At 59.0% G+C, this 57,671-nt stretch carries 49 protein-coding genes and 1 pseudogene (1 of these 50 running past the window's edge); 35 read left to right on the forward strand and 15 right to left on the reverse strand.

Going from position 1 to position 57,671, the window contains the following annotated elements; all coding sequences use genetic code 11:
• Positions 1-127 precede the first annotated feature (127 nt).
• From recC to M5G26_RS21520, 6 genes are all read left to right on the forward strand, one after another.
• Entirely contained in the window at positions 128-3,580 is a 3,453-nt protein-coding gene (gene recC, locus M5G26_RS21495; protein ID WP_273916419.1) for an exodeoxyribonuclease V subunit gamma, read from the forward strand.
• On the forward strand, positions 3,577-7,266 hold the full coding sequence (gene recB / locus M5G26_RS21500; protein WP_273916420.1) for an exodeoxyribonuclease V subunit beta: 3,690 nt from the start codon (positions 3,577-3,579) through the stop codon (positions 7,264-7,266). The genes recC and recB overlap by 4 nt, the downstream gene beginning before the upstream one ends.
• Entirely contained in the window at positions 7,263-9,371 is a 2,109-nt protein-coding gene (recD, locus tag M5G26_RS21505) for an exodeoxyribonuclease V subunit alpha (protein WP_273916421.1), read from the forward strand. Before recB ends, recD begins: the two co-directional genes overlap by 4 nt.
• Positions 9,372-9,490: 119 nt before the next feature.
• A complete protein-coding gene (locus M5G26_RS21510) occupies positions 9,491-10,066 on the forward strand; it encodes a YfiR family protein (RefSeq protein ID WP_273916422.1) in 576 nt (191 codons plus the stop codon).
• Positions 10,063-11,331, forward strand: coding sequence for a diguanylate cyclase domain-containing protein (locus tag M5G26_RS21515; protein WP_134174421.1), 1,269 nt, complete (start codon positions 10,063-10,065; stop codon positions 11,329-11,331). The genes M5G26_RS21510 and M5G26_RS21515 overlap by 4 nt, the downstream gene beginning before the upstream one ends.
• Positions 11,332-11,387: 56 nt before the next feature.
• Complete coding sequence (locus M5G26_RS21520; protein WP_443218394.1) at positions 11,388-11,831, forward strand: OmpA family protein; 444 nt, start codon at positions 11,388-11,390, stop codon at positions 11,829-11,831.
• Here the strand turns inward: M5G26_RS21520 and M5G26_RS21525 are convergent.
• On the reverse strand, positions 11,828-12,775 hold the full coding sequence (locus tag M5G26_RS21525; RefSeq protein ID WP_273916424.1) for a LysR family transcriptional regulator: 948 nt from the start codon (positions 12,773-12,775) through the stop codon (positions 11,828-11,830). The two genes, M5G26_RS21520 and M5G26_RS21525, sit on opposite strands and share 4 nt — an antisense overlap.
• Positions 12,776-12,924: 149 nt before the next feature.
• Between M5G26_RS21525 and M5G26_RS21530 the strand changes: the two genes are divergently transcribed.
• Positions 12,925-14,451, forward strand: a complete 1,527-nt coding sequence (locus M5G26_RS21530) for a CoA-acylating methylmalonate-semialdehyde dehydrogenase (RefSeq protein WP_150691774.1) — start codon at positions 12,925-12,927, stop codon at positions 14,449-14,451.
• A 9-nt stretch (positions 14,452-14,460) separates the two neighbouring features.
• Positions 14,461-15,363 (forward strand): 3-hydroxyisobutyrate dehydrogenase, encoded by a 903-nt coding sequence (gene mmsB, locus M5G26_RS21535; protein ID WP_110718951.1) that lies wholly within the window; start codon positions 14,461-14,463, stop codon positions 15,361-15,363.
• A gap of 163 nt (positions 15,364-15,526) precedes the next feature.
• On the opposite strand, the gene M5G26_RS21540 is transcribed toward mmsB, so the two are convergent.
• From M5G26_RS21540 to M5G26_RS21555, 4 genes are all read right to left on the reverse strand, one after another.
• Positions 15,527-15,877 (reverse strand): cupin domain-containing protein, encoded by a 351-nt coding sequence (locus M5G26_RS21540; protein WP_016770579.1) that lies wholly within the window; start codon positions 15,875-15,877, stop codon positions 15,527-15,529.
• 107 nt (positions 15,878-15,984) lie between these two features.
• Positions 15,985-16,356 carry a MerR family transcriptional regulator gene (locus tag M5G26_RS21545; protein WP_134174427.1) on the reverse strand — a complete coding sequence of 124 codons (372 nt, stop codon included), beginning with the start codon at positions 16,354-16,356 and terminating at the stop codon, positions 15,985-15,987.
• Between the two features lie 47 nt (positions 16,357-16,403).
• Positions 16,404-16,979 carry an NAD(P)H-dependent oxidoreductase gene (locus M5G26_RS21550; RefSeq protein ID WP_095114179.1) on the reverse strand — a complete coding sequence of 192 codons (576 nt, stop codon included), beginning with the start codon at positions 16,977-16,979 and terminating at the stop codon, positions 16,404-16,406.
• Positions 16,980-17,024: 45 nt separating this feature from the next.
• Positions 17,025-17,906, reverse strand: coding sequence for a LysR family transcriptional regulator (locus M5G26_RS21555; RefSeq protein WP_273916425.1), 882 nt, complete (start codon positions 17,904-17,906; stop codon positions 17,025-17,027).
• A gap of 233 nt (positions 17,907-18,139) precedes the next feature.
• Here M5G26_RS21555 and M5G26_RS21560 point away from each other — a divergent pair, with 233 nt between their 5' ends.
• The gene (locus tag M5G26_RS21560) at positions 18,140-18,904 is read left to right on the forward strand and encodes a sulfite exporter TauE/SafE family protein (RefSeq protein WP_273916426.1); all 765 of its coding nucleotides are present in this window, start codon (positions 18,140-18,142) and stop codon (positions 18,902-18,904) included.
• Here M5G26_RS21560 and M5G26_RS21565 read toward each other — a convergent pair.
• Positions 18,894-19,208, reverse strand: a complete 315-nt coding sequence (locus tag M5G26_RS21565; RefSeq protein ID WP_095114182.1) for a putative quinol monooxygenase — start codon at positions 19,206-19,208, stop codon at positions 18,894-18,896. The genes M5G26_RS21560 and M5G26_RS21565 overlap by 11 nt on opposite strands.
• A gap of 184 nt (positions 19,209-19,392) precedes the next feature.
• Between M5G26_RS21565 and M5G26_RS21570 the strand changes: the two genes are divergently transcribed.
• The 9 genes from M5G26_RS21570 to M5G26_RS21610 all read left to right on the forward strand — a co-directional run bounded on the left by M5G26_RS21570 (position 19,393) and on the right by M5G26_RS21610 (position 28,884).
• Positions 19,393-19,983, forward strand: coding sequence for an NAD(P)H-dependent oxidoreductase (locus M5G26_RS21570; RefSeq protein ID WP_102901516.1), 591 nt, complete (start codon positions 19,393-19,395; stop codon positions 19,981-19,983).
• A gap of 124 nt (positions 19,984-20,107) precedes the next feature.
• The gene (locus M5G26_RS21575; RefSeq protein ID WP_273916427.1) at positions 20,108-21,019 is read left to right on the forward strand and encodes a LysR family transcriptional regulator; all 912 of its coding nucleotides are present in this window, start codon (positions 20,108-20,110) and stop codon (positions 21,017-21,019) included.
• A gap of 103 nt (positions 21,020-21,122) precedes the next feature.
• Positions 21,123-22,016 (forward strand): NAD-dependent epimerase/dehydratase family protein, encoded by an 894-nt coding sequence (locus M5G26_RS21580; RefSeq protein WP_095114185.1) that lies wholly within the window; start codon positions 21,123-21,125, stop codon positions 22,014-22,016.
• A gap of 543 nt (positions 22,017-22,559) precedes the next feature.
• Complete coding sequence (locus M5G26_RS21585) at positions 22,560-24,281, forward strand: carbamoyltransferase family protein (protein WP_273916428.1); 1,722 nt, start codon at positions 22,560-22,562, stop codon at positions 24,279-24,281.
• A 65-nt stretch (positions 24,282-24,346) separates the two neighbouring features.
• Positions 24,347-25,522, forward strand: coding sequence for an MFS transporter (locus M5G26_RS21590; protein ID WP_273916429.1), 1,176 nt, complete (start codon positions 24,347-24,349; stop codon positions 25,520-25,522).
• Complete coding sequence (locus M5G26_RS21595; protein ID WP_273916430.1) at positions 25,488-26,198, forward strand: HAD family hydrolase; 711 nt, start codon at positions 25,488-25,490, stop codon at positions 26,196-26,198. The genes M5G26_RS21590 and M5G26_RS21595 overlap by 35 nt, the downstream gene beginning before the upstream one ends.
• Entirely contained in the window at positions 26,195-26,833 is a 639-nt protein-coding gene (locus M5G26_RS21600) for a YdcF family protein (protein ID WP_273916431.1), read from the forward strand. Before M5G26_RS21595 ends, M5G26_RS21600 begins: the two co-directional genes overlap by 4 nt.
• 26 nt (positions 26,834-26,859) lie before the next feature.
• Positions 26,860-28,317 (forward strand): N-acyl-D-amino-acid deacylase family protein, encoded by a 1,458-nt coding sequence (locus M5G26_RS21605; protein WP_273916432.1) that lies wholly within the window; start codon positions 26,860-26,862, stop codon positions 28,315-28,317.
• A 198-nt stretch (positions 28,318-28,515) separates the two neighbouring features.
• Positions 28,516-28,884: a glyoxalase superfamily protein gene (locus M5G26_RS21610; protein WP_034154383.1), complete on the forward strand. Its 369-nt coding sequence runs from the start codon at positions 28,516-28,518 to the stop codon at positions 28,882-28,884.
• A gap of 396 nt (positions 28,885-29,280) precedes the next feature.
• On the opposite strand, the gene M5G26_RS21615 is transcribed toward M5G26_RS21610, so the two are convergent.
• Positions 29,281-29,646 carry a DUF6124 family protein gene (locus M5G26_RS21615; RefSeq protein ID WP_273916433.1) on the reverse strand — a complete coding sequence of 122 codons (366 nt, stop codon included), beginning with the start codon at positions 29,644-29,646 and terminating at the stop codon, positions 29,281-29,283.
• A gap of 512 nt (positions 29,647-30,158) precedes the next feature.
• The gene (gene gliR / locus M5G26_RS21620; protein WP_273916434.1) at positions 30,159-31,175 is read right to left on the reverse strand and encodes an AraC family transcriptional regulator GliR; all 1,017 of its coding nucleotides are present in this window, start codon (positions 31,173-31,175) and stop codon (positions 30,159-30,161) included.
• 210 nt (positions 31,176-31,385) lie between these two features.
• On the opposite strand from gliR, the gene M5G26_RS21625 reads away from it, so the two are divergent.
• The 9 genes from M5G26_RS21625 (at position 31,386) to M5G26_RS21665 (ending at position 42,442) form a co-directional block, all read left to right on the forward strand.
• Positions 31,386-32,981 carry an FAD-binding oxidoreductase gene (locus M5G26_RS21625; protein WP_273916435.1) on the forward strand — a complete coding sequence of 532 codons (1,596 nt, stop codon included), beginning with the start codon at positions 31,386-31,388 and terminating at the stop codon, positions 32,979-32,981.
• Positions 32,982-32,986: 5 nt separating this feature from the next.
• Complete coding sequence (locus tag M5G26_RS21630) at positions 32,987-34,579, forward strand: glycerol-3-phosphate dehydrogenase/oxidase (RefSeq protein WP_273916436.1); 1,593 nt, start codon at positions 32,987-32,989, stop codon at positions 34,577-34,579.
• A 20-nt stretch (positions 34,580-34,599) separates the two neighbouring features.
• Positions 34,600-36,168, forward strand: coding sequence for an FGGY-family carbohydrate kinase (locus tag M5G26_RS21635; RefSeq protein ID WP_273916437.1), 1,569 nt, complete (start codon positions 34,600-34,602; stop codon positions 36,166-36,168).
• Positions 36,169-36,396: 228 nt separating this feature from the next.
• Entirely contained in the window at positions 36,397-37,686 is a 1,290-nt protein-coding gene (locus M5G26_RS21640; protein ID WP_273916438.1) for a phospholipase, read from the forward strand.
• Positions 37,687-37,735: 49 nt separating this feature from the next.
• Complete coding sequence (locus tag M5G26_RS21645) at positions 37,736-39,694, forward strand: DUF1302 domain-containing protein (RefSeq protein ID WP_273916439.1); 1,959 nt, start codon at positions 37,736-37,738, stop codon at positions 39,692-39,694.
• Between the two features lie 149 nt (positions 39,695-39,843).
• Positions 39,844-41,217, forward strand: a complete 1,374-nt coding sequence (locus M5G26_RS21650) for a DUF1329 domain-containing protein (RefSeq protein ID WP_273916440.1) — start codon at positions 39,844-39,846, stop codon at positions 41,215-41,217.
• An 89-nt stretch (positions 41,218-41,306) separates the two neighbouring features.
• Positions 41,307-41,552 (forward strand): FitA-like ribbon-helix-helix domain-containing protein, encoded by a 246-nt coding sequence (locus M5G26_RS21655; RefSeq protein ID WP_134174469.1) that lies wholly within the window; start codon positions 41,307-41,309, stop codon positions 41,550-41,552.
• A complete protein-coding gene (locus tag M5G26_RS21660; RefSeq protein ID WP_034154392.1) occupies positions 41,549-41,968 on the forward strand; it encodes a type II toxin-antitoxin system VapC family toxin in 420 nt (139 codons plus the stop codon). Before M5G26_RS21655 ends, M5G26_RS21660 begins: the two co-directional genes overlap by 4 nt.
• Before the next feature lie 42 nt (positions 41,969-42,010).
• The gene (locus tag M5G26_RS21665; RefSeq protein WP_273916441.1) at positions 42,011-42,442 is read left to right on the forward strand and encodes a helix-turn-helix domain-containing protein; all 432 of its coding nucleotides are present in this window, start codon (positions 42,011-42,013) and stop codon (positions 42,440-42,442) included.
• 145 nt (positions 42,443-42,587) lie between these two features.
• On the opposite strand, the gene M5G26_RS29585 is transcribed toward M5G26_RS21665, so the two are convergent.
• Together M5G26_RS29585 and M5G26_RS29590 are read right to left on the reverse strand one after the other, a co-directional pair.
• Positions 42,588-43,451: a methyl-accepting chemotaxis protein gene (locus M5G26_RS29585; protein ID WP_371748303.1), complete on the reverse strand. Its 864-nt coding sequence runs from the start codon at positions 43,449-43,451 to the stop codon at positions 42,588-42,590.
• Positions 43,446-44,507, reverse strand: a pseudogene (locus tag M5G26_RS29590) (methyl-accepting chemotaxis protein); the annotation flags it as partial. The gene M5G26_RS29585 and the pseudogene M5G26_RS29590, both read right to left, overlap by 6 nt.
• A 253-nt stretch (positions 44,508-44,760) precedes the next feature.
• Here M5G26_RS29590 and M5G26_RS21675 point away from each other — a divergent pair.
• A complete protein-coding gene (locus M5G26_RS21675; protein WP_273916442.1) occupies positions 44,761-45,432 on the forward strand; it encodes a histidine phosphatase family protein in 672 nt (223 codons plus the stop codon).
• Entirely contained in the window at positions 45,429-46,250 is an 822-nt protein-coding gene (locus M5G26_RS21680) for a phosphatase PAP2 family protein (RefSeq protein WP_273916443.1), read from the forward strand. The genes M5G26_RS21675 and M5G26_RS21680 overlap by 4 nt, the downstream gene beginning before the upstream one ends.
• Positions 46,251-46,313: 63 nt before the next feature.
• Here M5G26_RS21680 and M5G26_RS21685 read toward each other — a convergent pair whose 3' ends face one another.
• From M5G26_RS21685 to M5G26_RS21700, 4 genes are all read right to left on the reverse strand, one after another.
• Entirely contained in the window at positions 46,314-47,753 is a 1,440-nt protein-coding gene (locus M5G26_RS21685; protein WP_273916444.1) for an ArnT family glycosyltransferase, read from the reverse strand.
• A 68-nt stretch (positions 47,754-47,821) separates the two neighbouring features.
• A complete protein-coding gene (rimJ, locus tag M5G26_RS21690; protein ID WP_273916445.1) occupies positions 47,822-48,409 on the reverse strand; it encodes a ribosomal protein S5-alanine N-acetyltransferase in 588 nt (195 codons plus the stop codon).
• Between the two features lie 250 nt (positions 48,410-48,659).
• The gene (locus tag M5G26_RS21695; RefSeq protein WP_273916446.1) at positions 48,660-49,034 is read right to left on the reverse strand and encodes a DUF6124 family protein; all 375 of its coding nucleotides are present in this window, start codon (positions 49,032-49,034) and stop codon (positions 48,660-48,662) included.
• Between the two features lie 221 nt (positions 49,035-49,255).
• Complete coding sequence (locus M5G26_RS21700; RefSeq protein WP_273916447.1) at positions 49,256-50,326, reverse strand: hypothetical protein; 1,071 nt, start codon at positions 50,324-50,326, stop codon at positions 49,256-49,258.
• A gap of 68 nt (positions 50,327-50,394) precedes the next feature.
• On the opposite strand from M5G26_RS21700, the gene M5G26_RS21705 reads away from it, so the two are divergent.
• A complete protein-coding gene (locus tag M5G26_RS21705) occupies positions 50,395-51,435 on the forward strand; it encodes a DMT family transporter (protein WP_273916448.1) in 1,041 nt (346 codons plus the stop codon).
• Positions 51,436-51,517: 82 nt separating this feature from the next.
• Positions 51,518-52,144, forward strand: coding sequence for a hypothetical protein (locus tag M5G26_RS21710; RefSeq protein ID WP_273916449.1), 627 nt, complete (start codon positions 51,518-51,520; stop codon positions 52,142-52,144).
• A gap of 249 nt (positions 52,145-52,393) precedes the next feature.
• On the opposite strand, the gene M5G26_RS21715 is transcribed toward M5G26_RS21710, so the two are convergent.
• Positions 52,394-53,137: a hypothetical protein gene (locus M5G26_RS21715; RefSeq protein ID WP_273916450.1), complete on the reverse strand. Its 744-nt coding sequence runs from the start codon at positions 53,135-53,137 to the stop codon at positions 52,394-52,396.
• Positions 53,138-53,489: 352 nt separating this feature from the next.
• Between M5G26_RS21715 and M5G26_RS21720 the strand changes: the two genes are divergently transcribed.
• From M5G26_RS21720 to M5G26_RS21735, 4 genes are all read left to right on the forward strand, one after another.
• Positions 53,490-53,690, forward strand: a complete 201-nt coding sequence (locus tag M5G26_RS21720) for a hypothetical protein (RefSeq protein ID WP_273916451.1) — start codon at positions 53,490-53,492, stop codon at positions 53,688-53,690.
• A 1,252-nt stretch (positions 53,691-54,942) separates the two neighbouring features.
• A complete protein-coding gene (locus M5G26_RS21725; RefSeq protein ID WP_273916452.1) occupies positions 54,943-55,605 on the forward strand; it encodes an inovirus Gp2 family protein in 663 nt (220 codons plus the stop codon).
• A gap of 1,427 nt (positions 55,606-57,032) precedes the next feature.
• Positions 57,033-57,236 carry a helix-turn-helix domain-containing protein gene (locus tag M5G26_RS21730; RefSeq protein WP_273916453.1) on the forward strand — a complete coding sequence of 68 codons (204 nt, stop codon included), beginning with the start codon at positions 57,033-57,035 and terminating at the stop codon, positions 57,234-57,236.
• Positions 57,229-57,671 carry the 5' portion of a DUF1819 family protein gene (locus tag M5G26_RS21735; protein WP_273916454.1) on the forward strand. It continues 169 nt past the right edge of the window, so 443 of the gene's 612 nt are visible here — the first part of the coding sequence; it begins with the start codon at positions 57,229-57,231; its stop codon lies beyond the right edge, outside the window. The genes M5G26_RS21730 and M5G26_RS21735 overlap by 8 nt, the downstream gene beginning before the upstream one ends.

A 57,671-nucleotide genomic window follows, 5' to 3' on the forward strand; every position in this document is an offset into this window, starting at 1 on the left:
AGCAGTTGGGGTTTTGTTTTGCCCGCAGGAAAGTTCGTACAGCATTCACGGACGCCGTCCGGCTGTCACAACCTGCCGACAATGCTAAGGTTCTGCCCTGGCTTTCGTACTTTCCAAGGAATCCTTTATGCCGGACGCTCAGTCCCTCAACGCTGCATTCATGGTCGTCCAGAGCAACAGCCTGGATGAACTGCGCAGCCTTGTGATCAGCATCATGCGGCGCTATCCGCTGGCTCCCCTGGAAAACGAAATTGCACTTGTGCAGAGCAACGGCATTGCCCAATGGCTCAAATTGGCTTTGGCCGAAGACCCTGAGGAGGACGACCTTGGCGGTTGCGGTATTGCCGCAGCGATTGATGTGCAACTGCCAGGCAGTTTCATGTGGCAGCTCTACCGCATGGTATTGGGCCGAGATGAAATTCCTCCCAAATCCCTGCTCGATAAAGCCCCGTTGACCTGGCGCCTCATGCGCCTGCTTCCCCAAGTCATTGATCGTCCGCATTTTGAGCCGTTACAACGCTTCCTCACCCATGACACCGACCTGCGCAAGCGCTATCAATTGTCCGAACGCTTGGCGGATCTGTTCGACCAGTATCAGGTGTACCGGGCTGACTGGCTTGAAGACTGGGCAGAAGGCCGGCATCAATTGCGCAATGTCAGAGGTGAGGTAAAACCTCTCCCCCCGACCAGTTGCTGGCAAGCTGAGTTGTGGCGTGCGCTGCTGGATGACGTAGGCGAACAGGGTATGGCGCAGAGTCGCGCCGGCGTTCATCAACGGTTTATCGAGCGCATCAACAACCTCGCCGAGGCTCCTGCGGGATTGCCTTCACGAGTGATTGTTTTCGGGATTTCTTCGCTGCCAGCCCAAGTGCTTGAGGCGCTGGCCGGGCTTGCGCGTTTCAGCCAGGTCCTGCTGTGTGTACATAACCCGTGCCGTCATCACTGGGCCGATATTGTCGCCGACAAGGATCTGTTGCGGCACCAGTACAAACGACAATCGCGCAAGACTGGAATGCCCGCAGTGCTGGACCCTGATGCACTGCATCAACACGCCCATCCACTGTTGGCTGCATGGGGTAAACAAGGTCGGGACTACATAAACCTGCTCGACAGCTATGACGATCCCAATAGCTATCGGGCGGCTTTTCGCGACGGTCGTATAGACCTGTTCAGCGACACCCCGCCACACAACCTGCTCAATCAGCTTCAGGACGACATCCTCGAACTGCGCCCACTCAACGAGACTCGCGAACACTGGCCGGCTGTCGATTTGGCAAGTGATGACTCGATCCGTTTTCACATTGCCCATAGCGCTCAGCGTGAAGTCGAAATACTGCATGACCAGCTCTTGGCGCGCTTCAGCGCCAACCCGGATCTGCGTCCTCGCGATGTGATCGTGATGGTGCCTGACATCGATAGCTATGCACCGCATATTCGTGCGGTGTTTGGTCAGCTCGATCGCCATGATCCGCGGTTCATTCCTTTCACCCTGGCGGACCAGGGGCAGCGTGGTCGTGATCCACTGCTGATCGCGGTCGAGCACTTGCTCAAGCTTCCCGACAGTCGTTTCCCGGTCAGTGAAATCCTCGACCTGCTTGACGTTCCTGCACTTCGCGCACGTTTTGGCGTGGAGGAACGCGACCTGCCGACACTGCACCGCTGGATCGAAGGGGCGGGTGTGCGTTGGGGAATGAATGCGGAGCAACGAGCGGGCTTGGGGTTACCCGACGAGCTTGAGCAAAACAGCTGGCATTTCGGTCTGCGCCGAATGCTCCTTGGCTATGCCGTTGGTAGCGCCGAGGCGTGTGAAGGGATCGAGCCTTATGATGAAATTGGTGGGCTCGACGCCGCACTGATCGGGCCGTTGGTGGCTCTGCTCGATGCCTTGGAACTCGCCCATCAGCAGCTTACCCAGCCCGCTCAACCCAACGAGTGGGGCTATCGATTGCAAGCACTGATGCAACTGTTCTTCAAAGCCAGTAACGAGCATGACGATTACTTGTTGGCGCAGCTTGAAGAGCTTCGCGAAACCTGGCTGGAAACGTGTGAGGCGGTAGGTCTTTCGGATGAGCTACCCCTGACGGTTGTTCGCGAAGCCTGGCTCGCCGGGCTGGATCAGGGGCGTTTGTCTCAGCGCTTTCTGGCCGGTGCCGTGAATTTTTGTACGCTGATGCCTATGCGCGCCATTCCATTCAAACTGGTCTGTCTGTTAGGAATGAACGACGGCGACTATCCCCGTGCGCAGCCTCCACTGGACTTCGACCTCATGGGCAGCGATTACCGTCCGGGAGATCGTTCGCGGCGTGAAGACGACCGCTATCTGTTGCTCGAGGCGCTTCTGTCGGCACGTCATCAGCTCTACATCAGTTGGGTTGGCCGTAGCATTCGCGACAACAGTGAGCGACCGGCTTCAGTGTTGATTGGCCAGTTGCGCGATCACCTCGCCAGCGGTTGGCGACTGCTCGATGAAAGCGGCGATCTGTTGAGCGCCATGACGCAGGAGCATCCACTGCAACCGTTTAGTGCGCGCTATTTTCATGAAGGCGATCAACTCTTCAGCTATGCCAGCGAATGGCAGGTTCTGCATCAACAGCAGTCGCCTCAAAACGAAGGGCAGTTGCTGACCCCTTATGTGCAAGAAGAACCATTGAGCCTGGCGTTGTTGCAGGACTTTTTGCGCAACCCGGTTCGGCATTTTTTCACCCAACGCCTCAAGGTGTATTTCGAGGCCGCGGAAGCGCCGCTGGCCGATGAAGAACCCTTCGTGCTGGACGCATTGCAGCGTTACACGCTGAGCGACAGCCTGCTCGAAGCCGCTCTCAGACAACCGGACAATATCGATCAGGCTCTGACAGCCCAGGCCCGGCGTCTGCAAAATAGCGGCCTGTTGCCAATGGCTGGATTCGGCGAATGCCTGCAACGGGAGTTGATCGAGCCTCTGCCGGATTTGCTGCAGCGTTATCAACAACTGCTCACGCTCTGGCCAAAGCCATTGAGCAGTGCGATCCCCGTCAATCTTGAATTGCACGGCGTGCGCCTTGAAGGCTGGCTCGCCGGTTTGCATCAACGCGCCGACGATGGCCTGTTGTCCGTCACGACCATTCCCAACAGCATTGGCTCGATCAAGAGTCGCAAATGGCATCGCCTGACCAAGCCTTGGGTCAATCATCTGGTGGCCTGCGCCAGCGGATTGTCCCTGAGCACCGCACTGGTGGCCAGCGACGATACGTTGCTGCTTGAGCCGATGGAGCCAGATCGGGCGATACGTTTGCTCGGCGATTTGCTCCTCGCCTGGCAGGCCGGGATGCGACAGCCACTGCCGATCGCAGTAAAAACCGCTTTCGCGTGGCTCTCTCAGACCGACCCGCTGAAGGCCGAAGCGGCCGCCCGCAAAGCCTATGAAGGGGACGGGCAGACCAGCGAAGGCGAGCGCCGCGAGAGTCCGGCACTGGCCCGGCAATATGCCAACTTCGATGCATTGCTTGAGGACGAAACGTTCTCCGGTTGGTGCGACGCCTTGTATCGCCCATTGTTCGAGGCACCATGGCGATCACTGTCCAGCGAAGGGGCACGCTCATGAGCACGAAGACACCGCTTGCTCTGGCTTTCCCCCTGCGTGGCAGCCAGTTGATCGAAGCCAGTGCCGGGACAGGTAAAACCTTCACCATCTCTGCTTTGTATTTGCGGCTCATCCTGGGGCATGGTGACGAGTCGAGCAGGTTCGGTCGTGAGCTGCTGCCGCCGCAGATTCTCGTCGTGACCTTCACCGATGCCGCGACCAAGGAGCTGCGTGAGCGCATACGCACGCGTCTGGCTGAGGCCGCTCGATTCTTCCGAGACGAAACGCCCGCACCCGATGCACTGATCGCCGAATTGCGTGACCAATTCGACCCTCAACAATGGCCCGGCTGTGCCAGCCGCCTGGATGTCGCCGCGCAATGGATGGATGAGGCTGCCGTTTCGACCATCCACAGCTGGTGTCAGCGCATGCTGCGCGAGCACGCGTTCGATAGCGGCAGCTTGTTCACCCAATCCCTGGAAACCGATCACAGCGACTTGCTCGGTGAAGTGTTGCGCGATTACTGGCGGCTGTTCTGTTACCCGATGCAGGACGATGCGTTGAATTGGGTTCGCAGCAACTGGGGCGGGCCGGCGGCCTTGTTGCCTCGCGTACGCGGCCTGTTCGCCAGTGAGCGCGACAGCGACGAGGGCAAGGCGCCTGCGGAGCTGATTGATGAATGTCTGCAAGAACGCCGCGCGGCGCTGATCGAACTGAAAATGCCCTGGCGCCAGTGGGCAGATGAGTTGCTCGCCATCTGTCACCAAGGCGTCGCCAGCAAGACCGTCGATGGCCGCAAGATGCAGGCGCGTTACTTTGAACCCTGGTTCGAGAAGCTCAAGGCGTGGGCTGAAGACGAGTCCCTCGAGCAACTCGATATCGGCACCGGCTTCACCCGACTGACCCCCGACGGCATGGCCGAGGCGTGGAAGGGGCAGCCCCCGAGCCATCCGGGACTGGACGCCATGCAGGCCCTCAAGTCGAGCCTCGATGCATTGCCGACCCCTGATGCCGCGGTGCTGCAACATGCCGCCAAATGGGTAGGCACACGCTTTGAAGAAGAGAAGCGGCGGCGCGCCGAGATGGGCTTCGACGACATGCTCTTGCGCCTGGATGCCGCTCTGCAATCCGACGGGGGCGAACGTCTTGCGACGTTGATTCGCGAGCAGTTTCCGGTCGCGCTGATCGATGAGTTTCAGGACACCGATCCGGTGCAGTATCGAATCTTCGAAAGTATCTATCGCATCGAAGACAACAGTCCTGAGACCGGCCTGTTCCTGATCGGTGATCCGAAGCAGGCGATCTACGCTTTCCGCGGTGCAGACATCTACACCTACCTGCGCGCGCGTCAGGCCACCACTGGCCGGCTGCATACGCTGGGCACCAACTTTCGCTCCAGCCACGGCATGGTCAACGCGGTCAATCATGTATTCGCACGCGCCGAGTCCCGAGAGCTGGGCCGTGGCGCGTTTTTGTTCCGCGAGAAAAACGGCGACAATCCGGTGCCGTTCCTGCCCGTGGAATCCCAAGGGCGCAAGGAGCGACTGCAGGTCGGCGGGCGAGATGTCGCGGCGCTGAATATCTGGCATTTGCCTAGCGACCAGCCACTGTCGGGTGTTGTCTATCGCCAGCAATTGGCAGCCGCGTGCGCCAGCGAAATCACTGCGCTGCTCAATGGCGGGCAAAGCGCTGGCGCGGGGTTCGTTCAGGACGGTAAAGACTTCAGAGGCTTGAGGCCGTCCGATATTGCGATTCTCGTGCGCGACGGCAAGGAAGCCCAGGCTGTGCGCGGTGAACTCGCCGCCCGGGGCGTACGCAGTGTTTACCTGTCGGACAAGGATTCGGTATTCGCGGCGCAAGAAGCCCACGACCTGTTGTCCTGGCTCAAGGCCTGTGCCGAGCCGGATGTCGAACGTTCCCTGAAAGCCGCGTTGGCCTGTATCACTCTGAACCTGCCATTGGCCGAGCTGGAACGTCTGAACCAGGACGAACTGGTCTGGGAAACCCGGGTCATGCAGTTCCGTGGCTATCGCGAGCTATGGCGCAAGCAAGGTGTGCTGCCGATGTTGCGCCGCCTGCTGCACGACTTCCACCTGCCGCAAACCTTGATGAAACGCACCGATGGCGAGCGTGTACTGACCAACCTTTTGCACTTGTCGGAGTTGATGCAGCAAGCGGCTGCGGAACTGGACGGTGAACAAGCGCTGATTCGTCATCTGGCCGAGTTGCTGGCAGTGTCCGGCCAGGCTGGCGAAGAGCAGATTCTGCGTCTGGAAAGCGACGAGCAACTGGTCAAAGTCGTGACCATTCACAAGTCCAAAGGCCTGGAATATCCCTTGGTGTTCCTGCCGTTCATTTGCTCGGCGAAACCCGTGGATGGCAGTCGTTTGCCGCTGCATTACCACGACACCGCGGGTAAAGCTCAGATAAGTCTCAAGCCGACTGCCGAGCTTATAGCGCAAGCGGATGATGAGCGTCTGGCTGAAGACCTGCGCTTGCTCTACGTTGCCCTGACGCGCGCGCAGCATGCCTGCTGGTTGGGGGTGACGGATCTTAAACGGGGCAATAACAACAGCTCGGTGCTGCACCTTTCGGCGCTGGGCTATCTGCTCGGCGGTGGCGTTTCTCTGGGCGAGTCCAGCGAACTGAAACGCTGGCTGCAAGAGCTGCAACAAGACTGCCCGGCCATCCACACCGATGACATGCCACAACCTACCGACGAGCATTACCAGCCGCCACGCAATGACGCCGTGCTGAGTGCCACGCTGTTGCCCAAGCGCAAGGCCAGTGAAAACTGGTGGATCGCTTCCTACAGCGCATTGCGCATCAGCGACGTATTGAGTGTCGGCAGCGATGAAGCGCCGGACAGCCCGCAAGCGCAAAAGCTGTTTGATGACGAACGCCTGGACCCCGACGCCCCGCGAGAAATCATTGCCGGCGGCGCCGATATCCATCGCTTCCCGCGCGGCCCCAATCCGGGAACATTTCTCCACGGTTTGCTGGAATGGGCCGGTGATGACGGCTTTGCCGTTTCCCGCGAGGCACTGGAAGATGCAATTGCCCGACGCTGTAACCTGCGTGGCTGGGAAGGCTGGATCACCACCCTGAGTGATTGGCTGCAGCATCTGCTCAAGTCGCCACTGCCAGTTGCAGGCGGGCAGCCGCCTGTTGTTCTAGAACAGCTGAAGCAATACCGGGTCGAGATGGAGTTCTGGTTCGCCAGCCATAAAGTCGATGTCCTCAAACTCGACGAACTGGTGCGTCAGCACACTCACAGGGGTGTGGCCCGCGTTGCGGCAGAACCGGTGCAGCTCAACGGTATGTTCAAAGGCTTTATCGATCTGACCTTCGAACACCAAGGCCGCTACTATGTGGCCGACTACAAATCCAACTGGCTCGGCGTGGATGATCTGGCTTACACCGAGCAGGCCATGGAGCAGTCGATCCTCGACAACCGCTATGACCTGCAATACGTGCTGTACCTGTTGGCGTTGCATCGCCAGCTCAAGGCACGGCTGCCTGATTACGATTACGACCGGCATGTTGGCGGTGCGTTGTACCTGTTCCTGCGCGGTACTCGCGCGGACAGTCGCGGTGTGTATTTCGTTCGTCCGCCCCGTGAGCTGATCGAGCGTCTCGACCGGATGTTTCAAGGCAAACCCGAACCCAAGACCGAACCCGCCTGGGAACAGGGAGTCCTGCTATGAACCGCACCTTTGCCGACCTGCTACCGACACCGTTGGCAGCCGACAGTCTGTCGAGGCTGTCGCCGCTGACCAGCGCGGATGATCTGTTGATATTGCTGACTCGTTGGGTCGAGCGCGGCTGGCTGCGTGCGCTGGACAAAGCGTTTGTCGGGTTCCTGCACGAACTTGAGCGCGACACGGATCCACTGGTGCTGCTCGCGGCCGCCCTGACCAGCCATCAACTTGGCCACGGTCATGTCTGTCTCGATCTGTACGAAACCCTGAAAGCTCCCGACTTTGCTCTGTCGCTGCCGCCCGAAGGGGACGTGCAAGGTGGTGTGTTGCTGCTGCCTTCGCAATTGCTCGAGGCGCTGGATGGCGCGCACTGGTGCAAGGTTCTGGCGGGCAGTTCTCTGGTCGCACTGGCGGCCGATAGCAGTGATTCGGCACAGCAGCGCCCGCTGGTGTTGTCGGGCAAGCGCCTGTACTTGCGACGCTACTGGGCCTACGAACGGCGGATTGATACGGCGTTGCGTCAGCGTCTGCAACAGGTTGAGCCGACACCGGACGATCTGCCGCAGCGACTGAGTGAGCTGTTCGGATCCGCCAAGGCGGGAGCAGTGATCGACTGGCAGAAGCTCGCCTGTGCCCTCGCCACTCGCGGCGCCTTCAGCATTGTCACCGGCGGGCCGGGTACCGGCAAAACCACCACCGTGGTGCGTTTGCTGGCCTTGCTTCAAGCACCCGCCGTAGCCACCGGCCACCCGCTGCGGATTCGTCTGGCGGCACCAACAGGCAAGGCAGCGGCGCGGTTGACCGAGTCCATCAGCCAGCAAGTGCAGTCGCTGGAAGTCAGCGAAGAGGTGCGGGCGAAAATCCCCTGCGACGTCACCACCGTGCATCGTCTGCTGGGCAGCCGTCCCGGCACCCGCCACTTCCGTCACCATGCCGGCAACCGCCTGCCACTGGACGTGTTGGTGGTTGACGAGGCCTCGATGATCGACCTGGAAATGATGGCCAACCTGCTGGATGCCTTGCCCGCCCATGCTCGACTGATATTGCTTGGCGACAAGGATCAATTGGCTTCTGTGGAGGCCGGCGCGGTGCTGGGGGATTTGTGCCGAGATGCCGAAGGTGGCTGGTACAGCCGGCCGACCCGGCAGTGGCTGGAGTCAGTCAGCGGTGAGTCGTTGCAGGACAGCGGCTTGCATGAGGACGTCGATGGTTCTCACCCGCTGGCTCAGCAAGTGGTGATGCTGCGCCACTCCCGGCGCTTCGGCGAGGGCAGCGGGATCGGCCAGCTCGCGCGTCGGGTCAACCAACAGTTGCCGGATGAAGCGCGTCAGTTGCTCACGACCGGGCACTATGACGACGTGTATTCGTTACCGCTAAAGGGCGAGCACGATCACAAGCTCGAGCGTCTGTTGCTGGAGGGACATGGCGACGGCCCACAAGGCTACCGCCATTATCTGAGCGTGCTGCGTGATCAGCGTCCACCCTCGGGCCGGCCACTCGAACATCCGGACTGGATCATTTGGGCCCGCGAGGTTCTGCAGGCGTTCGACACGTTCCAGTTGTTGTGTGCCGTGCGCAAAGGGCCGTGGGGCGTAGAGGGTCTGAATCAACGCATCACCGCCGCGCTGCTCAAAGCACGACTGATTGAAAACGATCAGCAATGGTACGAAGGCCGGCCAGTCCTGATGACGCGCAATGACTACGGTCTGGGCCTGATGAACGGTGATATCGGTATCGCCCTCAAACTGCCCGAGCGCGAAGGGCCCGACGCGGGCAAACCGGTGCTGCGCGTGGCCTTTCCGCGCAACGACGGTCAGGGCGGCGTGCGCTTTGTATTGCCGAGCCGCCTCAACGACGTCGAAACCGTCTACGCGATGACGGTGCACAAATCCCAAGGCTCGGAATTTGCCCACACGGCGCTGATTCTGCCCGATGCCTTGAATCCGGTGCTGACCAAAGAATTGATCTACACCGGCATTACCCGGGCTAAACATTGGTTCACCTTGATCGAATCCCGATCCGGCGTGTTTGAAGAAGCAGTCCAGCGCAAGGTCAAACGCCTGAGCGGGCTGATGCTGGAACTGGAGGAGGGCGCATTGCCTCAGGGGTGAAAATCCCGACGATTGACGGCGATTACTGACCAACCGGTCAGAGGTCGCTGTCTCGCTGGCGTTTCACTGCTGTGCTATCGTTGCGGCATCATTTCGCTACGATCCAAGAGAATCCCTGCATGAAGGTGTCTGTCTGGGCGACAGAGCGCGTAGTTGTCTGCAAGCACGCGTTGCTTGTTGCTCTGCTCTGGATGTTGACGGGCGCGGCTGTCGCACAGCCGCAAGCGCCGACGGGCATGGCCGAACAACGGGCCAAATCCGTCACTCAGGTTGTTCTTGGCATTCTCAGCTATGCGCGCTGGCCGGTGGAGCCGGCGCAATTGCGTCTATGCATCGTCGGCCCCACCGAATACACCGATGACCTGGTCAAAGGCACCACGCAAGCCACGGGGCGACCGGTCACCGTACGTCGCCTGCTGGCCGACAACCCGGCCATCGTCAGCGAATGCGATGCGGTGTACATCGGCAAACTCACTGCGGATGAACGCACTCGCTTGTTCGCTTCGCTGATTGGTCATCCAGTATTGAGCATCAGCGAAGGTGGCGATCAATGCACGGTCGGCAGCCTGTTCTGTCTGCGTGTTGGCGATGAGCAAGTGTCCTTCGAGGTCAATCTCGACTCCGTTGCCCGCAGCGGCGTGCGCATTCACCCCAGCGTGCTGCAATTGTCGCGTCGCAAACCGGCGGCGCCATGAACCTGTTCAGATCGAATAGCCGCCCAACGCTGGGTTCGGTCATCGGCCGAGGGCATTTGATTGTCGCGCTGGTGGGCGTGGCGATGGCCAGCGTTTCGCTGACGTTTCTCGGCGTACTGGCATTACGGGTGTACGCCGATCACAACCTGCACTTGATCGCCCGATCGATCAGCTACACCGTGGAAGCCGCAGTGGTGTTCAACGACAAGACCGCCGCCAACGAATCGCTGGCGCTGATTGCTTCTGCCGAAGAGGTCGCTGATGCCCAGGTGCTGGACAGCCAGGGACAACTGCTCGCACATTGGCAACGCCCGGAAAACGGTTTGTTCTCTGAGCTGGAAATGCAGATCACCCGCGCCATCCTGGAAAGGCCTGTCAGTCTGCCGATCGAGCATCAGGACCGTGAAATCGGTCGTGTACTGCTCACCGGCCATGGCGGCAGCCTGATGCGCTTTCTGCTCAGCGGTCTGGCGGGGATCATCCTCTGCACCGCGATCAGCGCCTGGGTGGCGCTCTACCTGGCGCGTCGCCAGTTACGCGCGATCACCGGTCCTCTGCGCAGTCTGGCCAATGTGGCCCACGCCGCACGTAGCGAACGCGCACTGGACCGCCGCGTGCCACAAGCGCAGATCGCCGAACTCGACAACCTCGGCAATGACTTCAACGCCTTGCTCGATGAACTGGAGTCGTGGCAAACCCATCTGCAAAACGAAAACGAAACCCTCGCTCACCAGGCCAGCCACGACAGCCTGACCGGTCTGCCGAACCGCGCCTTTTTCGAAGGACGCTTGATCCGCGCGTTGCGCAATGCCGGCAAACACGATGAGCGGGTTGCCGTGTTGTTTCTCGACAGTGACCGTTTCAAAGGCATCAACGACAACTTCGGCCACGCGGCGGGTGATGCGGTGCTGGTCGCCGTGGCCAATCGCGTTCGTGCGCAGTTGCGCGAAGAAGATCTGGTGGCGCGGCTGGGTGGTGACGAGTTCGCCGTGCTGCTCACGCCGCTGCACAAGGTAGAAGATGCCGAGCGTATTGCCGACAAGATCCTCGCCAGCATGGACATGCCCATCGCATTGCCGGGCGACACCAGTGTGGTGACCTCGCTCAGTATCGGCATTGCGGTTTTTCCCGATCATGGGATGACGCCGGGGGCCTTGCTCGATGCCGCCGATGCGGCCATGTATCAAGCCAAGCGTCTGTCGCGCGGCGCCCAATTCACGGCCGGTGCGGAGCACCCGGTCGATTCCGTTCAAACCAGGAGCTGACTCTCGTGTTCACACTGTCGATTCGATCTTTTTACGCTGTGCTGTTGATCGCCGTAATGGCCCTGACCGGTTGCCAGACTGCGCCACAAAAGGGCCTGACCCCGGCGCAAGTCGCCGTGCTCAAACAACAGGGCTTTGAACTGACCGACGAGGGCTGGGAGTTTGGCCTGTCCGGCAAAGTGCTGTTTGGCAGCGACGTCGAAAGTCTGAACCCGCAAAGCACCGAGATCGTCGAGCGCATCGGTAAGGCCCTGCTGAGTGTCGGCATAGAGCGCGTGCGGGTCGATGGCCACACTGACGCCTCGGGCAAGGAAACCTACAACCAGCAACTGTCGCTGCGTCGTGCGAAAAGTGTCGCCAACGTGCTGGGCACGGTTGGCATGAAGCAAGAGAACATTCAGTTGCAAGGCCTGGGCAGCAAAGAGCCGGTGGCGTCCAACGATACGGCGGCCGGTCGTACGGAAAACCGCCGTGTGTCGATTGTGGTCAGCGCCGACTAATCGGCGAACTGCATCTCGCGGGTCTGCCCCATCAACAGACCCTGATTGCGCTCAGTCACCTCACGGATGTAATCCCACAACAGGGTAATCCGCTTCAACTTGCGCAGATCCTCCCGGCAGTACATCCAGAACTGCCGGGTGATGTCGATGTCCTCCGGCAATACCGGCAGCAGGCGCGGATCCTGTGCGGCGAGGAAGCACGGCAGAATCGCCAGTGAGCGCCCTTGCTGCGCGGCGACAAACTGTGCGATCACACTGGTGCTGCGCAAGTTGGCGCTGGCGCCGGGCAGCACGTTCGCCAGGTAGAGCAGCTCCGAGCTGAACGCCAGATCATCCACATAACTGATGAATTGATGCTTGCCCAAGTCTGCCGGGCGGAGGATCGGTGGGTGTTGGTCCAGATAGTCCTGGGTCGCGTAGAGCTGCAAACGGTAGTCGCAGAGTTTGCAGCACACGTACGGCCCGTGCTCCGGGCGCTCCAGGGCAATGACGATATCGGCCTCGCGCTTGGACAGGCTGATGAAGTGCGGCAGCGGCAGAATGTCCACCGAGATCGCCGGGTAGGCGTCGACGAAATGGCTCAACTGCGGGGTGATGAAGAAACTGCCGAATCCTTCCGTGCAGCCCATGCGCACATGCCCGGATAACGCCACGCCGGAGCCTGACACCTGCTCGCAGGCCATGTGCAATGTGCTTTCGATCGACTCGGCATAACCGAGCAAACGCTGGCCTTCGGTGGTCAGGACGAAGCCGCTGGTGCGCGACTTCTCGAACAGCAAAGTCCCCAATGCCGCTTCCAGCGAACTGATCCGCCGTGACACCGTGGTGTAGTCTACGGCCAGCCGTTTGGCGGCGGTGCTGGCCTTGCGGGTGCGGGCGACTTCGAGGAAAAACTTGAGGTCGTCCCAGTTCAGCGAACCTAGAGAGGTGATGTTTTTTTGCATGATGGACGGGCTTATATGTGCGTTCTTATTAGAAGTTTGCACATCTATACTCCAAAAACAGTCCGACAACCAATTCGTGACACACGCCTCATCTCAAGGCGAACCTTTCGCCTTGGCTCCTACGATAAAAACAAGTTTCGGAGACCAGCATGAACGCATCGCTTACGCCCAACGAAACCACGCTGCAGAAGGTCAAGCTGCTGATCAATGGCGAGTGGGTCGAGTCGCAGACCACCGAATGGCACGACATCGTCAACCCGGCGACCCAGCAAGTGCTGGCCAAAGTCCCGTTCGCTACCGCCGCTGAAGTCGATGCTGCCGTCAGCGCCGCCCAGCGCGCCTTCCAGACCTGGAAACTGACCCCGATCGGCGCACGCATGCGCATCATGCTCAAGCTGCAAGCGTTGATCCGCGAACACTCCAAACGCATCGCCGTGGTCCTGAGCGCCGAGCAAGGCAAAACCATTGCCGACGCCGAGGGCGATATTTTCCGTGGCCTGGAAGTGGTCGAGCACGCGTGCTCCATCGGCAGCCTGCAAATGGGCGAGTTTGCCGAGAACGTCGCTGGCGGCGTTGATACTTACACCCTGCGCCAGCCAATCGGCGTGTGCGCCGGCATCACGCCGTTCAACTTCCCGGCGATGATTCCGCTGTGGATGTTCCCGATGGCCATCGCTTGCGGCAACACCTTCGTCTTGAAACCGTCCGAACAGGATCCGCTGTCGACCATGCTGTTGGTGGAACTGGCGATCGAGGCCGGTGTTCCGGCGGGCGTGTTGAACGTGGTTCACGGCGGTAAAGACGTGGTTGATGGCCTGTGCACGCACAAGGACATCAAAGCGGTGTCCTTCGTCGGTTCGACCGCTGTCGGCACTCACGTTTACGACCTGGCCGGCAAGCACGGCAAACGCGTGCAATCGATGATGGGCGCGAAGAACCACGCTGTGGTCTTGGCCGACGCCAATCGCGAACAAGCACTGAATGCTTTGGTCGGCGCCGGTTTCGGTGCGGCCGGGCAACGTTGCATGGCCACTTCGGTGGTGGTGCTGGTCGGCGCGGCGAAACAATGGCTGCCGGACCTGAAAGCGCTGGCGCAGAAACTCACCGTCAACGCCGGTAACGAGCCCGGCACCGATGTTGGTCCGGTGATCTCGAAGAAAGCCAAAGCGCGGATTCTCGACCTGATCGAAAGCGGCATCAAGGAAGGCGCCAAGCTGGAACTGGACGGTCGCGACATCAAGGTGCCGGGTTACGAGCAGGGCAACTTTGTCGGCCCGACCCTGTTCTCGGGCGTGACCACCGACATGCAGATCTACACCCAGGAAATCTTCGGTCCGGTGCTGGTGGTGCTGGAAGTCGACACCCTTGATCAGGCGATTGCGCTGGTCAACGCCAACCCGTTCGGCAACGGCACGGGTCTGTTCACCCAGAGCGGCGCAGCAGCGCGTAAATTCCAGACTGAAATCGACGTCGGCCAGGTCGGCATCAACATCCCGATTCCAGTGCCGGTGCCATTCTTCAGCTTCACCGGTTCGCGCGGCTCGAAACTCGGCGACCTCGGCCCGTACGGCAAGCAAGTGGTGCAGTTCTACACGCAGACCAAAACGGTCACGGCGCGCTGGTTCGATGACGACAGCGTCAACGACGGCGTGAACACCACCATCAACCTGCGCTGAGGAACTGCCATGAAAATCGCATTTATCGGTCTGGGCAACATGGGCGCGCCGATGGCGCGCAACCTGATCAAGGCTGGCCACTCGCTGAATCTGGTCGACCTGAACAAAACCGTGCTGGCGGAGCTGGAGCAACTGGGCGGCAGCATTCGTGCTTCGGCGCGTGAGGCTGCCGAGGATGCCGAACTGGTGATCACCATGCTGCCGGCCGCTGTGCATGTGCGCAGCGTCTGGCTCGGTGAAGACGGTGTGTTGGCTGGGATTCGCCAAGGTGTGCCGGCAGTGGATTGCAGCACCATTGATCCGCAGACGGCGCGCGATGTAGCGGCCGCTGCCGCGAAACAAGGCGTGGCCATGGCCGATGCACCGGTGTCCGGTGGCACTGGCGGTGCAACGGCGGGCACGTTGACCTTTATGGTCGGCGCCACCCCTGAACTGTTCGCCACCCTGCAACCGGTGCTGGCGCAGATGGGCCGCAACATTGTGCATTGCGGTGAAGTCGGCACCGGGCAGATCGCCAAAATCTGCAACAACCTGCTGCTGGCGATCTCGATGGTCGGCGTCAGCGAGGCGATGGCGCTGGGCGATGCATTGGGCATCGACACCTCGGTGCTGGCCGGGATCATCAACAGCTCGACCGGGCGTTGCTGGAGTTCGGAGATGTACAACCCATGGCCGGGCATCGTCGAAACGGCGCCGGCCTCGCGCGGTTATACCGGTGGATTCGGTGCGGAACTGATGCTCAAAGATTTGGGTCTGGCGACCGAAGCGGCGCGTCAGGCGCACCAACCGGTGGTGCTCGGCGCGGTGGCGCAGCAGTTGTATCAGGCGATGAGTCAGCGTGGGGATGGCGGCAAAGATTTCTCGGCGATCATCAACAGCTATCGCAAGCCTGCAATAGAAGGACAGCGCTGAACGAACTGTGGGAGCTAGCCCGCTAGCGATGGCTGAGTGTCAGGCAACCATTCTTTGCCAGATCCACCGCAATCACTAGCAGGCTAGCTCCCACAGGGGACTTGCGTGTATCAGACATTGTTTGCCGGGAAATCACGTCGGGTGATCTCCCGGCTTTTTTGCATCAGGCAAACACGAAATATTTGCGCACAGTCTCAACCACTTCCCACGTACCTTTCATGCCCGGTTCAACCACAAAAATATCGCCGGCACGCAAATGGATCGGCGCCATGCCGTCCGGGGTGATCACGCAGTAGCCTTCCTGGAAATGGCAGTACTCCCACTTCACATAATCAACGCGCCACTTGCCTGGTGTGCAGATCCACGTGCCCATGATCTTGCTGCCGTCTTCGCTGGTGTAGGCATTGAGGTTGACGGTGTGCGGGTCGCCTTCGAGTTTTTCCCATTTGCAGGCATCGAGTACCGGCAGTGGGTGGGTGTCGCGCAGAACAGTGATAGGGGCGGTCGCGGTCATGAGGACTCCGGGCAGTGGGCTTGAGAAATGAACTCGCACCCTATAGCGCCCGGTCAGTGCTCAGTTGTCTGGGGTCGACATCGAACTGCTCAGAAACGCGCGCGGGCTCAGAGTTTTTCCAGCGGGCATTCGGCTCGGGCCTGTTCGAGGCTGGATTCGAATACCTCCAGTTGCGCGAATTGCCGGGTGAGTTCGGCCAGGGTGTTGCTGATTTCGCGTTTCTTCGCTTCGATGGCCTGCTGCGCACGTGCCCAAGGCATTGCCTCACCCTGATGGTCGGCGAAAATCACCTGCAATTCCTTGAGACGAAAACCCATGTCTTTGGCGCATTTGATGAACACCAGCAACTCGACGGTCTGCTGATCGTAGAGGCGGTAATTGCCCTGCCGCCGGGGCGTGGGCAGCAGGCCGATCGACTCGTAATGACGAATGCTTTTAATGGTGGTGCCGGAGCGTTGCGCGGCTTGGCCGATGTACATAAAAGTCCTTTTTCAGTGGGAAACAGCGCGCTGCATTATCAGCAGAGTCAGTGAGCGGCGATAGCCTGTGCCTGCCGTAGCCAGGTTTTTCGCTGGTGGTCACTTGAGCCAAGAACCGGGCCAAACGTCAGGGTGCGCAACGGTTTGATCCCGCAGAATTCCAGCGTGGTCTTGCGTACCTGATGCAGACCGGGCATGCGATAAAACCAGCGGTAGTACCAGGGCGGCGTGTCCATGGTCACCAGTAAATGCGCGGTGCGACCCTTCAGCAGCTTATCGGGGAAGGCTTTGCCTTTACGGTATTTGAAGGCAAACCCCGGTAGAAACACGCGATCAAAAAAACCTTTGAGCAACGCCGGAATGCCACCCCACCAGATCGGGTAAACCAGCGTCAGGTGTTCGGCCCAAAGGATGTCGGACTGCGCCACGCTCAAGGCCTCTTCCAGCGCCTGGATCTGTCGATAACCTTCGCGCAGCACCGGGTCAAAATCCAGTTCGCCGAGGCGCAACTGACGAACTTCGTGGCCGGCGTCGATCGCTGACTGGACGTAACGCTCGGCCAGTGCGGCGCAGAAACTGGCGCCGGATGGATGGCCGAGAATCAGCAGAATGCGTTTGCCCATCGTCGTTGTCCGTGCTGAAGAAAAGCCAAGGATGAAGTCTGCCCCTTAGGGGAGAGTCAAGGCGTGCAGCAGGGCTTTGGCGTAACCCGGCAGGGCGGTGAAATCCTTGGCGCACAGCATCAAGGTTCGGCGCGCCCAGGGTTCGTTCAGTGTCACGCTGTTGAATGAGCGCTGCCCCGCGCGTTCGACGGCGGCCAGCGGCACGATGGCCAGCCCGGCGCCACGGCCGACCATGCGCATTACCCCATCGAAACCATCGGCACGGATACGCACCTGCATTCGCGCGCCGCTGTGCAGGGCTTGTTCCTCCAGGTAAATCGCCAGAGCGCTGTCGGCGCTGAGTCCTACGAAGTCATGGTGCAAAGCGTCGCTGAAACTGACCTCAGTGGCGTCAGACAATGGGTGGTCGAGAGGCAGAATCAGCACCAGCGGATCGTCGCGAAATGGCTGGGTCTGCAGGTCGCTGGTGTCCACTGCGTCGGACACAATCCCTAAATCCGCCGCACCCTGACGCAGGGCGTGGGTGATGCGCGCGCTGGGCAGTTCCTGCAAATCGATGTCGAGATTGGGATGATCGCGCAGGAAGTCCGCGAGTACTTCCGGCAGGTATTCGGTGATCGCCGTGGTGTTGCACAGCAAGCGCACCTGACCTTTGACGCCTTGGGCGTAGTCGGCCAGATCCTGCTGCAGGCGTTCGGCCTGTTGCAGGAGGATGCGCGCGTGCTGGGCGAGGGCTTTGCCGGCCGGCGTCGGTGTGACGCCGCGTCGACCGCGTTCGAGGAAATCGGTGCCGAGTGAGGCTTCCATGGCGCGGATTCTGGCGCTGGCGGCTGCCAGGGATAAATGGCTGCGGGCGGCGCCGGCGGTGATGTTGCCGGTGTCGAGGATGTGCAGGTAGAGGCGCAGGTCGGTGAGGTCGAAGTGCATGATTGGCAGCCTCTGGTTTTTGTGGTGTCTGGGCTGGCCCCATCGCTGGCAAGCCAGCTCCCACAGGTTTCAGTGTTGATCTCAAAATGTGTGAACAACAAAAAAACTGTGGGAGCTGGCTTGCCAGCGATGAGGCCAACAGCTTCAAAAAAATATCAGCCTCTTGTCCAGCAAGAGGCAGCCTCAGTATATGGCAGATTTTCAGCCAACCCTGACTGGCGCAGAGTAGCGCCATGCACACACTCACAGATTTCTACCAACACCTCGGTCTGGCCCTGTCTATGCTGGTCATCGCGACCTTTATTCTTGCCGGTCTGATCAAAGGCGTGATCGGCCTCGGCCTGCCCACCGTCGCCATGGGACTGCTCGGTCTGGCTATGGCGCCGTCGCAGGCAGCCGCGTTGCTGATCATCCCGGCCACCCTGACCAATGTCTGGCAACTGGCATTCGGCGGGCACTTGAAAGGACTGGTCAAACGCCTGTGGCCGATGTTGCTGATGATCTTCTTCGGCACCGCAATCGGCACGTTATCGATCGGTATGGCGGGCGGGCATTGGGTGGTGCGCGGGTTGGGCGCGGCGCTGTTGCTCTATGCGTTGAGTGGCTTGTTTCTGCCAACGCTGAGCGTCAATCCGCGCCATGAAGGCTGGCTCGGTCCGGCGTGCGGTTTGCTCACGGGTGTCATCACCTCGGCCACCGGCGTCTTCGTGATTCCGGCGGTGCCGTACCTGCAAGCGCTGGGCTTGAGTCGCGATCAACTGGTGCAGGCGCTGGGCCTGTCATTCACCGTTTCGACGTTGGCACTGGCCGCTGGATTGCTCTGGCGTGGTGCCCTCGGTGGCGGCGAACTGGGTGCTTCTCTGCTGGCGCTGATCCCGGCCATTCTCGGCATGCTGCTCGGCCAATGGCTGCGCGAACGCATCAGCGCGGTGCTGTTCAAGCGGGTGTTCTTTATCGGTCTGGGCGCGCTCGGCGCCCATTTGTTGATCAGCGGTTAGCGGAGGCTTCGCTGAGCATCTCGATCTGGCGGATATCAAAATCACGCTCCAGATAATCCATGCGCCGTTCAAAAAACGCCTTCATGTGCGGCAGATTCGAATGCACATCCAGATGCGCCTGCGACGCCCAGATCTCGTAGAAGATAAACAGCGACGGATCTTCCTTGTCGCGCAACATGTGGTACTCGATGCAGCCCGGCTCGGCGCGGCTTGGCTCGACGTAGGCGCGGAACAGCGCTTCAAAGGCCTCGGCTTTTTCCGGGCGGGTCTTGGCGTGCAGGATAAAACCCTGGCGTTCACTCATCGCGGCAACTCCTCAAATTCTGATGGCCGCAAATGCTATGGCAACAATCGGCATTCGATTCGTGCTTTTTGATCAAATGTATTTTGCGCAAAACCGGCTTATTCCGCGCGAGGCGGATCGTTAATCTGCCGCCATTCCAGTTTCCCTTCTCCACCCAGCCCAATGGCTGCGCCGAGGCTTTCTCATGAAAAAAGTGCTGTTGCTCAATGGCGGTAAAAAATTCGCTCACTCCGACGGTCGCTACAACGCCACCCTGCACGAAGCTGCGCTGAGCGTGCTCGATCGCGGCGGTGTCGATGTCAAGACCACCTTCATCGACGAGGGCTACGACGTTGCCGAAGAGGTGGCCAAATTTCTCTGGGCCGACGTGATCATTTATCAGATGCCAGGCTGGTGGATGGGCGCACCCTGGACGGTGAAAAAGTACCTCGACGAAGTCTTCACCGAAGGCCACGGCAGCCTCTACGCCAGCGATGGCCGCACCCGTTCCGATGCGTCGCAGAAGTACGGCAGCGGCGGTCTGATTCAGGGCAAGCAATACATGCTGTCGCTGACCTGGAACGCACCGCAGCAGGCCTTCGATGACCCGACTGATTTCTTTGAAGCCAAAGGTGTGGATGCGGTGTACTTCCCGTTTCACAAGGCCAATGAGTTTCTCGGTATGACCGGTTTGCCGACGTTCCTTTGTGTGGACGTGATGAAGCGGCCGAACATCGAGGCTGATGTGGCGCGTTATGAGCAGCATTTGACCGAGGTGTTTGGCCTCAAGGCTTGAGTGTTTCAAGCTACTATCGGTGGTAACAGCAAAAGATCGCAGCCTTCGGCAGCTCCTACAGGAACCCATTTCCATGTAGGAGCTGCCGAAGGCTGCGATCTTGGCGATCTCAAAGAGGACACCCGTGAAAGCCAGATCCGATGAGTTGCAGATTTTCGTCTGCGTGATCGAATGCGGTTCGATTTCCGCCGCCGCCGAACAGGTCGGGCAAACGCCTTCGGCGGTCAGCCGAACGTTGTCGAAGCTGGAAGCCAAGCTCGACACTACACTGATCAACCGCACCACGCGGCGCATGGATCTGACCGAAGAGGGCAAGTATTTCTTCGAGCAGGCCAAGCTGATTCTCGATCAAATGGATCAACTCGAAGAACGCCTGTCCTCGCGCCAGCAAACCCCGTCCGGGCGCTTGCGGATCAATGCCGCATCGCCGTTCATGCTCCACGCGGTGGTCCCGTATATTGACGAATTCCGCCGCCTCTATCCGGACATCCAGCTCGAACTCAACAGCAATGACCTGATCATTGACCTGCTGGAACAAAGCACCGACATCGCCATCCGCATCGGCACTCTCGCCGACTCGACGTTGCACGCGCGCTCGCTCGGTTGCAGTCCGCTGCTGATCGTCGCCAGCCCCGCGTATCTGGAAAAGCATGGCGCGCCACAGCAAGTCGCCGACCTGAGCGAACACACCTTGCTTGGCTTCACCCAGAACGAAGGTCTCAACCAATGGCCGCTACGCTACGTGCACGGTGACCGCTGGCCGATTACCCCGGCGATCAGCGCCTCCAGCGGCGAGACCGTGCGCCATCTGGCGCTGGAAGGGCAGGGCATCGCTTGCCTGTCGCATTTCATGACCATCGATGACATTCGTGCCGGGCGCCTGAAAGTCCTGCTCGGCGAATTCAACAGCGGTTATCGTCAGCCGATCAACGCCGTGTACTACCGTAACTCGCAACTGGCGCTGCGCATTCAGTGCTTCCTCGACTTTATCCAGAGCAAACTCGCGGCTTACGCCAGCGCCGATTTCAAGGGCTGATTCGTGACCTCTGCGCAACAGTGAATTGGGTGAGGGCGGGTTTTTCCCTGCGGCTCACGGGCCGATACTCGTCCCATCACTTACTCACGCAGGGAGTTTCTCCATGAACGTATTCGTCACCGGCGCTGCCGGTTTTATCGGCGGCTCGATCGCTACCGGTCTGGTCAAGGCCGGGCACAAAGTCACAGGCCTGGTGCGCAGCGCCGAACAGGCTGAAGAGCTGAAAGCGCTTGGCATCACCGCGGTCATCGGCACCCTCGATGACAAAGCCCTGCTCGCCGAACAGGCCCGCGTCGCTGATGCGGTGATCAACGCCGCCAGCAGCGATCATCGCGGCGCCGTCGAAGCCTTGCTCGATGCCTTGCGCGGTTCCAACAAAGTGTTCCTGCACACCAGCGGTTCGAGCATCGTTGGTGATGCGTCGGGTGGCAAATCCAGTGACGTCATCTACTACGAAGACAACCTGCCAGAGCCGACCGTCGACAAAGCCGCGCGTGTGGCCATCGACAACCTTATTCTCGCGGCGGCAAAGGACGGCGTGAATTCCGCCGTCATCTGCAACACGCTGATTTACGGCCACAGCCTGGGCGTCAATCGTGACAGCGTGCAATTACCGCGACTGCTCAAACAAGCACGCAAAAGCGGCGTAGTGCGCCACGTCGGCACCGGCCAGAACATCTGGTCCAACGTGCACATTGAAGACGTCGTCGCCCTGTACTTGCTGGCGCTGACCAAGAACGTCCCGGGCACTTTCTACTTCGTCGAGAGCGGCGAAGCGTCGTTTATCGACATGACCACCGCCATGGCCGAAGCCCTGAACCTGGGCCAACCACAAGACTGGCCGCTGAAAGACGCCGAAGCGGAGTGGGGCTACGAAATGGCCAACTACGGCCTCGGCTCCAACAGCCGCGTACGCGGCAAACACGCCCGCGAACTGCTGGGCTGGGTGCCGAAGCGCACCTCGGTGGTTGAATGGATTCGTAACGAAATGGTGTGAGTTCACCCCTTCCGAGTGATCACCCCCGAAACCTGTGGGAGCTGGCTTGCCAGCGATAGCGGCCAACCATTCAACGCGCATGTTGAATGAAAAAACCGCTTCGCCAGCACGCTCGCTCCCGCAGGTTTTTTCAGGTCTACGGCTGTCCCGGAAAACCATGGCACGGCAGATCGCATTTAATTTTTAGGTCAACCTGAACCGTTTTAGCCGGAAATTTCCTATTAGGCTGTCATCCGGCTAAACAGCTCGGCGCCCCTCGCGTCGCCCTCTGGATAGCCACATCAACGGGCTGTAACGGCATGAAGCCGGTTCTGCAGCTCAATGCTTGTGGAGTTTTTATGCAAAAGGATTTTGCGATGACAGCACGCTACTGATGCCTTTTCGTAAAGGTGTATCCCGGGCGGACAGATTCACTTCGCCTTCTCGCGGTTAATGGCTGTCGACCATTGCTGCCGCACCTCCTTCAAACAGTCCCGCCTGCGCTTCGCGTGTTCAGGGCGTGGGTAACGTCATCACTGAAATTGGCAAAAACAAGGAATAGTTATGATCATTTTGGGTGTTACCAACAACGATTTATCGGGAGCTTGCCTGGTGCGCGACGGCCTGATTCTTTCAGCGGTCAGCGAGGAGCGCTTCACTCGTATCAAGGACCACAAGATCTGGCCCGCCCAGTCCATTGAGTTCGTCTTGAGCCAGGCGGGTTTGTCTCTGGAAGATGTCGACTATGTCGCCTATGGATGGAACGCCGGATTCAGTGCCGACAAGCACCTTGAGTTGTATTTCGATCGCATTGTTGAGGAGGTCAGGACCAACCCTCAAGGCCTGATGCAATTCCGCCAACGGGTTACCGATGAGGTCAGGAACGATAAAGAGAAACGCGCCGAATTTGACCAGTTCATCGCGGCCAATGGTTTGCTGGGCAAGGCGTACTACATCGATCACCATGAATGCCATGCCCTCGGTGCCTACGTCTGTTCGCCGTTCGATGAAGCGCTGACGTTGACCTGTGACGGGCGCGGCGACTTCCAGTCGCTGACCGTGACCTGGTACAGCCCGACTGAAACCACCGTGTTGCAACGGGAGACCAGCATCGACAGCCTGGGATATTTTTACGGGCGGATCACCCATTTGCTCGGTTACAAGCCGAACCGCCATGAAGGCAAGGTCACGGGCCTGGCAGCCTTCGGCGATCCGCAGAAACTGCTGGGGGTGATGCAGCAGATGATCCGTTTCGAGGACGGGCGTATCAAAGCGTATTGCGGCGATCTGTTCCTGCCGTCCTACAACAATTACAGCGATCCGCTGCAAGCGCTGTTCGCTGAGGAAACCCCCGAGGACATCGCGGCCGCCGTACAACGGCATAGCGAAGACTTGCTGGTCGCGGTGGTCACCCATCATCTGGAACAACGCGGCAGTAGCAATCTGTGTCTGGCCGGCGGCGTGTTTGGCAACGTGAAGCTCAATCAGCGCCTGCGCGAGATTGCCAACGTCAAGAATGTCTATGTGTTGCCGTGCATGGGCGATGGTGGCCTGGCATTGGCGGCAGCGGTCGGTGCCGCTTATCTGCAAAACGGCACGCGTTTCAAGACCCCGACCATGGCGCTCGGTCCGGAGTCGCGCAGCGTTTCGCAGAACATCAATCTGATCCATCGCGACTACCCGGAACTGGGTTACCACACGCCTGCCAACCTCATCGAGGTGCTCACCGAGGCGCTGCTGGAAAATCAGGTGCTGGGTATGTTCAAAGGCAAGATGGAATTCGGTCCGCGCTCGCTGTGCAATCGCAGCATCGTCTATCACGCCCAGGATGCCGAGGTTAACGACTGGCTCAACAAACGCATGCACCGCACCGAGTTCATGCCCTTCGGGCCGGTCACTGCGATTGAACAGGCCGCCGCCTGCTACGTCGGTTGGGACGAGGAGCAAGTGGCGGCAGACACCATGACCATGACCTACGATTGTCATCCAGCGTTCATCGAGGCGAGCCCGGCGGTGGTGCACATCGATGGCACCGCACGGCCGCAGATCATTCGCCCGCAAGCCGACCCGTTCATGCACCGTCTGCTGAATGCCTGGCACGCGAGGACCGGTCAGGCAGCGTTGATCAACACCTCGTTCAACCGTCACGAAGAGCCCATCGTGTGTTCTTCTCAGGATGCCCTGGATGCCTTGAAAGAAGGCATGGTCGATCTGGTGGTCATGAGCGAATCGCTGATCGTCTGGCGCAAGGGCAAAAACAGCTTCACCCAAACACGCTTCGAGTAATGAAGTGATGTGGGGCAGGGCTCCGCTGGAGCCCTGTTTTGGCGTATCGAGCGTATGGATGTCGAATGTATCTAATCTTCTTCGGATTCTTTGCGGCAGAAGGGATCATCTATCCGTTCTGGCCCACCTGGCTTGATTCACTGGGCTTGAGCGCCAGTCAGATCGGCCTGCTGATTGCGGCGGCGTACTGGCCACAGGTGTTCAGCGGGGTGTTTATCACCTACGTGGCCGACTGGCGCGTAGACCAACTGCGTCTGGCGGCATTTCTCGGGTTCTCGGCGGCGTTGTGCACCGCACTGTTTTATTTCGTGCCGGTGCATTTGTGGCTGTTTGTCGGACTGAGCATTCTGTTTGGCGGGCTGTGGATGGTGGTGTTGCCCTTGTCCGAGGCCTATCTGCTCAAGCGCGATAAACAGGCGCTGCAGAACTATGGCTGGGTACGGGCGGTGGGGTCTTCCGCGTTTATTCTGACCTCGACCCTGGGCGGTTTTCTGTTTGCCCAGTACAGCCAGTCATGGGTGCCGATCGTGGTTGCCGCGTGCATGTTGTTTACCGCCATAGCCTGTCTGCGCTTGAAACACCAGGTCTCGCGTACGCAGCCGGAACCGCTCAGGCGCGCAATAAAACGGCCTGACTGGAAGGCATTGCTGGCGCAAAAAAGCCTGTTGATCGCGATTGCCGCAGCCAGTTTCATTCAACTGAGTCACACCCTGTATTTCTCTACGGCGTCGATCGGCTGGGGCGGGAAAGGCTACTCTTCGTCGGCCATCGGCATGTTCTGGTCGGTGGCGGTCATTGCCGAAATCACTTATTTCGCCCTGTCCAACAAAGTCCTGTCGTGGTGCTCACCGTTATCCATCGTGATGTTTTCCAGTGTCTGTGCCGCGGCGCGCTGGGCGCTGTTTTCCCATAGCGATGCGCTGCCGATGATCGTGCTCGGGCAGTGTCTGCACGCGTTGAGTTTTGCGGCGTATCACGCGGCGATCATGCGTTTTATTCGCGATCACGCGCCGCAGGATATTCAGGTCTTTACGCAAGGAGTTTACTACTCCCTGGCGGTGGCCTTGCCCATGGGACTGGCGACGCCTTTCGCCGGGTATTTGTACGAAACGCAACCGCAGTGGTCCTATTACGTGATGGCGCTGTTTGCCCTGGTGGGTACGGTGCTGGCATTTCTCGCTCATCTGAAAATGCGAAGTTCAACTCATGACACAACGAACCTTTACCGCCGTCTGCTTTGATATGGATGGCGTGCTGATTCAGTCGCGCGAGGTCATTGAATCGGCCTGGACCACCGTCGCGCGCCAGCACGGCATCAAAGTCGACCAGGCGTTTATCCACGAGCACATTCACGGGCGCCCGGGCGGCTACACGCTACAGGCCTTGTTCGGGCAGTTTGACGAGCAGGAGCGGGTGGCGATCAAGCAACAGGTCGATACCCTTGAGGAGCTTTCCGATTGTTCGTTGGTGCCGGGCGTCGCGGCGTTTATCACGCTGCTCAAGGATTGCGCGGTGCCCATGGCCCTGGTGACTAGCAGTTGGCGGGCCCGTGTCGAGCATGTCTTGCAGCAACACCATCTGACCTCGGTGTTTGACAGCATCATTTGTCGAGACGACGTGCGCAGTGGCAAACCGGCCCCCGATCCCTATCGCCTGGCGGCGGCTCAATTGGCGCGTCAGAGCGATGAATGTCTGGTCTTCGAGGACTCAGTCAGCGGCGTGCAGTCGGCGATCAGCAGCGGCGCCCTGTGTATCGGCATTGGCGACGATCCCACCCTGACCGCTCACGGTGCGCTGTGTACGTATGCGGATTTCACTGCGCTGGCGGTTTCCCGGACAGAGCAGGGGCCACACGCTTACAGCGAGGGCGGCCTGCGCATCAGTGCACCCGTTGCGCAGAGGTTCGCCCGGCCATGACCCAGACCCTGCAACACGCCCGTGTTCTGTGGGACTTTCTTGGCGCCGGGCGTACGCACAACCGGTGTGAACTGATTGTGGTCTGCGGCTCCTACGACCTCAGAGTGTGCGATTACGCCTGTGAATTGCTGAGCAAAGGCATTGCTGAGCATCTGCTGTTCACCGGCCATACCGGCAACTGGACCAAGCATTTGTGGGACCGCAGCGAAGCCGATATTTTTGCCCAGCGGGCCATGGCGCTCGGCGTCAGGCCGGATCAATTCACCCTGGAGTCGCGCGCCACCAACTTTGCTGAAAACATCGCGTTTGCCAAGGCGCTGTTTCCGGACGTACGTCGAGCGACCTTTCTGACCAAGCCGAATTCGATCCGGCGCGTGGCATTGACCTTGCCCATTCAATGGCCCGAGGTTGAGGCCTGGGTGGATGCGCCGTCGTTCGGTTTTCCTGACGAGATCAGCAATCTGATCGGGGTCTTGGGGGTGATCGACGAAATGGTCGGCGATGTGCACCGGATCATGGTTTACCCTTCGCTGGGTTTTCAGGCCCCGCAAGTGATTCCCGAAGCGGTTGAGGTGGCCTGGCGATACCTGATAGAACAAGGTTTCGATCACCATTTGATCAAGGGCAGACATTGATACGAGGCTGCCGCCAGGAGACTGACATGCTGTACGACACGCTGATCCGCAATGCGCTCGTCATTGATGGCAGCAATGTGGCCGGCTACCCCGCAGACGTGGCAATCCGTGGGGGGCGCATCGAGCGCATCGGCGACTTGCGGGATGCTCACGCAACAGAAGAAATCGATGCGGCGGGGCGGGTGCTGGCGCCGGGTTTCATCGACGTGCACACCCACGACGACACCGTGGTGATTCGTCAGCCAGAGATGCTGCCCAAGCTCAGTCAGGGCGTGACCACGGTGATTGTCGGTAACTGCGGGATCAGCGCGTCGCCGGTCAGTCTGAAGGGCAATCCACCGGATCCGATGAACCTGCTCGGCAGCGCGGCGGCTTTCGTTTATCCGCGCTTCAGCGATTACCGCGCGGCGGTCGAAACGGCCAACATCACTTTAAACGTGGCTGCACTGGTCGGTCACACCGCGCTGCGCAGCAACCATCTGGATGACCTGTTCCGCAGCGCCACGCCTGAAGAAATCGCGGCGATGCGTGAGCAATTGCGGGAAAGTCTGGAGGCCGGTGCGTTGGGTTTATCCACAGGCCTGGCGTACGCCAGCGCCTACAACGCCTCCACCGATGAAGTGATGCAACTGACTGAAGAACTGACGGCATTCGGCGCGGTGTACACCACGCATTTACGCAGTGAATTCGAACCGGTGCTGGAGGCGATGGATGAAGCTTTTCAAATCGGTCGACATGCGAAATCGCCGGTGATCATTTCTCATCTCAAATGCGCTGGCGTCGGTAATTGGGGGCGCAGTCCGCAATTGCTCGCCTCATTGGAAGAAGCCGCGAAAACCCACCCGGTCGGCTGCGATTGCTACCCGTATGCGGCGAGTTCATCGACGCTGGATCTGAAGCAGGTCACCGATGCGCATCGCATCACCATCACCTGGTCGACGCCGCACCCCGAGGTCAGCGGCCGCGACCTGATCGACATTGCCGCCGAATGGAACGTGCCACCGCTCGATGCCGCGAAACGCTTGCAACCGGCGGGTGCGGTGTATTACGGGATGGACGAGGCGGATGTCAGACGAATCCTCGCGCATCCGTTGTCGATGGTCGGTTCTGACGGACTGCCGGAAGATCCGTTCCCGCACCCACGTCTGTGGGGCGCATTCCCACGGGTATTGGGACACTTCAGTCGCGATGTCGGGCTGTTTCCGCTGCACACCGCCGTACACAAGATGACTGGGCTGTCGGCGGCGCGGTTTGGGTTGAAGGAGCGCGGCGAGATTCGTGAAGGCTATTGGGCGGATCTGGTGTTGTTCGACCCGGTGACTGTGCGTGATGTGGCCGACTTTCACGACCCGCAACGTGCGGCGTTGGGCATCGACGGTGTTTGGATCAACGGTGTTCTGAGCTATCGCGACGGGCAGGCGAACGGTCGCAGGAAAGGGCGGTTTCTCGCACGCGATGGGAATTTACGCGACGGGTTTAAGTGATTCTGCTGACGTCAAAAGATCGCAGCCTTCGGCAGCTCCTACATGGGAATGCGACCTTCTGTAGGAGCTGCCGAAGGCTGCGATCTTTTGAACTGCGTCTCATAGTGGCACTGTGCAATTAAAGAAACGCCAGCCCAAGCCGAATTGCTGACATCCACCCCGTCTACACTGTGGGGCCAACCAGTCAGGGAGCACCCCATGAGCTTCGGCAAAACCACCCCGATCCTGCGGATTTTCGATGAAGCCAAAGCTGTCGAGTTCTACGTCGATTTTCTGGGTTTCAAGATCGACTGGCAGCATCGTTTCGAGGCGAATTTTCCGTTGTATCTGCAGGTGTCTCGCGGCGAGTGCGTGCTGCATTTGTCCGAGCATCATGGCGATGCGTGCCCGGGTTCGGCGCTGCGTATCGAGACCGATGAGCTGGAGGCGTTTCAGCAGCAGTTGGTGGCCAAGGATTACAAGTTTTCGCACCCGGGGATTCAGGCGATGCCTTGGGGGAGTCAGGACATGACGATCGTTGATCCGTTTGGCAATCGGTTGGTGTTTACCAATGCGATCAGCCTCTGAAGCGAAAAGCCCCTCACCCTAACCCTCTCCCAGAGGGAGAGGGGACTGACCGAGGTGTCTGGCGCTAGACATCGACCTGAAAGATCTGCAGCGATTAAGGATTCACGGCAGCACTTTCAGGTCGGTGTATGTAGCGAACATCTCACGGTAGGCCCCTCACCCTAGCCCTCTCCCAGAGGGAGAGGGGACCGATGCGGGGAGGCTTGAGAGATACACCGACCGGAACCTGCTCGGTCGAATCCATAATCGACTCGGTCATTCAGGTCGATGTATAGCGCCAGACGCCTCGGTCGGCTCCCTCTCCCCCGGGGAGAGGGCTGGGGTGAGGGGAAAATGGCACACCGCAAAAAGAAGCCCGCCACTCAACCATCACAGTTGGGGTCGCGGGCTTTTTCGTTAGTCGGTCGGCACTAACCTGTCCAACACGCGATTGACGGCCATTTCCGCCACCATCACCACTTGCGCAATACCCTGCAAAGTCTTGCGGTGTGTGCCTTCAACCTGCGCGGCATGGTTGTTGAGCATGACCGTCGCCGAACCCAGGGTTTCGCTGGCGTCGGCCAGCAGGGATTCGGTGTTGGTTTCGGGGTTGGCCATGTACAGCGTGTTGGGGGAGTAGGGCGTGGCCATGAGGTCGGCGTTCGTCGGACCGAGATAATGGTCGAGCGCGCGCTCGGCGGCTTCGTGGAATTTCTTCGAATCAGCGGATTCGTAGGGGGAGGCCGGGTCGGTGACCGGCGGATTTGGCGTTATCTTGAACATAGCTGTGTTCCCTTTGTTGAGCGGCAACCCTTTGGCTACTAAACGAAAGGGTGGCAGCTGTACGCAGGTTAGTAGACCGGGGAACTCAGCTAAGCCGGCGCGCCGAAGCGCCCTGCGTACAGCCACCGTCAAGCTCAGGTACGCGAGTACCTGTGATGAATGTACGACCAGCAGAATTACCGCCGGGCTACTAAACCCGATCACTGGGAATCAGTGACGCAATCAAGTTACGCAGCATGCTCCTGGCGCACAAGCCGGCGGATTCTGGCTTAGGCGTAGGTTACGGCGCAAGGATTTGTGGGCGGTTTCGCGTAACGCTGAGTGTCTTTAAACACCTGTGGTGCGGGATGTTTATTGCGCTCAAGTATCGAAGATTTGCCTGTAGGAATTGTTGGCTGCCACTGACGCCATCGCTGGCAAGCCAGCTCCCACAGGTTTATGTGCAAGTAATAGATTTTGTGGACGACTCGGACACTGTGGGAACTGGCTTGCCAGCGAAGAGGCCCGAACATTCACCCTCGATGCATCTGCCGAAACTCACCCGGCGGCATCCCCCGCCGACTCTTGAACGTGCGATGAAACGACCTCGGTTCGGTAAACCCCAGATACTGCGCAATGTCCTGAATCGGCAGCGTGCTGTTAAGCAAATAATGCTCAGCCAGCTCCTGACGCAAATCATCGAGAATCTGCTGATACGACGTCCCTGCCTGATGCAACTGCCGCTGCAATGTGCGCACTGAAACGGCGAGCTGCTCGGCGACCTGCTCCTTGCGCGGCAAACCCTCCTTGAGCAACTGCCGCAGGATGTTCTTCACCTGCTGCTCAAGCGACGCATCCTCCAGCGTCGCCATCAATCCCAACGCATGTTCTTCCAGCGTCCGCAGCAACTGCGCATCCGCCTGACGCAACGGCAACTGCAAATACGCCAACGGCACGACCAGCGCCGAATACGGCTGATCGAACGACACCGGGCAATCGAAAAACGCTTCGTACTGCGCCGGCGTCGCCTCCGCCGGGCATGAATGTTCCAGCCAGACCCCGGCTGGCGACATCTGCGTATCGGCGATCCAGCGTGCATATTGCAGCCACGAACCGAGGACGTTTTCCACCAAGTGCCGACGAATCCGTGGGCGCTGATAGCGGCAGGTCCAGATCAGATGCACATGGCCGTCCTGCACCTCGGCGCGGCTGACGCCCATGTCGCCGACCAGTTTTTCGAACGGCATGATCCGGCTCATCGCATCGCCCAGCGTCGCGCAGTTCATGGTGATGTAACCGAGCACGCTCCACGAATTGGGCAGGACGAAATTCGCCGCGTTGAGGCCGAACAGCGGATCGTCCGAGTGTTCGCAGAAATAATCCAGCAAGCGTTCATGCGCCTCACCGGGCAAACGCAGGGTGTTGTCGCTCAACTGCTGCGCCTGCAAACCCGCTGCCGCCAACGCAGGCTCGATGGCCATGCCCAGGTGTTCGGCATGGCGCAGGTACTTGAGCAGCGGCGGAACCGAGGTGAAGCCAAGCGATTGCATGATCCCATTCCTTTGATCAATGGCGGCGGAGGCGGACGAATAGCCTGAAAGGTAATTTGAAACCCCGACTAAAGTAAATGGCTGACGCTTGCGCGACGTTTGACTCAATTGGCTACACGAACTGGCCGGATGCGACCGTGACACTTTGCGGCCGCTGGCTAGTATGGAGGCCTGAAATATCACTGATCCGACGGTTAGAAGGACACACGCATGCGACGCTGGAACGGCTGGGGAGAGGCAAGCACGGTGGTCGAACTGCCGGCCCAGGGCGCGGAGTTTCTTCATGAGCGACTGGGCGAGGGGCGCGCGCTGCCCGATGCTTCGCTCGAAACAGCATTGGCCCGCGTGCCTGCATCGCGATTGCAAGCACATACCTTGTACAGCGTCGATGCCAATGACCGCTTGCTGCATGCGCGGGGCCAGAGCCTGCCGGACTGGCTGGCGTTGCGTGAAGGTGCGCTGGGCAATTATCCCGATGCGGTGGCGTTCCCCGAGACCGCTGAACATATTCGCCAGTTGCTGGCGCTGGCTCACGAACAGGACTTGTGCCTGATCCCCTATGGCGGCGGCACATCGGTGGCCGGGCACATCAATCCACCGGATTCGGCGCGGCCAGTGGTGACGGTTTCGCTGGCGCGGATGAATCGGCTGATCGACCTCGACGAACAAAGCCTGCTGGCGACGTTTGGTCCCGGTGCGAGTGGGCCGCAGGTGGAAAGTCAGCTGCGGGCGCGGGGCTACACCCTGGGGCATTTCCCGCAGTCGTGGGAGTTGTCGACGCTGGGCGGTTGGGTGGCCAGCCGTTCGAGCGGTCAGCAGTCGTTGCGCTATGGCCGGATCGAGCAATTGTTTGCGGGCGGAACCTTGGAAACCTTTGCCGGGCCTTTGGAAATTCCAACTTTCCCGGCCTCTGCCGCCGGGCCCGATCTGCGCGAAGTGGTGCTCGGTTGCGAGGGCCGTTTCGGGATCATTTCCGAGGTCAAAGTGCGGATCAGCGCAGTGCCTGCTGATGAGCGTTTCTACGGCGTGTTTCTACCCGACTGGCCGCAAGCGCTAAGGGCGATCCGTCAATTGGCCCAGGCACGCGTGCCGCTGTCGATGCTGCGCCTGTCCAACGCCGTGGAAACCGAAACGCAACTGGCGCTGGCCGGTCATCCGCAACAAATCGCCTGGCTGGAAAAGTACCTGAAGCTAAGGGGGGCGGCAGAGGGTAAATGCCTGCTGACCTTCGGCGTCACCGGCAATCGCCGACAAAATGCATTGTCGCTGACGCAGGCGCGGCAGCATCTGAAGGCCTTCGGCGGCGTATTCACCGGCACCTTGCTCGGCAAGAAATGGGCGCAGAACCGCTTCCGTTTCCCCTACCTGCGCGAGAACCTGTGGAACGCCGGTTACGTGGTCGACACCCTCGAAACCGCCACCGACTGGAGCAATGTCGACAACCTGCTAAACCTCATCGAAAGCAGCCTGCGCGACGCCCTGGCTGCAGAAGGCGAGCGCGTGCATGTATTCACCCACCTGTCCCACGTCTACGGCGAAGGTTCGAGCATCTACACCACCTACGTGTTTCGCCCAGCGGCGGATTACCCGGCGACGCTGGCGCGCTGGAAAGCACTCAAACACGCGGCCAGCCAAACCATCGTCGACAACCACGGCACCATCAGTCACCAGCATGGCGTCGGCAAGGATCACGCGCCGTACCTGTTGCGTGAGAAGGGTGCGCTGGCGATGGACACTCTGCAGGCGCTGAGCAAACACTTCGATCCGGCCGGGCGCCTCAACCCCGGCACGCTGCTGCCGGAATGACGGCCATGAGTCAGGATTGGAACGCCGCATGGCGCCAGCAGATTCTGCCGGCGCTGGCCGAGGAAACCTGGGATCTGATCGTCATCGGCGGCGGCATCAGCGGCGCCGGAATCCTGCGCGAAGCTGCGCGTCGAGGCTGGCGCTGCCTGTTGCTTGAGCAACGTGATTTCGCTTGGGGCACCTCAAGTCGATCATCGAAAATGGTCCATGGTGGTTTGCGTTACATCGCCAAGGGCCAGTGGCGCCTGACCCGTGATTCGGTGCGCGAACGTCAGCGCTTGCTCGACGAAGCGCCGGGGCTGGTCGAGCCGATGAGTTTCCTGATGCCGCACTATCGCGGCGGCTTTCCCGGGCCTCGTGTACTGGGCGGTTTGCTGAGCGTGTACGACGCCTTGGCGGGACGGCGCAGCCATCGCTTTCATGATGCGCAACAACTGCGTTATCTGGCGCCGGGCGTGAAGGAAAACCACTTGCTCGGCGGCACCAGTTTTGTCGATGCGCTGACCGATGATGCGCGGCTGGTGATGCGTGTGTTGAGCGAGGCGCGGGCCGAGGGTGCGGTCGTGGTCAATGGCGTGCGTGTCGAACATCTGCTGCGTGAGAACGGGCGGGTGTGTGGCGTTCAGGTCGAGGATTGCGAGGCCGGTTCGTCACTGCAATTGCGCTGCGGTGTGCTCGCTGTGGCGACTGGCGCCTGGGCTGAACGCTTGCGGCCGACTGAGGCACCACGGCAATTGCGGCCACTGCGTGGCAGCCATTTGTTGCTGCCGGGTTGGCGTTTGCCGGTGGCGCAGGCATTCACTTTTCTGCATGAGCGTGATCGGCGTCCGGTGTTTGTTTTTCCGTGGGAGGGCGCGACGGTGGTCGGCACTACAGACCTCGATCATCGCGAGGATCTGGATCAGAGCGCGAGCATCAGTGCTGCTGAACTCGACTATCTGCTGGCCGCCTGCACGCAACAATTTCCCGGCGCAGAAGTGACGGCGAATGATGTGCTGTCGACATGGTCCGGCGTGCGTCCGGTGGTGGGCAGCGCGGGTGCGCATCAAGACAAACCGTCGAACGAAACCCGCGAGCATGTGCTGTGGCAGGAACCCGGTTGCGTGACACTGGCCGGCGGCAAACTGACCACGTTTCGCCCGCAAGCCATCGAAGTGCTCAAGGCCTGCGCGAGCATGCTGGGTCGCGCCTTTGTCGATGACGCCGCCCCCGTGTTCGCCGCTGTTCCTGTGCAGGCGATTCCTGAGTTGAGCAGCCAACAGTGGCGACGTCTGGCAGGACGGCATGGCCGAAACCTGCCAAGGCTGGCGCTACTGATCAAAGAAATCGGGCACGCCACGGTCGGCCCCACGGACACCTTGTGGGCAGAACTTGCCTACGCCTGCGAAGCGGAAATGATCTTGCACCTCGACGATCTGCTCCTGCGCCGCACGCGTCTCGGTCTGCTGTTACCGCGCGGTGGCGAAGAGTATTTCGCCGCCATTCGCCAACTCTGCCAGCCACGACTGGCCTGGAGCGACGAACACTGGCAGCAGGAAGAACAGCGTTATCGGGCGTTGTGGCAACGCCATCACGGTTTGCCGGATGCCACGCCTTGATGCCCCTTGAAGAGAGCTCCATGGATAACCACCCGAACAAGCGTTACCTGCTGGCCATCGACAACGGCACCCAGAGCGTGCGCGCGCTCCTCTTCGATCTACAGGGCAATCTGCTTGGCAAAGGCAAGGTCGAGTTGCAGGCGTATTACTCGACGCAACCGGGTTGGGCTGAGCAGGATCCGGAGTATTACTGGGCGAAACTCGGCGAGGCGTGTCAGCAGGTCTGGCAGCAAACGGGGATTGATCGCTCGCAGATTGCCGGCGTTTCCCTGACCACGCAGCGCGGCACGGTGATCAACGTCGATGCCGAGGGCAAACCCTTGCGCCCGGCGATTCTGTGGCTCGATCAGCGTCAGAGCGAAGTCGAGGGCGGGATCAAAGGACCGTGGGGCTGGTTGTTCAAACTGGTCGGCGCGCAAGGCACCGTGGATTACTTTCGCGCCCAGGCTGAGGCTAACTGGATAGCAAAACATCAGCCTGACGTGTGGGCGGCGACCGACAAGTTTTTACTGCTCTCGGGGTTTCTCACGCATCGACTGTGCGGACGTTTTGTCGACTCGGTGGGTTGCTGCGTCGGCTATCTGCCGTTCGACTTCAAACGCCTGAAATGGGCCGCGCCGAGTGACTGGAAATGGCAGGCGCTGGCGGTGCGTCCCGAGCAATTGCCGAGCTTGCAAAAACCCGGTGAAACCCTTGGCTACATCACCGCTGAAGCCGCTCGCCACACCGGCATTCCCGAAGGTTTGCCGTTGATTGCGGCGGGCGCTGACAAGGCTTGCGAAGTGGTCGGTGCCGGCGTGGTCGATGCGAATACGGTGTGCCTGTCTTACGGCACCACGGCGACGATCACCAGCACCCGCTCGCGCTATCTGGAAATTGTCCCGTTGATCCCGCCGTACCCCTCGGCAGTGCCGGATCAGTACAACTGCGAGGTGATGATTTATCGCGGTTACTGGATGGTCAGCTGGTTCAAGAACGAGTTCGGCCTGCGCGAGATGCAGCAGGCGAAAGAGCAGGGCATCGAGCCTGAGCAGTTGTTCGATGCACTGGTTGAGGCGGTGCCGCCCGGCTCGATGGGTTTGATGCTGCAACCGTACTGGTCGCCGGGGATTCGTGAGCCGGGTGTCGAGGCCAAAGGCGCGATGATCGGCTTCGGCGATGTGCACACCCGCGCGCATATTTACCGGGCGATTCTGGAAGGATTGGCGTATGCGTTGCGCCAGGGCTTGGAGAATATCGAGCGGCGTTCGAAGGTCTCGATCAAGCGGTTGCGCGTGGCCGGTGGTGGTTCGCAGAGTGATGCGGCGATGCAGCTGACGGCGAATATTTTCGGCCTGCCGGCGGAGCGTCCGCATGTGTATGAGGCGTCGGGTCTGGGGGCGGCGATTTGTTGTGCGGTGGGGTTGGGATTGCATGCGGATTTCCCCACGGCGATCGCGGCAATGACCCGGGTGGGCGCGGTTTTCACCCCGCAGCCCGAGGCTCAGAAAATCTATGAGCAACTGTACAAAGAGGTCTACCTGCGCATGTACCGCCAGCTGAAACCGCTGTATCAAAGCATCCGCAAAATCACCGGTTACCCCGCTTAGCAGACCACCACAAATCCCCTGTAGGAGCTGCCGAAGGCTGCGATCTTTTGATCTTGTTTTTTAAGATCAAAGTCAAAAGATCGCAGCCTTCGGCAGCTCCTACAGGGACCGTATTGCGATTCGATGTGGCGCCATCGGAGACTTTTTCTGGTGAGATCGGACAGTGTCAGCGGCGGGGTCGGTTGTTAGGCTCATCCCCCTCGGCACCGCCAATAAGAACGAAAAGCAATGAAGCTGACCTTCCTCCTGTTGCTGCTTTGTGCAACGGCCCCGAGCGCCTGGGGCTGGTCGAACCATACGGTGGGCAGCTATCTGGCGTTGCAGGATCTGCCGGCGTTGCGTGATGCACCGCAGGTTGAAGTCGAGCCACTGGAGCGGTTTCTCACCGAGCAATACCCGGCCGTGTTGGCGCTGTTGGAGCAGCAGGAAAGCTTCGCCCGCGAGCACTTCGCGCAATACCCGCCACGCCCCGATAACCTGAAATTGCCAGCGGTGCCCAGTGACAATCTGCGCCACGACTTTCTCACGGCACTGCGCATCAATCCCGAGATTCATCTGGCGATGGTCATCCAGCCATTGCCCGGCAAAGACCTGCCCGAACGTGAGCATCTGCAGGCCAATCAAGTCATGGTCGAGCAAACCCTTTCGCCGTGGAATCGACAACGCTTCATCGTTGTCGCCGAGCACGAAAAAGTCGCGCCTCTTGCGGTGCTCGCCAGCGCCGCCGACGAGCCGGATTACGGTCACGACATCAACTTGTTCAGCGACAACCCTGGCAACGTCGGCGCGCTCTACAGTTTCGGCCCGCAACCGTTCGGCGATGCGCGTTTCCAGTACAGCTCGCAAGCGCCGTTCCACATGGGCTTCTTCCATGAAAGCGCGGTGGTGTATGCCGCTGCCGGTTTCCTCGAGCGCAGTTGGCCGGACTGGCGCGCGTATCAATACATGGGCCTGGCGCGATTGGCGTTTGCCAGCGGTCATCCGTATTGGGGTTATCGCTTTCTCGGCTGGGGCCTGCACCACATTCAGGACCTGACCCAGCCGTATCACGCCAAGCCGTTGCCCGGCGTCGACCTTGCCAGTCTTCTGTTGCTGGAAGGCAAGGCAATCGCCGGTTTCGCCGAGGACAAACAGGCCTCGATCGAGCGCGTCGCCACGCGGCACATGGAAGTCGAGAAGTACCAATCGACCTGGCTGCGCCGATTGCTGCGCGCCGGCCAGCCGCATCCGATGCTTGCTGCCTACGTCGATGTGGCTCAGGACAAAAGCTACCCGCCGTACTCGGTCGACTACCTGCGCGAAGTGGTCAGTGCCGAGTCGGTCAACGATTCCGCAGCGTTCGACGAGGCCATCGGCCAGTGGCTGGAAACCGCGCCGGTCAGCAGTGATTTCAGCAGCGGTAATCAGCTGCATCGAGAAGATTTCGACCATCCGGCACTCAACCAGCAACTGTTCAAGTTACTGGGGCATTTCGGCTCGCACAGCCGAATCTACGTCAGCGCGGGATTGGTGCCCTAGCCATCGCGGCAGGACAACAAAACAATAAAAAACAGGGAAGGAGGAACACATGATCAACTCTCGATTGCGCCTGACGGGCGCCGCGCTCCCCGGTGTCGGCCTGGCAGGGCTGCTGCAGTTGTGCGCAGTCGATGCGGCGCACGCGGTGGAGTTCAGCCTGATGGACAAGCAGGTCACCGGCTCCCTCGACACGACCTTGTCCTACGGTCGCTTATGGCGGGTGCAGGGCCGCGACAAGACTAACGATGACGTCAACACCAACGACGGCAATCGCAACTTCGATACCGGGCTGGTTTCCGAGGTATACAAGATCACCTCCGAGCTTGAAGCCAACTATCAGAATTACGGTTTGTTTGTGCGCGGCACTGCGTTCTACGACACGCAACTGATGGACAAGCGCAACGACTACTACGACAACAACAGCCCGTCGCAACCGAGCCAGAGCTACCCGCAGGACGATCATTTCACCAGTCAGACTCGCGACATCGCCGGCAGCCGCATCGAGATGCTCGACGCCTATGTGCATGGCAGTTGGGACGTTGCGCAGATGCCGGTGACGGCACGCGTCGGTCGGCAGGTGTTCAACTGGGGCGAGGGGATTTTCTATCGCGGCGGGATCAACACCACCAACCCGGTGGACGCCGCCAAGTACCGCTTGCCCGGCGCCGAAGTGAAGGAAGTGCTGGTGCCGGTCGAGGCGCTGAGTTTCAACATCGGCCTGACCGACTCGCTGACGATGGAGAGTTTCTACCAGACCAACTGGAAGGAAACCCGCATTGATCCGGTCGGCACCTTCTACTCGCAAACCGACTTGTTCGCTGACGGTGGCAACACCGGTTACAACAACTTCAGCGGCACCGCGCTTGATACGCCAGTGCCTGGGTTTGGCAACGTCATCGGTTTGTACAGTGCACTGGGCAACAACCCGTTGCTGAACTCCGCCCTGCAAACCACAGGTCTGTACGCCAACGGCGTGACCCCGGCGTATGGCAATACGCTGAAAGTGGCGAGCATCGGCAAGGACTACAACGCGCGCAACGATGGCCAGTTCGGCTTTGCTTTTCGCTACATCGCCGAACAGCTCAACAGCACCGAGTTTGGCTTGTACATGGTCAATTACCACGCCAAGGAACCGACCATCGCTGCCGATCTGGGCGGGTACAAAGGCATCGACATGGATGCGCTGACCAACCTGTTGTCCGGTGTCGCTGGCAGTCAGGCCGGGGCGCTGGCCAATGGGTTGGCGACGGCGGATGTGATGGGCAATATCCAGGCGCATCGGCGTTACGCCGAAGATATTCGCATGTACGGCTTCAGCTTCAACACCACGCTGGGTGAGGCGTCGGTGTTCGGTGAAATCGCTTATCGGCCGAACTTGCCGATCGGCGTTGCGGCCACCAATGATCTGATCGGTGACCTGGCCAACGGCGCAGCGGCAGCGGTGACCGGCAAGTCGATCAACGTCGGCGGGCAGATGGTGACGCTCGACAGCCAGATCAATAACGCCGAACGTGTCGAAGCGTTCAACACCTCGCTGGGGACCATCTACAACTTCGGCCCCACGGCTTCGTTCGACTCGCTGTTCGGTATCTTCGAACTGGCCTCGGAGCACCTGCGCGGCAGCAGCCTGCAATACACCGGGTATGACGGAAGCCGTCGCTACTATGCCGGCACCGGTAACTATTCCTATGTGTCGGGCGGTGATCGCGACGATCAGGTCAGTCGCAATTCCTACAGCTACACGGCGATGCTCAACGGCACCTGGAACGATGTGTATGCCGGGGTCAACGTCTCGCCGTACATCGTCTACAAGGACGATTTCGAGGGCAACAGCTATCAGGCCGGCAACACCATCGAAGGGCGCAAGGCCTACACGCTGGGGATCAAGGCCAACTACCAGAACAAGCTCGAAGCCGAACTGCAATACACCGAGTTCTATGGCGGCGGGCAGAACAACGGCATCCGCGACCGCGACAACGTCGGGTTCAACCTCAAGTATTTCCTTTGATTGCCCAGAACAAAACTTGCGGTACCCCGTCCCCCTGTGGGAGCGGGCTTGCCCGCGATGACGGCAGCACATTCGACATCAATGGTGGCTGACCCACCGCAATCGCTGGCAAGCCAGCTCCCACAGGTTTTTGTACTTTGGAGAAGATCATGGTTCGCACTACAAGATTGACCAAAGCTTCGCTAGGGCTTGTTTTAGGCCTTGCCGCCAGCACCGCACTGGCCGCCATCACCCCGCAACAAGCCGAACAACTGAAAACCACCCTGACTCCGATGGGCGCCGAGCGCGCGGGTAACGCCGCCGGCACTATTCCCGCGTGGACTGGCGGCATCACCCAGGCGCCGGCCGGCTACAAACCCGGCCAGCATCACCCCGATCCATACGCGGCCGACAAACCGCTGTTCACCATCACCAAAGCCAACCTCGACCAGTACAAAGCCCACCTCAGCCCCGGTCAGATCGCCCTGTTCAACAGCTACCCCGACACCTTCCAGATGCCGATCTACCCGTCCCGCCGCTCCGGTTCGGCACCGCAGTGGCTGTACGACAACACCCTGAAAAACGCCACCTCAGCCAAGTTGCTCGAAGGCGGCAGCGGCTTCTCCGATGCCTACGGCGGCGTGCCGTTCCCGGTGCCCAAGGACGGCGTTGAAGTGCTGTGGAACCACATCACCCGCTACCGCGGCATCTACGTCGTGCGCCGTGCTTCCGAAGCACCGGTACAACGCAACGGCAGCTTCGCGTTGGTGACCTCGCAGCAGGAAGCCCTGTTCAACTACTACCGCCCGAACGGCCAGTTCGCCGACCTGAAGAACATCCTGTTCTACTACCTCGCCTTCGTGAAAAGCCCGGCACGGCTGGCCGGCGGTGCCGCACTGGTGCACGAAACCCTCGATCAGCTCAAGGACGCACGCCAGGCCTGGATCTACGACGCCGGCCAACGTCGCGTGCGCCGTGCACCGAACCTCGCCTACGACACGCCGATCGCATCCTCCGATGGCCTGCGCACCGCCGACGACACCGACCTGTTCAACGGCTCACCGGATCGCTACGAGTGGAAGCTCAAGGGCAAACAGGAAATCTACATCCCCTACAACAACTACAAAGTCGCCAGCCCCGACGTGAAATACGCGCAACTGCTCACCCCCGGCCACCTCAACCCGCAATACACCCGCTATGAACTGCACCGGGTCTGGGTGGTGGAAGGCAACCTGAAGCCGGGCTCGCGGCATATCTATTCCAAGCGCGTGCTGTTTCTCGATGAAGACAGCTGGGGCGCCGCGCTGGTTGATCAATACGACGGGCGCGGGGAGTTGTGGCGGGGGTCGATGGCCTATCTGAAAAACTTCTATGACCTGCCGACCACGTGGAGTGCGCTGGATGTTTTCCACGATTTGCAGGCGCGTCGTTACTACGTGCAGAACCTTGATAACGAAGAGGCGGAGACTGTCGATTTCGCGCAGCCGGTGCCGGAGGATGCTTACTTTATGCCGTCGGCGTTGCGGCAGCGGGGCACTCGTTAAGCGGGATACCGTTCGTAAAGTCGCCGAGGTTTGATAGTTGAAGATGTGCTAGCCTGCAATCAGTGATTTCATTGATTGCAGGGGGCGTCGTGGCCAGCATTACAATTCGAAACCTTGATGAAAAGCTCAAGGAACAGCTGCGCATCACCGCGGCTCACAATGGGCATTCCATGGAGGAAGAAGCTCGACTCATTTTAGGCAGGGCTCTGACGACGGTTGACCGTGCCGGTGGTCTCGGCAGCCGAATCCGCAACAGATTCAGTGCTGTCGGCGGAATAGACCTCGATTTGCCGGAGCGTTCAGAGAAAGCCATTGCGGTGGATTTCTCTGAATGATAGTGCTTGATACCAACGTTCTATCAGAGTTCATGCGAATCGAGCCTGAGACCCGGGTGCTCGCCTGGGTTGATGCACAGCCTGCGATGGAACTGGCTGTGAGTGCCGTGACCGTGGCAGAAATACTCCACGGCATCGCACGGCTGCCTTCCGGTAAGCGCAAACAGAAACTTGAGGCTCATGCCATGGCGATGTTCGAAGAGGACTTCGCCGGGCGCATTTTTCCGTTCGATGCTCATGCCGCTGTCGAATACGCAACGCTGGTCGCTGAGTGCGAGTCAAAGGGCCGCGCGGCTTCGATGGCTGATGCGCAAATTGCTGCTATCTGCCGAACGCATGGTGTTCCCATAGCCACCCGTAACGTGAAGGATTTTCAGTTCAGTGGTGTCGAGGTGATTAATCCTTGGCAGAGCTGAGTCACTTCATAGTTAACAAAATCATAAGAAAAAGGTGGTCGCATGAAGCGTAAAAAGGTTGAAGCCAGCAGGCTGGACTCCTTCATGGTTGATGATTTTCCCGTTCTTGACTGTCTAGCGAACCCGATAAAAAACGACGATGACTTGCAAGTGCGAATGGCCCTGATTGATGAGCTTTATTCCCACGCGAACACCGAGGATCATGCTGCGGCACGGTTTGCGGAGTTTGTGGCTGATCGGGTTTATGAGTACGAAAATGAAACGGTGTTGATTGCTTATTCGTCCCAATCTGAAGCGCTGGCGTTTCTGCTGTCGGAAAGAGGCGTTAAACAGAAGGACTTGTCTGAGATCGCAACTCAGAGTGCTGTTTCAGAGATATTGAATAACAAGCGAAAAATGACCGTTGCTCAGATAAAGGGATTCGCCGAGTTCTTTAAAGTGCCAGTCGAGTTTTTTATGCACGGTGTGGTTTGACGCTAAGCGGTGAAAGGCCTGACGCAGTCGCGGGCAAGCCCGCTCCCACAGGTCATGAGTCGAACACAATATCTGTGAACGACCGAAAAACCTGTGGGAGCGGGCTTGCCCGCGATTGGTTTTTTGCTTCAACGCTGTACGAAGATCAAACGCGGAAGTGGCTGACCATCTGCTGCAACTGACCTCCCAAACGCGCCAGTTCAACACTCGACGCCGCCGTCTCATCACTCGCCGCTGCGGTCTGTTCCGACACGTCGCGTACGTTGATGATGCTGCGGCTGATCTCTTCAGCCACGGCGCTCTGCTGTTCGGCAGCAGCAGCGATCTGCTGGTTCATCGACTGGATGTTCGACACCGTGCGGGTGATGTTTTCCAGCGACGCACCGGCCTTGCGCGTCAGGGCGACGCTGCTGTCGGTCAGGGCGCGGCTGTTGCTCATCACCGCCGAAACCTGCTGGGTACCGTTCTGCAGACCGGCGACCAGGCCTTCGATTTCTTCGGTGGATTTCTGCGTACGCTGAGCCAGGCCACGAACCTCATCGGCAACCACGGCAAAACCACGACCGGCCTCACCGGCGCGCGCGGCTTCGATCGCAGCGTTGAGGGCCAGCAGGTTGGTCTGTTCGGCCACGGCTTTGATCACGTCCATGACGCTGCCGATCTTGTCGCTTTCCTGTTGCAGCACACTCATGGCTTCGGTGGAACGCACCACTTCGCTGGCCAGACGCTCGATCTGCGCGATGGCTTCGTTGACCACTTTGTCGCCCTCACGGGCTTCGCCGTCAGCGGCGGCAGCGGCTTGCGAGGCTTCTTCGGCGTTGCGCGCGACTTCCTGCACGGTGGCAGTCATCTCGTGCATCGCGGTGGCAACCTGATCGGTTTCGACCTTCTGGCTGTTCACGCCGGCGCTGGTCTGCTCGGTAACGGCCGACAGTTCTTCGGCGGCGCTGGCGATCTGGGTGACGCCGTCGCGGATGCCGCTGATCAAGTCGCGCAAGGTCACGCCCATGCGTGCGATGCCTTGTTGCAGCACGCCAAGTTCGTCACGGCGGGTGACGGTGACGTTCTGGGTCAGGTCGCCGCTGGCGATGCGCTCGACCACGGCCAGGGTTTCTTGCAGCGGACGGGTGATCTGACGGGTGATGATTACCGCAGCAATCACGCCGACCAACAGCGCCAGCAGGGTGCTGATCAACTGGAAGGTGCGCGCCTGGGCACTTTCGATGTCGCGACGGTCGAGCTGGATCTGATACAGCTGCTCGCTCGTGGTAACGATGGCGGCGCCCTGATCGGTCATTTCCTTACGGGCCTGCACCGCGTCGGTGTTGGCGTTTTTATACGCCATCAACGCGCTGCGATAGTTGACCAGTGCGGTTTCCAGCTGACGCAGGGCGTCTTGCTGAGAGTCAGCGAAATGCACGTTCAGTTGCTTGAGGCTGGCAATGGCGGCGTCAATCTGGCCGATGGCTTTCTGCTCGGTTTCGGCATTGGTGGTGGCGGTGTAGCCGCGCACTTCGTAGCGCGCGAGGATGAACGCTTCCTTGGCGGCGGTGATCGCCTGGAACTGCTCGAAACGCTGCTCGCTCATGTCCATCTGCTGGACGCGTTTGCTGATCGATTCGATCTGGTTGTACGCGGTCTCGGCACTCACGCTCATGGAATCGCGCGCACTGTTGCCGGTGCGGTAGGCGTTGCGCATTTTGTTCAGCGAGGTCTGGTATTCAGCGATGGTCGCTGCCTGCTCCTTGAGCAGTTTGACGTTTTCCGGGCTCTTGAAGCTGTTGATCAGCTTCTGTTGCTGCGCGGCGAAGCTTTCGAGGGTGGTCTGCACATTCTGCGCGGCGGTTTCATCGCCATTGGTCAGCATGTATTGCAGGCGCACCACACGCAGTTTGGTCAGGCCGGCGTTGAGCTGGGTGATGTCGCTCATCCAGTTGCTGCGGTCGATCAGGCCACCGAGGCTGGTCCAGCCTGTCAGGGCCAGCACGCAGGTCAGGGCCAGCACCAGGCCGAAGCCCAGGCCCAATTTCATGTTCACGCTGATGTTGCCGAACCAGCTATTCATCAAAAATCCTCCAGAAACGTTGGGTTTCTTGTCGTCGGTTAGGCTGGAAGATTGTTGTTTTTTTGAGCCAGCAAGGGTGTTAGCAGGTTTGTATCGGCCGCATTTCCCAGAGCTGAAAGGATTTTGTCCTACGGAATTTGTAACATCGGATCCCAAGACTTTTTTCACGTGGGTTTCACTGGCTGCCCACGCGCGCCTCTGTACCTTCGCCGCATCGAATGAACCCGTGATGCAGAGTGGCGAGGCGGTTTTTGTGGAATTGAGACTGAGTCTGTTCGGCGTCAAACGCTCGATCGATCTGAGCTTTTTGGCGCGTTTTCGCAACACTTGGGTGGTGTTGGCGGCATCGGTGTTGGTGATCCCCCTGACCCTGTGGTTACTGGCGCCGGCGGCGGTGCCGGATCTGGCCCACGGCAATGTCGCCGGTGCGCAAGCGTTGGCGGCGGGATGGGCCAAGGGCGAGATAATTGTGCTGGTGCGTCATGTCGAGCGCTGCGATCACTCCAAAGCCGCGTGCCTGAGTGGCAACGACGGCATCACCGATCGCTCACGCAGTGTCGCGGTGGCGGTCGGTGCAAGGTTCGAACAACTGGGCTTAAACAACGCCGACATCTATAACAGCCCATCGATGCGCACGGTGCAGACCGCCGGTTACATGTTCAACCATGCCGCCAGCGGTGACGACTGGTTGATCAACTGCCGGGGCCGCATGTTGCAGGACGCGTTGGCCCACAAGGTTCCCGGTCGCAACCTGGTACTGGTGACCCACAGCGAATGCATGGCGCAAATCGAGAAAGACCTCAAAGTTTCGGCCTCGGACATGGGTTACGGCTCGTCATTGTTTGTTTCCGCTGCCAGCCCGGCGGCTCCCAAGATGCTCGGCTTTATTGAAGCCTCCGACTGGCGCACGGTGACCACCCGATGAAATCCCGTTTCTACTTTTATAACTTCGGCATTCCGCTCGCCTGTGCGGCGCTGGTGTTCCTGATGTTCGACATGACCAGAATCGACATCGCCTTCAGCAACCTGCTGTTCGATCCGCTGACCCAGACCTTCCCGCTCGACAAAATCCACTTCTTTGAAAAGCTCACTCACAAATGGGCGCGGATCATTCCCAACTGGACGGCGGAAATCGCCCTGATCGGCGCGCTGCTATCGGTGGTCTGGCCATTGGTCAATCCGCAGAAACGTCCGCGCCTCGGCGCAATGCTGGAACGTAGCAAAGTCGCGCCAGTGCTGCGATTTACCGCTGATCATCGTAGGGATTTTCTATTTGTGGTGGTCGCGTTTGCGGTCTGCACCGGGGTGATTCACTTCCTCAAATCCCACACCAGCGTTTACTGCCCGATCGAGACCACGCTGTACGGCGGGAAAATGGCCCACATCGAGTGGTACAGCAACTTTCAACTGTTACATGAGGCCGGTAGTGGCCGTTGCTGGCCGGGTGGTCATGCCTCGGGCGGTTTCACCATGCTGGCGCTGTATTTCGTGGCGCGACGCTATCAATGGCGTTTTTCCAGTGCAATCTTGTGGGGCTCGCTGCTGCTGGGATTCGTTTACGGCACTACTCGTGTCCTGCAGGGCTGGCACTACATGTCCCACACTTTCTGGGCCGGAATCTTCGTCTGGCTGGCGTGTTTACTGACGGCGCTGGCCTTCTACGGACGCGCGCGGCTGGATGTGCCGGTGCTGGGCAAGCGCAAACAGAAAGCTTTCAGTGCGCAGCCTGAGGTCTCTCTCTGAACCCGTTCAGATGAAATGAAAACCCGCCATCACGGCGGGTTTTTTTATGGGCCTGCGCAGGCCTCAATAGCCGACGAAGTAATACGCCTGGCGCCCGACCATCATGGTTTTGAGCACTTTCAGTGGGGGCGCGGGTTCGCTGTCGCCGGCCATCACCACGACATGCGAGGGCGAGGCCGTGAGGAAATCCCGCAACTGCGCGTCGGTATCCAGGCCTTTGAGTACTTGCTGGGTATAGAAGACCGTAGCGCCACCGACCCGCTCGTTGGCCTGAAACAGCGCAACTTGATGGCCAGCGGTTTGCAGCGTCTGAATCTCTGCACTCAACGGCAGGAACGAAAGTTTTTTATCGGCATGAGGCAGTGCCCACTGCGCGGCCGCGAGGTAACTGCCGATCACCAGCGTGAGCATACCCATTGCCAATGTCTGACGGTGACGGGCGATTCGGCTTACGAATCCATTGCCTGATTCGTACTGTTTCAAGCGCTCAAACAGCACGCCCGCATACTCTGCCGCGATCACCGCAGCGGCTGGCGTCATCGACATCAGATACACCGTGCGCTTGCTCGACGCCAATGTCAGCGTGATGAACTGCGCAATGATCCACAGGCTGAAAAACAACAGGTAACGGTTGACCTTCAGTTGTTTGCGGAAATGCCAGAGTCCCAGGTACACCAGAATGTTCCACGGCAGGAAGGCTTCCGGCAGCTTGGCGAGGTAGTAGTAGAACGGTTCGTAGTGCCCGGCCTCGACGAACGAACCGCTGAAGCGTCCGACGCTGTTGGTCAGCAGCACTTCTTTGACCGCTTGTGCGCCGCCGTGCTGGTAGAGGATGACGAGCCAGATCAGCAGCGGAATCAAACCGACCAGGGTCAGTAGACCCGGTCGCAACCAGTCAGCGATTTTCAGCCGTTTGTCCATCAGGTTGTCAGCCAGCAGGTAAGCAAAAATCACCACCCCCGGCATGGCCAGCCCCAGCACACCTTTGCTCAATGTGGCGATGGCGATCCCGACTACAAACAGCAGCGAGTTGCCGAGCGTCGGTGCCCGCTGCGCCTGGAAGAAGGCGAGCAACGCCGTGGTTACGCCGAGTGCGAGCAGCGCGTCTTCGCCGACGCCGCGCACATTGCTCCAGTAACTGGCCATGGTCGCGAGCAGAATGCCTGCGGTCCAGGCAATCATTTTCGGCCGCTCGAAACGCCGCAACATGCCATACAGCAGCATCACGCTGAGTAAACCGGCCACCGCCGACGCCAGTCGCACCGCCCACGGTGAAACGCCGAACACGCGCATCGCGCCAGCGTCCAGCCAAAGGCTCAGCGGTGGTTTTTCCAGAAACGGTTCACCAAACAGCCGAGGCGTCACCCAGTCGTTATCAAGGTGCATCTCCATGGCGATCCCGGCCACGCGGGCCTCGGTGGAGCCTTGCAATTGATGGCCGCCCAAGGCGAAGAAAAACAGCAGGGCGGCAAGCAGAAACAGCGAAGTGGCGGCACGCGACATGGCTTTCAGGCAACCGGAAGGGGCGGGAGTCTGAGCATACGGCGGCAATCCTGAATAAATTGTGAAGCTCAGGCCAGTCGTCGCGACCAACGCTGGTCCGGCGTTTCGAACAGCGGATTGACCAGCGCCGTCAGCACATGATCCTGCCAGCGCCCGGCAATGTTCAGATATGCCTTGGCGTAACCCTCGCGTTCGAAGCCCAACCGCTCAAGCAAGCGCTCACTGCGCTCGTTGCCGGGAATGTAGTTGGCCATGATCCGGTGCAGGTTCTGGCTGTCGAACATGTAACCGATGCCAGCCTCCAGCGCTTCCTGCATCAAGCCCTGACCCTGTTGGGCCTCATCGATGTGATAGCCCAGATAACACGCCTGAAACGCTCCGCGACTGATGCCGCTGAAATTGCACGCGCCGATCATCTGCTGGCCGTCCGGCGTCAGTAGCGCGAAATGCATGGCCAGCCCGGCCTCGAACGCGCTGGCCTGTATTTCAAGACGTCGGCGAATCTGCTCGGTGGCAAAGTACTCAGTCGTGCGGATTGGCGACCATGGCGCGAGGTGGCGCTGGTTGCGTCGGTAGAAATCACTTTCAAGTTCGGCCTGATCCGGAGCGAGTATCGCCAGCGTCAGGCGTTGGCAGGGCAGGGTCAACAGCGGCATCGGAAGCTCCGGAGTGGGGGATCTTCCGGCAGAGTCGCGCAATCAGCGGGGTCACGGCAAGTCGTGGCGAAGAAGGGGCTTTGTTTCAGGCAAAAAAAAGCCCGCAGGAGCGCGGGCGAACCGTAGTTTCTTGAATGAGCGAACGGACTTTACAAGGGTTGGCCACGCAGCAGCAGTGAAGAAAAATTCATCTCGATGGGCGGCTCCAACCGTGTCTGATGCGTCAATAAACGTGCGCAGACTTTACTCGTCAATGGCAGGTTTCAGGCCTGGATGTGGGTGGCGCGTCCTGCGGATCGAGATTGTCCCGTGCCCGACAGACCAGGATCTCGGCCAGTGCGCTCAGTTGCTTCATGGCCACCGCCACATGGCGTTTCGAACCGTCGAACTCATCGGCAAAGTTTGCGCTGATGGCCGTCAGGGAATCGAGGATTTCGCTGGCGTGGGTGAGCAGGGTCAGCGTGTCGACATCTTCCCGTACCCTGATGAGCTGATTGAGCGGCACACTACGCCGCCGCTTCGACGCCTCGCTGCGTGCGCGGGTGTTCGACTGGAGTTGGGTGCTGGACGCTGGCGCATCGGAAGGTGCCGAGCCAACCAGCGAAAGTCGGGTGATTTTCTTCATGACGTAGCTCCGTGGAGTGAACATTCACTGCAATTGCATCTGCCAAGTCGTCCATTGGATGGCAGTGGTCGAGGAGGGTAACGCCCTGGGGATCTGCTCACCAGTTCATCAAAGTCGACGCGTGTTGCAGGAATTTTCCTAGGACGCTCGATGTGGGAAGGAGGACGTGGCGATAAAGCGCCTTCGGGATTTATCCGCTGGCTTGAGTCCGGTGACGGAGCTCAATATTCCGCCACCTTTTCTTCGCGCAAAACCCACCCGGCTTCGCCCGCCATCAACGTGTATTGAACCTGGCGCATCTTCCCCGTGCGGCCTGCACCTGCGTCAGCGCTGTCGTACACCGGGAAACGCTGCACCAAGGTGTTTTCCACCACTGCAAACGAATCCTCGCCCTGATAGCCCTCGGCGATTTTCGGATTGTCGCTGACCGGCGGCAGGTAGATTTCGCTCAGGGATTTCTTGTTGTTGGCCGAATAGGCGATCAGCTCTCCCGGCATGCCGCGTCCGGGAACGCGGGTGAAGATGTAGATTTCGGGCGAACCGTCGTTGTTCAGGTCTGCAATTTCGGCGCGGACGATATCGCCCTTGAGCGGGCGGGTGATCGCGCTGTTATCGATTTCCAGGCCCTTGGGTTCAATGCGCAAAACGGATTGGCCATCGACCTGTTCACGGCTGACGTGAAAGCGGATGCCCTGCAATTCCAGTGTCTGTTCGAATGGCTTTGTCTGAGCCGCATCGGCGCCGGCGAGCCTCAGAGACAACGCATAGTTGGCGACTTCATTGCGCCGTGCCGCATTGCGCATGAGGTACACCTGAACGGTGTACTCCCCATCGGAAGGCAGTGAGCCAGAAAAGTGATTGCCCATGATCGAGCCGTTGAACAGCGCGTAATCCGCGCCCTTGGTGGTGATGTTGAAGTAGGCGGAGGTGTTGGACGGTTTGAAATCGACGGTGAGCATCTGGCCGGCCCTTCCTTTGAATCTGTACTCCGCCGTTTGGTCCCCCTTGATCGACTGTTTGCGCTCGACACTGTCCGTACTGGTTGTGAAAGCGATAGGCTCGACGCGCACAGCGCCATTATCTGCTGCGTGAACAGGCAGGGAAATCAGTGCAGCCAGTGTGGCGGCGATCCAGATCTTCATCTTCAACTCCATGCATCTCGATGTTCGCAGCATAGAGGCTGCGTCGAGGCAGCGCCCTGGATTGCGCGGATTAAATGTTGCTGGATTTGAGTGTGTGCTTGAAGGGGGAGCCAACGTTGGATGTTCGATCCTTAAGGGAAAACTGTTCACACAATTCTCACCTGAGTTTTGCCATGATTGTTGCCGGTATTTCATCGGCCCGAGCGAGTGTTCCCGTCATGAATGTGAGCGTTCTCTACGCTTTGGTTGCGGCAGCATTGTTTGGCGCCAGTACGCCACTCGCCAAGCTGTTGGGGGTACAGATTTCACCGATTCTATTGGCCGGGTTGCTCTATCTGGGCAGCGGTCTAGGTCTGACCGTCCTGCGTTTTGCCCGCGATCGAGGTTGGCAGCGTTCCGGACTCGGAGCTGGCGAATGGCCGTGGCTGGTCGGTGCCATCGGCTTCGGCGGTGTGCTGGCGCCGGTAGCATTGATGTTCGGTTTGACCAGAACGTCCGGCGCGAGCGCGTCACTGATGCTCAATCTGGAATCAGTGCTCACGGCGCTGCTGGCGTGGGTAGTGTTCAAGGAAAATGCTGATCGACGAATCGTGATCGGTATGCTCGCCATCGTGGCCGGCGGTGTCGTGTTGTCCTGGCCGCAGGAGGCCGTGTCGGCGCAAGACTGGACAGGGCCGCTGGCCGTCGCCTTTGCCTGTTTTTGCTGGGCCATCGACAACAACCTGACGCGTAAGGTCTCTGCCTCGGATGCACTGTTTATCGCGGGCAGCAAAGGTCTTGTGGCGGGGTTGGTCAACTGCGGTCTGGCCTTGTTCATCGGCAAACAACTGCCCGCAGCCGCCTCGCTGGTGCCCATTCTGCTGGTCGGGTTTATCGGTTACGGCGTCAGCCTGGTGATGTTCGTCCTCGCCCTGCGCGGGCTGGGCAGTGCGCGCACCGGCGCGTACTTTTCCACCGCGCCGTTTCTGGGCGCCGCTATCTCGATTCTGCTACTGGGCGAGTCGGTATCGCTGATGTTCCTGGTCGCTGCAGCGTTAATGGCCGTGGGGGTATGGATTCACCTGATGGAAAACCATACTCATGAGCATCAGCACGAACGGCTCGAGCACGATCATCGTCATACACACGACGAACATCACCAGCATATTCACAAGTTTGACTGGGATGGAACGGAGCCGCACAGCCATCCGCATGTGCATACGCCGATGCGTCACCGGCATGCGCATTTTCCGGATGTGCATCATCGGCATGAGCATTGATTGAACGTCTGAAGTCTGCCGATTGATATCACTGTGATATCATTTTTTGTCAGTTTCTTCAGTCTTTCATTCGAGTCATTCCATGAAACCCTTTTTCCTGCTGCCGCTTGTGACCCTCTTTTCTGCTTTCAGCGTTGCCGCTGCACCCTCGCCGGTGGCGTCGTTTGCCGCTTGTGACGATCACTCGCTGGCCGTTGTGCAATCACCTTTGATCAAGGATCTGGTGCCGAGCTCTGTCGAAAATGGCCGGATCAAATTGTCCGGCGGCACCAAGAGCGACATGGGGCAGCGCTGGATGTTTGCCAAACCGGTCGAGATCGATGGCATGTCGTTGACCGGCTTCTACGCCGAAGACATGGACCTGATGGGCACGCGCATCATCAGTTGGGGCTTCTACGCCAAACAGACGCCGAATGAACTCCACACTCAACTGGAAAAAGCCGGCGGGCCACGCTTGGATATGTCGCAGGGACTCTTCGCTCGCGCGGAAATCTGGTCCCATGGCAAATCCAGCTGGCAGCCGGAAGATCCTGCTGCTACTGCCGGTAAGCTGGTGGCCGACAGTGCCGAGCGGGTGTTCTTGATTGAACCGGCTCCGCAAGAGCTTAGCGCTGGCAGCAAGGGTATGTTTACTTGCTCGATTCAGGGCAAGGTTAATGAGGCGATGCTTAAGTCGAGTCGTCCGGATTTGGTTAGTGTTGCTCGTTGAAAGGTTATGAGTGCAGGTATGGAAAAGGACGTGCAACAAAGCCCGCACTTTGCTGGCTCTGTTGTTGAGAGTTGGTAGGTCGGGGGTCGTTTGAACTCGTCCCGTAGAGCCTCGTAAACATTGGTCTCCGTGACTGCTTGTGTTGTCCGGGATAAAAGAGCGGATACACGCGGCCTTCACCTATTCTCAATCAGACCTTTAAAGCTGCCTCCCAAGTGAGTTTCTGTATGTACTCATGGTCGCTAGGCATCATTGAGGTAACTCCGGCTTCGAAGTCAGCAGTATTTCTCTCAGCACGCGGCCACTGCTGCTTTCTACTTTGTATACGGTTTTGTCTACCAGTAAAAAAGTACTCTTACCATCTGCCAAAATGAGGGTGCCTGTAAGCTTTGCTTCCTTGTTGGTTATCAAGGTGTGCTGCTTGTCGAGGCCCTTGATAAGTTCTTGCTGAGTGAACCCCTTAGTGTCTGCTTTACCCATTCTTATGCCCTGTTGAACACCGATCGCCGGGGTGAAAAAGGCTATGAACAATAGAAACCCAACCCAGCAGGCTAGGACAATTTTTGTGTCTCGTTTCGCGTTCTTCACCACGGCCCCGATGAAAGCGCCCGCTACCAAAATGAAGCAAAATGCGAGAATGCCTGGGCCGATGATGGGGACGTAATTCGCGGCTTCCAGGGCGCCGGAAAACAAGCTGATGTAGCCGTATAGAAGCAGGCTAGGAGTACTCAGTGCAATTTCGTTGGTATCGATTCCAAAGCTGTTGTAGTAGCCAACCAACAGAGAGTAGCCATACACCACAAGTGCGGCTTGGAGGCCAAGTGCCGCGTAGTTGATTAGCTTGAACGCCAAGTCGACGTTGGTTTCGAGTTTTTTTACGCTAGGTACTTGCTCGGATACTGCTGGGCTCTGTGTGCCGACAGGAGGAGCGGCGACGAGCGTGATGGGCGTGACCAATTCGACACGGATTGATTTGTCTTTCTTCCAGAACATCAATGCTTCCCTGCTGATTTTGACGGAATGGCACCATACCTAAATCAGAGCATTCTTCTCTAGCCCGAGCGATTGATCATCGACTTACACAAGCCAGAAAACACCAAGATCCTGATCGAAGCGCTAAAGGAACTGGTGCCGCTGGGGTTGAAGCTTGAACAGTCGGTGATACGCGACAAGCTCAATATTCCCGCTACCGACGAGGGTACGAACTGCTGGGCATCCCTGCACCCGTTGCTACTCCTGCGTTGGCACAGGTGACAAACAGCGAGCAGATACGTGCGAAACCGGTAATGCAGCCGGACATCGTGGATAACCAGGTGCGGATGACAGAACGGACGGTGGGGGGCACTTGGATGACATGGTCGAGCAGATCAAGGAGATGCTCGACTCAGTCAACAGCCTTGAGGAGTTTTGGTATCGGTTGATTGAAACCTATCCGGCGATGACTACCAATCAGTGGCGGATGCTATTGCCGATGGGCTGGCGGCTGCCAGCCTGGCGGGGTGTGATGACATTTTGTGGGGATTGTAAGTGGGCTTCCAATCAATAGTCTGGAAGCAGCTTATGCAAGATGACTGCGGCGCCACCCCAGCAAAGAAGGTACACACACTTGGAAAGAAACAGCGTGAAATTCCGCGCTATCGCCGAAACGTCCTCTGCGTGTTGGGGGGAAGGGAATACGAATGCGACTACCAATAAAGCCACGATGATAGTCACCATCCAAGCAAACCCTTTATCTTTTCTCGCCAGGTAGTAAGTGCCCGCGAAGACTGCCGCGCTGAGCAGAAACGAATAAAACATAAGATCTTTAAGCATTTAAACCTTCGATTGAAATGTGATGGAGCTAACAACGTGGTCGGCAGATACGCAGAATTAATTAGGGTTAGTTGGATTTTTTTCAGCAGCACCTGGACGGATTAACTATGGCTGTCTCACACGGATCACTCCCGTTTAAAAAACAAATCGACACTTCCGTGCCGAGGTCGATCTGCCGACCCCTTCCTGGACGGATATCTACACCATCGATCACGACTACGCTTTCGTCGTAGCCGGAGCGGTCAAGCGCGATCTGCTGACTGACCTACGCGGAGCCGTTGAGAAGTCCATCGCCAATGCACCACCCTGGAACAGTTCCGCAAAGACTTCGACCAAGTCGTCGGCAAACGTGGCTGGCACTACCAAGGCGAACGAGGCTGGCGCACCAATATTATTTGGGAAGCCAAACTGCGCCAGTCCTACAAAGCTGGCCGGGAAGGCAGATGACCGACACCGAAGATGCGTAAACGCTGCCCCTGTGGCGTGTATCGCCACGGCGACAGCGCCACCCACGTCCGATGCACCTGTACTGGAGCGGTACAATCTTGCCGCTTGGCGACGCATGGTGGGTGACAGATGGGGCTGCAAGTGCAGCGTCAGGGTCTCACGGCTGGCCCTGCGCCCGCTATTGAATGGGAAGATCGGGTTAACAGCAAGAACTGTCCCAAAGGCCTGCGCACCGTTTGCGTGCCCAGAGGTATCGATTCGGGGTTGAATATGCGCCGGGGAAATCGCGCCTCGCGAACGCCGTTCCCCAGTTGCGCGCCCGTGATCCTCTGCGAGCTTCGTCAGCAGCACCAGTCCCGTATGATCAGGCTTACCCTCCATGGGGTAACCGCATGCGCGGCTCATCCATCCCCTTGATGTAGCCGGCAACAAGATCATCAACGCCTAGCGCGGAGACGATGCCAGTCCGCAGGTAGATCGAATCGTAAATAAATACCCACTCCCCTGAGTTTGTGTATTCACTCAGCGGATCACCATCCATGGCTCGACAATCCAAGCGTCACTCTGGCAACAGCAACCTTCATCTGCATTACGACGACACCTTCAACGGTCTACCCGTCATGGCGCACTTCGCCCCCTTCGTTACCGAATACCTGGAACGCCTTCTCGAAACCGCTCAGTTGGCGCTGAGCGATCACCGCCAGGTGTTCGCGGTGCGTTTCGATCTTCGCTGCCCCGATGATTACCTGACATTGGGGTTAGGCAACGGAGTCATCTCCCGCTTTGTTGATTCCCTGACTCGTCGGATTGACCTCGCACGGAAGCGTGCCCAGCGTCTGAATGGCTTCGCGCATCAGACCAGTGTGCGCTGTTGCTGGGCGAGAGAGTTCGGCCAAGAAGGCAGGCTGCACTGGCACTTTGTCCTGTTACTGAATCGGGATGCGTTTCACACCATCGGAAACTTTCACTCTGGAAGAGAAAACTTATACGGCCGCATACAAGCTGCCTGGGCCAGTGCGCTGGAGATTTCCGTCGATGATGCCGATGGCTTGGTGCATATCCCTGCTAACGCCACGTACGTTCTCTCCCAAGATGATCCTGCGGCAATGGATGAGTACTTTCATCGTGTTAGCTATCTCGCCAAGGCAGCTACCAAGGAATACGGCAGTCGTCACCGTGCGTTTGGTTGCAGCGGACGCTGAACCAATTAAGCACGGCTTCACACTTGGGATGTGCTGCGTAGCTCATCCCATTATTAAATCAATCCACTATCCAGCAGGCACGGTCATGCTTCTTCCTTACATCAATCCGCGACTTCCTTTATCTGAGTAACATGCGGCAATCGCCATCAGCCGATTGATGGACGCCGTCTCTCGCATAGAGGGGCCGATCTACCGCATCACCCTGGATGCTCTGGGCGACGAGTAGGTCAAGTCGACATCGCTGTCCAAACTATTCGACTGCGTGCCACAGATAAACGAAGAGTACGCAAATCGCTGCGACGACGAACACCAAGAGGTGTTCTGGTTGGCGTACCAAGAGATTGGTTTCGAACATAGCCCGTTGGGTCTGGTCTGCATGAACAGTACGGAGACAGGTTACTTGAGCACTGCTCAATCGATGAATGTACTGGCCGATAGTATTCGGATGCTAATCAGACGCTCGGAGTTGGACGAGTCCATCGTGTAGGTGGGATTAGCCTCGCAAGGGTGGATCAGCCAGGTGCGTGTCGCTATTCGACCCATTTCAGAACATTCGCTAGGCTCATAGCGGCTGGTTTCGGCGAGTGTCGCTTCATCCCAGTGTGCTGATATCCAAATCAATGGAGATTTTCTGTCTTTGAGCGTCAGTGCATGCATGACCTCCACCTCTGGCCATCCGTGCATCTTCAAATCCAGCAGCAGACACGCAATGTCATCGAAGTTTTCGATGGCGAGGAATTCCTTGCCCGAGATTAATACCCGAGAGCGGTATCCCGCCGATCGAAGCAAATTAGACAGCCTTTGCGCACGGACGCATCGTCGTCCACGATACTGACGATGGCCATGGCGTTGATGGACGCCCGAGGCGAGGCGTGGTCACTGTCGGTAGTCATGGAAGACTCTGCACGCCAAACGTTGGTTCTGAGCTAATCAAGCCATACAGGTTGTTGGTGCTGATGCGATTTGACCCAGGCTGCTGATCAGCAGCCGGGAGATGGACGAGGCTACAGAGCAAGACGAAAAAATCTTCAGCCCGACCTAATGTAGGGCACGAGTTTGGCTCACTCGCGCCGGCGCGGCACCAGCATTTGTGTGTCTGCCATTACTAGGGGGGGCTGACTTGTAGGTGGCGTTATTTTCCATTTACATCCATGTTTTACTGTTGTTTGTAGCTGGTTATTTTTGTCCCCTAATTTGTCCATCCACTTCGAGGTTTCGTCCAGACTGAGGGGCCTGTTATTTGGCAAAATTGCAACCTAAGCGGTTCTTTGATGCCTTCGGCTCTTCGCTATCCGCTATGTATGCCTAACGAAGCAAGCTTTGGCGGCACGGTAATCGTAAGCAAAACCGTGATAAGCAGCTTTAACCTTATTAAATCCGACAAAAACCGTTAATATTCGCAGGTTTTTTTATCGGCAGATTTAGCTATGACTGATCGTTGGCACAGTGTTGATGAAATTGCCGAACACCTCGGCGTCAGCAAGGACACCGTTTATGCATGGATCGCCAAACGCAACATGCCAGCACACAAGGTCGGTCGGTTGTGGAAGTTCCAGAAGGTTGAGGTGGATATCTGGGTCAAGGCTGGCGGAGCGAGTGGCGAAACGCAGCAGGCGCGAAGTGATGGCTGAGCGTTATCGTCTTTCTTTCACCACGGGTGGCCTGTTTTTGCAGGAAGCACCGCTGGTTGTGGAGCGCTATCTAACGCTGCGTGATTGGAAGAAAACACGGGCGCAGGTGCGTGCTGAGAACCTGTTGCAAGTTCGTACATCAGCTGCTGCGACCCGTATCAGTAAGGAGTTGATCGCGCGTCTGGAGCTGTTGGACCCAGAGGAGCTGGAGCTCTTGGTGGACGGAAGCCTGCGCGAGCAAGGCTACCTCCTGTGGGCTGCAACTTGCCGGCGCTATGCTTTCATCCGAGACTTTGCACGCGAAGTTCTGCGCGAGCATTACCTGCTCATGCGCCGCCAACTCACGACAAGCGATTACGATGCCTTCTTCAATGCCAAAGCTTTATGGCATGTCGAGCTGGATGAACTGGCTGCGTCCACGCAAAGCAAGTTGCG

The organism is Pseudomonas sp. TNT2022 ID642 (genome assembly GCF_028656995.1).
Taxonomy (GTDB): Bacteria; Pseudomonadota; Gammaproteobacteria; order Pseudomonadales; family Pseudomonadaceae; genus Aquipseudomonas.

Coding starts and splice junctions, on each gene's coding strand:
- recC (WP_273916419.1), top strand. CDS start 128: ATGCCGGACGCTCAGTCCCTCAACGCTGCATTCATGGTCGTCCAGAGC.
- recB (WP_273916420.1), top strand. CDS start 3,577: ATGAGCACGAAGACACCGCTTGCTCTGGCTTTCCCCCTGCGTGGCAGC.
- recD (WP_273916421.1), top strand. CDS start 7,263: ATGAACCGCACCTTTGCCGACCTGCTACCGACACCGTTGGCAGCCGAC.
- M5G26_RS21510 (WP_273916422.1), top strand. CDS start 9,491: ATGAAGGTGTCTGTCTGGGCGACAGAGCGCGTAGTTGTCTGCAAGCAC.
- M5G26_RS21515 (WP_134174421.1), top strand. CDS start 10,063: ATGAACCTGTTCAGATCGAATAGCCGCCCAACGCTGGGTTCGGTCATC.
- M5G26_RS21520 (WP_443218394.1), top strand. CDS start 11,388: ATGGCCCTGACCGGTTGCCAGACTGCGCCACAAAAGGGCCTGACCCCG.
- M5G26_RS21525 (WP_273916424.1), bottom strand. CDS start 12,775: ATGCAAAAAAACATCACCTCTCTAGGTTCGCTGAACTGGGACGACCTC.
- M5G26_RS21530 (WP_150691774.1), top strand. CDS start 12,925: ATGAACGCATCGCTTACGCCCAACGAAACCACGCTGCAGAAGGTCAAG.
- mmsB (WP_110718951.1), top strand. CDS start 14,461: ATGAAAATCGCATTTATCGGTCTGGGCAACATGGGCGCGCCGATGGCG.
- M5G26_RS21540 (WP_016770579.1), bottom strand. CDS start 15,877: ATGACCGCGACCGCCCCTATCACTGTTCTGCGCGACACCCACCCACTG.
- M5G26_RS21545 (WP_134174427.1), bottom strand. CDS start 16,356: ATGTACATCGGCCAAGCCGCGCAACGCTCCGGCACCACCATTAAAAGC.
- M5G26_RS21550 (WP_095114179.1), bottom strand. CDS start 16,979: ATGGGCAAACGCATTCTGCTGATTCTCGGCCATCCATCCGGCGCCAGT.
- M5G26_RS21555 (WP_273916425.1), bottom strand. CDS start 17,906: ATGCACTTCGACCTCACCGACCTGCGCCTCTACCTGCACATCCTCGAC.
- M5G26_RS21560 (WP_273916426.1), top strand. CDS start 18,140: ATGCACACACTCACAGATTTCTACCAACACCTCGGTCTGGCCCTGTCT.
- M5G26_RS21565 (WP_095114182.1), bottom strand. CDS start 19,208: ATGAGTGAACGCCAGGGTTTTATCCTGCACGCCAAGACCCGCCCGGAA.
- M5G26_RS21570 (WP_102901516.1), top strand. CDS start 19,393: ATGAAAAAAGTGCTGTTGCTCAATGGCGGTAAAAAATTCGCTCACTCC.
- M5G26_RS21580 (WP_095114185.1), top strand. CDS start 21,123: ATGAACGTATTCGTCACCGGCGCTGCCGGTTTTATCGGCGGCTCGATC.
- M5G26_RS21585 (WP_273916428.1), top strand. CDS start 22,560: ATGATCATTTTGGGTGTTACCAACAACGATTTATCGGGAGCTTGCCTG.
- M5G26_RS21590 (WP_273916429.1), top strand. CDS start 24,347: ATGTATCTAATCTTCTTCGGATTCTTTGCGGCAGAAGGGATCATCTAT.
- M5G26_RS21595 (WP_273916430.1), top strand. CDS start 25,488: ATGACACAACGAACCTTTACCGCCGTCTGCTTTGATATGGATGGCGTG.
- M5G26_RS21600 (WP_273916431.1), top strand. CDS start 26,195: ATGACCCAGACCCTGCAACACGCCCGTGTTCTGTGGGACTTTCTTGGC.
- M5G26_RS21605 (WP_273916432.1), top strand. CDS start 26,860: ATGCTGTACGACACGCTGATCCGCAATGCGCTCGTCATTGATGGCAGC.
- M5G26_RS21610 (WP_034154383.1), top strand. CDS start 28,516: ATGAGCTTCGGCAAAACCACCCCGATCCTGCGGATTTTCGATGAAGCC.
- M5G26_RS21615 (WP_273916433.1), bottom strand. CDS start 29,646: ATGTTCAAGATAACGCCAAATCCGCCGGTCACCGACCCGGCCTCCCCC.
- gliR (WP_273916434.1), bottom strand. CDS start 31,175: ATGCAATCGCTTGGCTTCACCTCGGTTCCGCCGCTGCTCAAGTACCTG.
- M5G26_RS21625 (WP_273916435.1), top strand. CDS start 31,386: ATGCGACGCTGGAACGGCTGGGGAGAGGCAAGCACGGTGGTCGAACTG.
- M5G26_RS21630 (WP_273916436.1), top strand. CDS start 32,987: ATGAGTCAGGATTGGAACGCCGCATGGCGCCAGCAGATTCTGCCGGCG.
- M5G26_RS21635 (WP_273916437.1), top strand. CDS start 34,600: ATGGATAACCACCCGAACAAGCGTTACCTGCTGGCCATCGACAACGGC.
- M5G26_RS21640 (WP_273916438.1), top strand. CDS start 36,397: ATGAAGCTGACCTTCCTCCTGTTGCTGCTTTGTGCAACGGCCCCGAGC.
- M5G26_RS21645 (WP_273916439.1), top strand. CDS start 37,736: ATGATCAACTCTCGATTGCGCCTGACGGGCGCCGCGCTCCCCGGTGTC.
- M5G26_RS21650 (WP_273916440.1), top strand. CDS start 39,844: ATGGTTCGCACTACAAGATTGACCAAAGCTTCGCTAGGGCTTGTTTTA.
- M5G26_RS21660 (WP_034154392.1), top strand. CDS start 41,549: ATGATAGTGCTTGATACCAACGTTCTATCAGAGTTCATGCGAATCGAG.
- M5G26_RS21665 (WP_273916441.1), top strand. CDS start 42,011: ATGAAGCGTAAAAAGGTTGAAGCCAGCAGGCTGGACTCCTTCATGGTT.
- M5G26_RS29585 (WP_371748303.1), bottom strand. CDS start 43,451: ATGGGCGTGACCTTGCGCGACTTGATCAGCGGCATCCGCGACGGCGTC.
- M5G26_RS21680 (WP_273916443.1), top strand. CDS start 45,429: ATGAAATCCCGTTTCTACTTTTATAACTTCGGCATTCCGCTCGCCTGT.
- M5G26_RS21685 (WP_273916444.1), bottom strand. CDS start 47,753: ATGTCGCGTGCCGCCACTTCGCTGTTTCTGCTTGCCGCCCTGCTGTTT.
- rimJ (WP_273916445.1), bottom strand. CDS start 48,409: ATGCCGCTGTTGACCCTGCCCTGCCAACGCCTGACGCTGGCGATACTC.
- M5G26_RS21695 (WP_273916446.1), bottom strand. CDS start 49,034: ATGAAGAAAATCACCCGACTTTCGCTGGTTGGCTCGGCACCTTCCGAT.
- M5G26_RS21705 (WP_273916448.1), top strand. CDS start 50,395: ATGAATGTGAGCGTTCTCTACGCTTTGGTTGCGGCAGCATTGTTTGGC.
- M5G26_RS21710 (WP_273916449.1), top strand. CDS start 51,518: ATGAAACCCTTTTTCCTGCTGCCGCTTGTGACCCTCTTTTCTGCTTTC.
- M5G26_RS21715 (WP_273916450.1), bottom strand. CDS start 53,137: ATGTTCTGGAAGAAAGACAAATCAATCCGTGTCGAATTGGTCACGCCC.
- M5G26_RS21725 (WP_273916452.1), top strand. CDS start 54,943: ATGGCTCGACAATCCAAGCGTCACTCTGGCAACAGCAACCTTCATCTG.
- M5G26_RS21730 (WP_273916453.1), top strand. CDS start 57,033: ATGACTGATCGTTGGCACAGTGTTGATGAAATTGCCGAACACCTCGGC.